This window comes from Arthrobacter sp. WCS2018Hpa-7 (assembly GCF_031843805.1).
Lineage (GTDB): Bacteria > Actinomycetota > Actinomycetes > Actinomycetales > Micrococcaceae > Arthrobacter.
On record NZ_JAVTJB010000005.1, the window covers coordinates 173,015 to 229,995 of the forward strand.

At 63.8% G+C, this 56,981-nt stretch carries 55 protein-coding genes and 1 riboswitch (2 of these 56 running past the window's edge); of the genes, 25 read left to right on the plus strand and 30 right to left on the minus strand.

The window, feature by feature from the left end; translation table 11 throughout:
* Positions 1-1,031, plus strand: the 3' portion of a protein-coding gene (locus RQH14_RS08030; protein WP_311212778.1) for a macrolide 2'-phosphotransferase. 253 nt of this gene lie to the left of the window's left edge; 1,031 of the gene's 1,284 nt are visible here — the last part of the coding sequence; its start codon lies beyond the left edge, outside the window; the stop codon is at positions 1,029-1,031.
* A gap of 29 nt (positions 1,032-1,060) precedes the next feature.
* Here RQH14_RS08030 and RQH14_RS08035 read toward each other — a convergent pair whose 3' ends face one another.
* Genes RQH14_RS08035 through RQH14_RS08045 form a run of 3 tightly spaced genes read right to left on the minus strand, consistent with a single transcriptional unit; the run spans position 1,061 to position 8,351 of the window.
* Positions 1,061-4,594: an ATP-dependent DNA helicase gene (locus tag RQH14_RS08035; RefSeq protein WP_311212779.1), complete on the minus strand. Its 3,534-nt coding sequence runs from the start codon at positions 4,592-4,594 to the stop codon at positions 1,061-1,063.
* Entirely contained in the window at positions 4,591-7,938 is a 3,348-nt protein-coding gene (locus tag RQH14_RS08040) for an ATP-dependent DNA helicase (RefSeq protein ID WP_311212780.1), read from the minus strand. The genes RQH14_RS08035 and RQH14_RS08040 overlap by 4 nt, the downstream gene beginning before the upstream one ends.
* The gene (locus RQH14_RS08045; RefSeq protein WP_311212781.1) at positions 7,935-8,351 is read right to left on the minus strand and encodes an MGMT family protein; all 417 of its coding nucleotides are present in this window, start codon (positions 8,349-8,351) and stop codon (positions 7,935-7,937) included. Before RQH14_RS08045 ends, RQH14_RS08040 begins: the two co-directional genes overlap by 4 nt.
* A 66-nt stretch (positions 8,352-8,417) precedes the next feature.
* Between RQH14_RS08045 and RQH14_RS08050 the strand changes: the two genes are divergently transcribed.
* From RQH14_RS08050 to RQH14_RS08065, 4 genes are all read left to right on the plus strand, one after another.
* The gene (locus RQH14_RS08050; RefSeq protein WP_311212782.1) at positions 8,418-9,128 is read left to right on the plus strand and encodes a 3'-5' exonuclease; all 711 of its coding nucleotides are present in this window, start codon (positions 8,418-8,420) and stop codon (positions 9,126-9,128) included.
* 325 nt (positions 9,129-9,453) lie between these two features.
* Positions 9,454-10,404 (plus strand): ABC transporter substrate-binding protein, encoded by a 951-nt coding sequence (locus RQH14_RS08055; RefSeq protein ID WP_311212783.1) that lies wholly within the window; start codon positions 9,454-9,456, stop codon positions 10,402-10,404.
* Between the two features lie 12 nt (positions 10,405-10,416).
* A complete protein-coding gene (locus RQH14_RS08060; RefSeq protein WP_105690693.1) occupies positions 10,417-11,181 on the plus strand; it encodes an amino acid ABC transporter permease in 765 nt (254 codons plus the stop codon).
* Entirely contained in the window at positions 11,178-11,915 is a 738-nt protein-coding gene (locus tag RQH14_RS08065) for an amino acid ABC transporter ATP-binding protein (RefSeq protein WP_207594071.1), read from the plus strand. The genes RQH14_RS08060 and RQH14_RS08065 overlap by 4 nt, the downstream gene beginning before the upstream one ends.
* A gap of 64 nt (positions 11,916-11,979) precedes the next feature.
* On the opposite strand, the gene RQH14_RS08070 is transcribed toward RQH14_RS08065, so the two are convergent.
* The 10 genes from RQH14_RS08070 to hemE all read right to left on the minus strand — a co-directional run bounded on the left by RQH14_RS08070 (position 11,980) and on the right by hemE (position 23,211).
* Positions 11,980-13,251, minus strand: a complete 1,272-nt coding sequence (locus RQH14_RS08070) for a glycoside hydrolase family 3 N-terminal domain-containing protein (RefSeq protein ID WP_311212784.1) — start codon at positions 13,249-13,251, stop codon at positions 11,980-11,982.
* Between the two features lie 111 nt (positions 13,252-13,362).
* Positions 13,363-14,682 (minus strand): glutamate-1-semialdehyde 2,1-aminomutase, encoded by a 1,320-nt coding sequence (gene hemL / locus RQH14_RS08075; protein WP_311212785.1) that lies wholly within the window; start codon positions 14,680-14,682, stop codon positions 13,363-13,365.
* Between the two features lie 13 nt (positions 14,683-14,695).
* The gene (locus RQH14_RS08080) at positions 14,696-15,790 is read right to left on the minus strand and encodes an LLM class flavin-dependent oxidoreductase (protein WP_311212786.1); all 1,095 of its coding nucleotides are present in this window, start codon (positions 15,788-15,790) and stop codon (positions 14,696-14,698) included.
* Positions 15,790-16,770, minus strand: coding sequence for a porphobilinogen synthase (gene hemB / locus RQH14_RS08085; protein ID WP_311212787.1), 981 nt, complete (start codon positions 16,768-16,770; stop codon positions 15,790-15,792). Before hemB ends, RQH14_RS08080 begins: the two co-directional genes overlap by 1 nt.
* Entirely contained in the window at positions 16,767-17,645 is an 879-nt protein-coding gene (locus RQH14_RS08090) for a uroporphyrinogen-III synthase (RefSeq protein ID WP_311212788.1), read from the minus strand. The genes hemB and RQH14_RS08090 overlap by 4 nt, the downstream gene beginning before the upstream one ends.
* Entirely contained in the window at positions 17,632-18,630 is a 999-nt protein-coding gene (hemC, locus tag RQH14_RS08095; RefSeq protein ID WP_311212789.1) for a hydroxymethylbilane synthase, read from the minus strand. Before hemC ends, RQH14_RS08090 begins: the two co-directional genes overlap by 14 nt.
* Entirely contained in the window at positions 18,627-19,850 is a 1,224-nt protein-coding gene (locus RQH14_RS08100) for a ferrochelatase (protein ID WP_311212790.1), read from the minus strand. The genes hemC and RQH14_RS08100 overlap by 4 nt, the downstream gene beginning before the upstream one ends.
* Positions 19,847-20,548, minus strand: coding sequence for a hydrogen peroxide-dependent heme synthase (hemQ, locus tag RQH14_RS08105; RefSeq protein ID WP_089595661.1), 702 nt, complete (start codon positions 20,546-20,548; stop codon positions 19,847-19,849). Before hemQ ends, RQH14_RS08100 begins: the two co-directional genes overlap by 4 nt.
* Before the next feature lie 72 nt (positions 20,549-20,620).
* Entirely contained in the window at positions 20,621-22,090 is a 1,470-nt protein-coding gene (gene hemG / locus RQH14_RS08110; protein ID WP_311212791.1) for a protoporphyrinogen oxidase, read from the minus strand.
* 5 nt (positions 22,091-22,095) lie between these two features.
* Complete coding sequence (gene hemE, locus RQH14_RS08115; protein ID WP_311212792.1) at positions 22,096-23,211, minus strand: uroporphyrinogen decarboxylase; 1,116 nt, start codon at positions 23,209-23,211, stop codon at positions 22,096-22,098.
* Between the two features lie 158 nt (positions 23,212-23,369).
* Here hemE and RQH14_RS08120 point away from each other — a divergent pair, with 158 nt between their 5' ends.
* Positions 23,370-24,692, plus strand: a complete 1,323-nt coding sequence (locus tag RQH14_RS08120) for a glutamyl-tRNA reductase (protein WP_311212793.1) — start codon at positions 23,370-23,372, stop codon at positions 24,690-24,692.
* 81 nt (positions 24,693-24,773) lie between these two features.
* On the opposite strand, the gene moeB is transcribed toward RQH14_RS08120, so the two are convergent.
* On the minus strand, positions 24,774-25,976 hold the full coding sequence (moeB, locus tag RQH14_RS08125) for a molybdopterin-synthase adenylyltransferase MoeB (protein ID WP_311212794.1): 1,203 nt from the start codon (positions 25,974-25,976) through the stop codon (positions 24,774-24,776).
* A 6-nt stretch (positions 25,977-25,982) separates the two neighbouring features.
* Here moeB and RQH14_RS08130 point away from each other — a divergent pair, with 6 nt between their 5' ends.
* The 3 genes from RQH14_RS08130 to RQH14_RS08140 are packed head-to-tail and all read left to right on the plus strand — an operon-like array spanning position 25,983 to position 27,330.
* Positions 25,983-26,717 (plus strand): TetR/AcrR family transcriptional regulator, encoded by a 735-nt coding sequence (locus RQH14_RS08130; protein ID WP_089595665.1) that lies wholly within the window; start codon positions 25,983-25,985, stop codon positions 26,715-26,717.
* A 50-nt stretch (positions 26,718-26,767) separates the two neighbouring features.
* A complete protein-coding gene (locus RQH14_RS08135; RefSeq protein ID WP_026539987.1) occupies positions 26,768-26,992 on the plus strand; it encodes a DUF3107 domain-containing protein in 225 nt (74 codons plus the stop codon).
* A gap of 35 nt (positions 26,993-27,027) precedes the next feature.
* A complete protein-coding gene (locus RQH14_RS08140) occupies positions 27,028-27,330 on the plus strand; it encodes a hypothetical protein (RefSeq protein WP_311212795.1) in 303 nt (100 codons plus the stop codon).
* Between the two features lie 93 nt (positions 27,331-27,423).
* Here RQH14_RS08140 and RQH14_RS08145 read toward each other — a convergent pair whose 3' ends face one another.
* The 4 genes from RQH14_RS08145 to thiO form a co-directional block, all read right to left on the minus strand.
* Entirely contained in the window at positions 27,424-27,759 is a 336-nt protein-coding gene (locus tag RQH14_RS08145) for a 4a-hydroxytetrahydrobiopterin dehydratase (protein WP_311212796.1), read from the minus strand.
* A 34-nt stretch (positions 27,760-27,793) separates the two neighbouring features.
* Positions 27,794-28,591, minus strand: a complete 798-nt coding sequence (locus RQH14_RS08150; protein WP_311212797.1) for a thiazole synthase — start codon at positions 28,589-28,591, stop codon at positions 27,794-27,796.
* Between the two features lie 4 nt (positions 28,592-28,595).
* Complete coding sequence (gene thiS, locus RQH14_RS08155) at positions 28,596-28,832, minus strand: sulfur carrier protein ThiS (protein ID WP_089595669.1); 237 nt, start codon at positions 28,830-28,832, stop codon at positions 28,596-28,598.
* Positions 28,829-30,094 carry a glycine oxidase ThiO gene (gene thiO, locus RQH14_RS08160; protein ID WP_311212798.1) on the minus strand — a complete coding sequence of 422 codons (1,266 nt, stop codon included), beginning with the start codon at positions 30,092-30,094 and terminating at the stop codon, positions 28,829-28,831. The genes thiS and thiO overlap by 4 nt, the downstream gene beginning before the upstream one ends.
* Positions 30,089-30,207, minus strand: a riboswitch (TPP riboswitch). Its footprint overlaps the gene before it by 6 nt.
* Before the next feature lie 27 nt (positions 30,208-30,234).
* Between thiO and thiE the strand changes: the two genes are divergently transcribed.
* Positions 30,235-30,918 carry a thiamine phosphate synthase gene (gene thiE / locus RQH14_RS08165; protein ID WP_311212799.1) on the plus strand — a complete coding sequence of 228 codons (684 nt, stop codon included), beginning with the start codon at positions 30,235-30,237 and terminating at the stop codon, positions 30,916-30,918.
* Between the two features lie 44 nt (positions 30,919-30,962).
* Here the strand turns inward: thiE and RQH14_RS08170 are convergent, their stop codons facing one another.
* Entirely contained in the window at positions 30,963-31,631 is a 669-nt protein-coding gene (locus RQH14_RS08170; protein ID WP_311212800.1) for a ferritin-like fold-containing protein, read from the minus strand.
* Positions 31,632-31,786: 155 nt separating this feature from the next.
* Between RQH14_RS08170 and RQH14_RS08175 the strand changes: the two genes are divergently transcribed.
* The 4 genes from RQH14_RS08175 (at position 31,787) to RQH14_RS08190 (ending at position 37,207) form a co-directional block, all read left to right on the plus strand.
* On the plus strand, positions 31,787-32,728 hold the full coding sequence (locus tag RQH14_RS08175; protein WP_311212801.1) for a TM2 domain-containing protein: 942 nt from the start codon (positions 31,787-31,789) through the stop codon (positions 32,726-32,728).
* Between the two features lie 111 nt (positions 32,729-32,839).
* Positions 32,840-34,327 carry an RNB domain-containing ribonuclease gene (locus tag RQH14_RS08180; RefSeq protein WP_311212802.1) on the plus strand — a complete coding sequence of 496 codons (1,488 nt, stop codon included), beginning with the start codon at positions 32,840-32,842 and terminating at the stop codon, positions 34,325-34,327.
* 277 nt (positions 34,328-34,604) lie between these two features.
* Entirely contained in the window at positions 34,605-36,320 is a 1,716-nt protein-coding gene (locus tag RQH14_RS08185; RefSeq protein ID WP_311212803.1) for a DEAD/DEAH box helicase, read from the plus strand.
* An 8-nt stretch (positions 36,321-36,328) separates the two neighbouring features.
* On the plus strand, positions 36,329-37,207 hold the full coding sequence (locus RQH14_RS08190) for a DNA methyltransferase (RefSeq protein WP_311212804.1): 879 nt from the start codon (positions 36,329-36,331) through the stop codon (positions 37,205-37,207).
* Between the two features lie 19 nt (positions 37,208-37,226).
* Here RQH14_RS08190 and RQH14_RS08195 read toward each other — a convergent pair whose 3' ends face one another.
* Positions 37,227-37,835, minus strand: coding sequence for a MarC family protein (locus RQH14_RS08195; protein ID WP_311212805.1), 609 nt, complete (start codon positions 37,833-37,835; stop codon positions 37,227-37,229).
* 13 nt (positions 37,836-37,848) lie between these two features.
* Complete coding sequence (locus tag RQH14_RS08200; protein WP_311212806.1) at positions 37,849-38,694, minus strand: PHP domain-containing protein; 846 nt, start codon at positions 38,692-38,694, stop codon at positions 37,849-37,851.
* An 80-nt stretch (positions 38,695-38,774) separates the two neighbouring features.
* On the opposite strand from RQH14_RS08200, the gene RQH14_RS08205 reads away from it, so the two are divergent.
* A complete protein-coding gene (locus RQH14_RS08205; RefSeq protein ID WP_311212807.1) occupies positions 38,775-40,349 on the plus strand; it encodes an aminopeptidase P family protein in 1,575 nt (524 codons plus the stop codon).
* Between the two features lie 95 nt (positions 40,350-40,444).
* On the opposite strand, the gene RQH14_RS08210 is transcribed toward RQH14_RS08205, so the two are convergent.
* Positions 40,445-41,281, minus strand: coding sequence for a general stress protein (locus RQH14_RS08210; protein WP_311212808.1), 837 nt, complete (start codon positions 41,279-41,281; stop codon positions 40,445-40,447).
* Between the two features lie 76 nt (positions 41,282-41,357).
* Here RQH14_RS08210 and RQH14_RS08215 point away from each other — a divergent pair, with 76 nt between their 5' ends.
* The 3 genes from RQH14_RS08215 to RQH14_RS08225 are packed head-to-tail and all read left to right on the plus strand — an operon-like array spanning position 41,358 to position 44,485.
* Positions 41,358-42,641, plus strand: a complete 1,284-nt coding sequence (locus tag RQH14_RS08215; protein ID WP_011775428.1) for a magnesium transporter MgtE N-terminal domain-containing protein — start codon at positions 41,358-41,360, stop codon at positions 42,639-42,641.
* The gene (locus tag RQH14_RS08220; protein WP_311212809.1) at positions 42,622-43,353 is read left to right on the plus strand and encodes a DUF1003 domain-containing protein; all 732 of its coding nucleotides are present in this window, start codon (positions 42,622-42,624) and stop codon (positions 43,351-43,353) included. Before RQH14_RS08215 ends, RQH14_RS08220 begins: the two co-directional genes overlap by 20 nt.
* Positions 43,354-43,357: 4 nt before the next feature.
* Complete coding sequence (locus tag RQH14_RS08225; protein WP_311212810.1) at positions 43,358-44,485, plus strand: P-loop NTPase; 1,128 nt, start codon at positions 43,358-43,360, stop codon at positions 44,483-44,485.
* 36 nt (positions 44,486-44,521) lie between these two features.
* On the opposite strand, the gene RQH14_RS08230 is transcribed toward RQH14_RS08225, so the two are convergent.
* The 3 genes from RQH14_RS08230 to sigE are packed head-to-tail and all read right to left on the minus strand — an operon-like array spanning position 44,522 to position 46,500.
* On the minus strand, positions 44,522-44,923 hold the full coding sequence (locus tag RQH14_RS08230) for a Sec-independent protein translocase TatB (protein WP_311212811.1): 402 nt from the start codon (positions 44,921-44,923) through the stop codon (positions 44,522-44,524).
* A 31-nt stretch (positions 44,924-44,954) separates the two neighbouring features.
* Positions 44,955-45,869 carry a hypothetical protein gene (locus tag RQH14_RS08235; protein WP_311212812.1) on the minus strand — a complete coding sequence of 305 codons (915 nt, stop codon included), beginning with the start codon at positions 45,867-45,869 and terminating at the stop codon, positions 44,955-44,957.
* Positions 45,870-45,876: 7 nt separating this feature from the next.
* Positions 45,877-46,500 (minus strand): RNA polymerase sigma factor SigE, encoded by a 624-nt coding sequence (sigE, locus tag RQH14_RS08240; protein WP_311212813.1) that lies wholly within the window; start codon positions 46,498-46,500, stop codon positions 45,877-45,879.
* Between the two features lie 238 nt (positions 46,501-46,738).
* Here sigE and RQH14_RS08245 point away from each other — a divergent pair, with 238 nt between their 5' ends.
* Positions 46,739-47,371, plus strand: a complete 633-nt coding sequence (locus RQH14_RS08245) for an O-methyltransferase (protein WP_311212814.1) — start codon at positions 46,739-46,741, stop codon at positions 47,369-47,371.
* Between the two features lie 62 nt (positions 47,372-47,433).
* On the opposite strand, the gene RQH14_RS08250 is transcribed toward RQH14_RS08245, so the two are convergent.
* From RQH14_RS08250 to RQH14_RS08265, 4 genes are all read right to left on the minus strand, one after another.
* Positions 47,434-47,601, minus strand: a complete 168-nt coding sequence (locus RQH14_RS08250; RefSeq protein ID WP_089595685.1) for a DUF3117 domain-containing protein — start codon at positions 47,599-47,601, stop codon at positions 47,434-47,436.
* 227 nt (positions 47,602-47,828) lie between these two features.
* Entirely contained in the window at positions 47,829-49,046 is a 1,218-nt protein-coding gene (locus tag RQH14_RS08255; RefSeq protein ID WP_311212873.1) for a hypothetical protein, read from the minus strand.
* A 77-nt stretch (positions 49,047-49,123) separates the two neighbouring features.
* Positions 49,124-49,456, minus strand: a complete 333-nt coding sequence (locus RQH14_RS08260) for a DivIVA domain-containing protein (RefSeq protein ID WP_311212815.1) — start codon at positions 49,454-49,456, stop codon at positions 49,124-49,126.
* Between the two features lie 26 nt (positions 49,457-49,482).
* The gene (locus RQH14_RS08265; RefSeq protein ID WP_311212816.1) at positions 49,483-50,322 is read right to left on the minus strand and encodes a TIGR00730 family Rossman fold protein; all 840 of its coding nucleotides are present in this window, start codon (positions 50,320-50,322) and stop codon (positions 49,483-49,485) included.
* Between the two features lie 163 nt (positions 50,323-50,485).
* Here RQH14_RS08265 and RQH14_RS08270 point away from each other — a divergent pair, with 163 nt between their 5' ends.
* The 4 genes from RQH14_RS08270 (at position 50,486) to RQH14_RS08285 (ending at position 53,826) form a co-directional block, all read left to right on the plus strand.
* A complete protein-coding gene (locus RQH14_RS08270) occupies positions 50,486-51,241 on the plus strand; it encodes an amino acid ABC transporter ATP-binding protein (RefSeq protein WP_062072913.1) in 756 nt (251 codons plus the stop codon).
* A gap of 74 nt (positions 51,242-51,315) precedes the next feature.
* Entirely contained in the window at positions 51,316-52,191 is an 876-nt protein-coding gene (locus RQH14_RS08275) for a glutamate ABC transporter substrate-binding protein (RefSeq protein WP_311212817.1), read from the plus strand.
* Positions 52,192-52,285: 94 nt separating this feature from the next.
* Positions 52,286-52,936, plus strand: a complete 651-nt coding sequence (locus RQH14_RS08280; protein WP_172322943.1) for an amino acid ABC transporter permease — start codon at positions 52,286-52,288, stop codon at positions 52,934-52,936.
* Positions 52,933-53,826, plus strand: a complete 894-nt coding sequence (locus RQH14_RS08285; RefSeq protein WP_311212818.1) for an amino acid ABC transporter permease — start codon at positions 52,933-52,935, stop codon at positions 53,824-53,826. Before RQH14_RS08280 ends, RQH14_RS08285 begins: the two co-directional genes overlap by 4 nt.
* Before the next feature lie 75 nt (positions 53,827-53,901).
* Here the strand turns inward: RQH14_RS08285 and dapE are convergent, their stop codons facing one another.
* Entirely contained in the window at positions 53,902-55,026 is a 1,125-nt protein-coding gene (gene dapE, locus RQH14_RS08290; RefSeq protein ID WP_311212819.1) for a succinyl-diaminopimelate desuccinylase, read from the minus strand.
* Between the two features lie 95 nt (positions 55,027-55,121).
* Here dapE and dapD point away from each other — a divergent pair, with 95 nt between their 5' ends.
* Together dapD and RQH14_RS08300 are read left to right on the plus strand one after the other, a co-directional pair.
* Positions 55,122-56,147 carry a 2,3,4,5-tetrahydropyridine-2,6-dicarboxylate N-succinyltransferase gene (gene dapD, locus RQH14_RS08295; RefSeq protein WP_311212820.1) on the plus strand — a complete coding sequence of 342 codons (1,026 nt, stop codon included), beginning with the start codon at positions 55,122-55,124 and terminating at the stop codon, positions 56,145-56,147.
* A gap of 13 nt (positions 56,148-56,160) precedes the next feature.
* Positions 56,161-56,981: the 5' portion of a hypothetical protein gene (locus RQH14_RS08300; RefSeq protein WP_311212821.1), read on the plus strand. Its footprint extends 22 nt past the window's final position; 821 of the gene's 843 nt are visible here — the first part of the coding sequence; the start codon lies at positions 56,161-56,163; its stop codon lies off the right edge, out of view.

Consider the following 56,981-nt stretch of genomic DNA (forward strand, 5'->3'; position numbering starts at 1 on the left):
CCGTTGCCGGCACTGTGCGCCAAGGCGATCTCACCACTTTTGTCTACACACATCTGCACGGTGGAATGCTCTCCATTGAAGAGCTTTCTGCCGGGAGTCCCGCCCTTGCCAGGGAGATCGGCTCAGCGCTGGCTGCCATTCATGACCTCCCGTTGACTTTGGTGACCAACGCGGACCTGCCCAGCTACTCTGCCAACGAGTTCCGGCAGCGGAAGCTCAATGAACTGGACCAAGCTGCAACCACCGGCAAAATTCCGGCCACCCTGCTCCGGCGCTGGGAGCACGCCCTGGAAGACGTGGCCCTGTGGCGGTTCAATACCTCGGTGGTCCACGGTGACCTCCACGAAGACAACCTCATGGTGCAGGATGACTCCGTGACTGCCCTGACAGGCTGGACCGACCTCCGGATTGGTGATCCGGCCGACGACTTCGCATGGTTGGTGGCATCGAACGAAGCGTCATTCGTTGAGTCCGTCCTGGACCACTACACCCAAGCGCGCCGTGAGACGCCCGACGTTCACCTGCTCCGGCGGGCAGCGCTGTTGGCCGAGTTTGCGCTGGCCCAGTACTTGGTCAAGGCCATGGCGGCCGGGCACCAGACCATGACGGCGGAGGCAGAGTCAATGCTTCAGACACTCTCCGATGACATTGACGAGCAAGCGCGGCGTGATGAAGAAGCCGCACAGGCTGCCGAGGATGAGGCCGCTGAAATCCAGGCTGCCAACGTGCAGGCTGCCGCCACTGCAGCAAGCCAAAATCCTCCCGTGAGTGTCGCGGCTATTCCCGACGCCGGACCGACGGTTACGGTGGCAGCCATACCGGAGACGTCTGCCACGTCCCAGGAGCCGCTTCTGGAGTCAGCGCCAGAGGGGCCCCCGGCCACGGAATCAGCTGCTGACGCAGCTGCACCCGGGAAGGCCGTCCGACCCGAGGGCGGCGACTCCCCCAGCACCAACGATCCAGACGACACGTCCACGGCCGCCATCAGCGTAGTCAAGGTGACGCCGCTCCATACAGCTGATCGGTCCTGACACCACTTGGCCCCCAGTGCAGGTCGGCCCTAGCGCCCCTGGCCGCTGGTCTCCAAAGCCTTGGCAACGATCTGCTCGAGTTCATCGGCTGTTCCCAGATCGTGCGGCTTGACCACTGAGTCATCCGCCACGTAGTAGAACGCCGCGCTGACCTCTTCGAGGGGCACACCCTGGAGCCGGGCCCAGGCCAGCCGGTATACGGCCAACTGCACGGCACGCGTCGCCAACTGTCGGCCCGCGGGTCGTCGGCCGGTTTTCCAGTCGATCAACTGCCAGCGACCGTCCGCGTCGCGGAACACGGCATCGATGCGTCCCCGGACTACGACGTCGCCAATTCGAGTTTCCACGGGCACCTCGACGAAGGCGGGCGCGCGTTGGGCCCACTCGGACTTTTTGAACGCCGCCACCATCTCATCCAAGCCGTAGGCCTCGTCGATGTGGGAATCCGAACCCGGGGCCTCATCGAGGTCAAGCATGCCCGTGGTCCCGAAGTACTCTTCAACCCACGCATGGAATGCCGTGCCTTTACGCGCCGAAATACCGGGTTCGCGCGGCACAGGCCTGCGGAGCTGCGAAAGCACGGCAGCCGGGTCCGCGCCGAGGTCCACGAAGAGAGAGGCAGAGATGTGGCTCGGAAGGTGGACGTCCTGGGTGGTCTTGCGTTGCTGTTGACGGTCGAGGAGCAGGTCTGCCTCCTGGGCCCATTTCGCTGCCCCGCCCGTGAGCTCAGGGACCTGTATCCGTGATGGTGCATCGGCGATGTACGCACGGACGTTGGCCGCGGCCTGGTCCATGGCCAGTCTGCGTCCAGGAGCCAGCCTAAGCCGGAGGCCTGTGCGGGGATCGGACGGACCTTCGAGGGGGTCATAGGGGAACCCGGCAACTTCAAGTGTGGTCGTCAGTGGGCTTTCCCCAGGGAGTGATTCTTCGGCCACGGACTCGGGATGAACTACCGCTGAGCCTGTCCGGCCGGCAGGCGTTCCACTACCTTCGGCTGCAGCATCTCCCTCAACTCCAGCAAGAGGTGCCAGGTCCGAGAGAAAAGCGGACATGCCGGCCATTCCGGAGCGCGAACCGTTCCAGGCAGCACTGGACGCCCACAGGACGAACTTGGCCCTGGTGTAGGCCACATAGGCCAGCCGCCGCTCCTCGGCCTCGCCGTGATGCTGGACCTCGGACTTGAAATCCTTCTCTGCGTCCAGCCATCCCTTTTGGTCTGGCTGGTCCAGGTCCCACTGCGGAAGGTCGGCGCGATCGCCCCGCAACGGCCAAGGCAGCGCCGCAGCGCCACTGCTCCATCGTGAATCCCTGGTGCTGGGGAATGATCCGGCATTGAGGCCGGGGACGAAGACGACGTCCCATTCCAGCCCCTTGGAGGCGTGGACCGTCAGCAACTGCACAGCTTCCCGGTTGGTCTCCACAGGGGCCAGATCCAATCCACCTTCTTCGGAGGCCGCTGCCTCCAACCACGACAAGAAGGCCAGCAGATCAATCCGCTGGGATGTCTGCAGGAATCCGGCCGCAGCATCCTGGAAGGCATCCAGGTTGCGGCGGGCCTGGTGGATGCTGATTCCCGGCTTGGCGGCCACCTCGATATCCAGGAGCATGGCGCGTTCAACCTCGCCAAGGAGCGTGGTGAGGTCATCCCCAATGTAGCTCCGGAGGGAACGAAGCTCCGAGGCAAGGCGGGTCAGTCGTTCCAGGGCAGGGGCGCTCAAGGTGCGACCATGCCCGGACGTCCAGCCGGGCTTGGGCAGGAAGTCAAGGGCCTCCACGAGGCTCGAGGCATCGGTGATGTCGCTTTCAACCACCACTGCGTCCGGTTCCTCATTGTCATCCATGGGTTGGGAAGCGGGGCCCAGGCTTGACCGGCGGCGAGCCAGGAAACGCGACCAGTCATTGAAGGCCATCAGGTCTGCCGGGCCAATACGCCATCGTGCCCCGGCCAGCAGCCTCATCAGGGCATCCGACCGCCCGGGATCCGCCAGGACCCGCAAGGTAGCCACCAGGTCCACGATTTCCGGGGTGTCCAACAGGCCGCCAAGGCCCACGATCTCGTAGGCGATTCCCTGCAGTTCGAATTCCCGGCGAAGGCACTCCATCTGCGCCCGCCTCCGGCACAGGACAGCCATGGTCGGCTTGACGGGCGTCCCGTCCTTCTCTTCCTCGAAGACTGTCCGTTTGTAGCGACGGACATCGCGGACAATGACGGCAGCTTCGTCCTCATCCGTGCTGAAACGGCCAATCACGACGCTTCCATCCACCGCCGCCGGACTAGGCGCCAGCGCCGGGACTGAGACGTTGCCTGCTGTGTCCCTGTCCCCTGCCGGGCCGTCCGTGGCCGCAGCTTTGTTCAAGGGCGCGGCGATGGTGTTGGCTGCCGCAAGGATGTTCCTGCCGTTCCGCCAGGCGGTGGTCAGGTAGGAGGTTGGAGCCACTGAATAGGTCTCTGCGCCGCCTGTGGTGTCCGGGTGCCTGACCGGGAACTCCTGCACAAAGTGGAAGAGCTGCCCGGCAGAGGCACCCCGGAATCCATAAATGGACTGGTTGGGGTCCCCCACCGCTGTCACGGCGTGGCCTTGGCCGAAAAGGCGCGAGAAGAGCACCAGCTGGGCATGGGAGGTGTCCTGGAATTCGTCCAAGAGAACCACCTTGTACCGGGCCCGTTCCGTAGACGCCGCGAGTGGAATGTCGCTGGCGATCCGGGCAGCAAGGGCCACGAGGTCCCCAAAATCGAGGACTCCGCGTTGCCGCTTTGCTTCCTGGTAGCGCACCACCATGTCTGCCACGCTGGCGCGGGTCCGGAGCATGGCGGCCAACGATGCCGCTGCCTGTGTGGGATTTTTGCTGGCACCAGCCACGTAGGGAAGCTGCTCGAAGGTCTCCACGCGCTCCAGCACCCAGTTGCGTACCGAACCGGGATCCTGAAGGTGTTCGGCGCACTCCCCCGCCAGCTGGATAACGGCGTTGACCAAAGTGGACTTGGCCGCCGTGAAATGCTCGTAGTCGCCGTCGTAAGCCTCTACTACTTCGCTGGCCAGCTGCCAGGACTGTGCCCCACCCAGCAGGACGACGTCGCGCTCGATGCCCAGCCGCAGCCCATAATCGGTCACAATGCCGCTTGCGTAGGAGTGGTAGGTGGAGACCTTGGGTTCGAGGTCGTCAGCCCCCAGGAGCCCGTCGGGGAACCCGATGCTGCCATCGTCCTCCGCCGCGATGCGCTGGAGGGTGGCCAGTTTGCTCCGGATACGGCTGGCCAGTTCACCGGCAGCCTTCCGCGTGAACGTCACGCCAAGCACTTCCTCCGGACGGACCCACCCATTGGCAACCAGCCACACCACCCTGTCGGCCATGGTGGCTGTCTTGCCGGAGCCAGCCCCGGCGATCACCAGCCGGGGTGACAAGGAAGAGGCAATGATGTCCGACTGTTCGGCAGTGGGATGGTTCTTCTCGCCAAGGATGTCGGCCAGCTCAGACGGAGAGAAACGGGGTTCGGGAACATGTGTGCCGCCAAGGGTGCCAGGCAGCGCGGCGGCAAATCCGTCCAGGAGCTCTGTTGTCATTCGGTGACCTGCTTTCCTCTGGCGCACAACGGGCAAACATCCGGGAGGCGGCATCCATGGCCGCCATGCCCGCTCTTGCCGGGGTCATGGCGTGCTTCGAACGAGGCCCCTGCCATCAAGGCAGCGGCGTCGTTGACCAGCTCCTCCGCCCAGTTCACGGAAGGATCCAGGGGATCCTGCTGCTGCACTGCGGGCGTCTTTGTCTTGGTTCCCAAGTGGGCCAGCACCGCGCCACCGGGTGCGAAACCAGCAGCGCCGGTGCGGGACCCGGTGTCGGGCGCTTCTTCTCCGGTTCCAGCGTCCTGGAAGGCACCTTTGAGCACCGCTGCCTGATAGGCACCCAATTGCGGGTGCCTGGCAACGTCGGCCTTGCCAGGTTGGCGTTTGCCGGTCTTGAGGTCCACCACCACAAGCCGTCCCTGGGGATCAACCTCAAGGCGGTCCACCTGCCCCCGGAGCACGGCATGCCGGGTGGAAACCGCTTCGGGATCTGCAAGGTTCGCATCGAGACTGACGTCGGGAAGCTCTACTTCGAAGTCGTGCTCTACGGCCAGAAGGCTCCTTCCCTCGCTGCGCATGATGAGGATGTACTGTGCCAATTTGCGCACCATCTGTTCTGCGCGTTGGAAGTCGAGCTTTCCTTCCCAGTTGTCCTTCATGCCCAACGTTGGCCACCGGCGGACGAGTTCAGCCACATATTCCGGTCCCGAGGCCTCGGGCAGTTCCTGGGCGATGCTGTGGACCAACGTGCCGAGGCTTCGCGCGAAATCAGTGGCAGCCTCACCACCAGCGGCCTGGACGAACCAGTCCAGCGGTGACTTATGGACAGCCTCAACCTTGGAAGGCGAGACGGAGACTATACCCCCCTCAGGGACAACAGGCTCCTTGGAACTCAGCGCCGCCAAACCCCACCATGTGTCCGGGTGGGCCCCCGGAACGGGTGGATCCGTGCTGGCAAGCCGGGCCAGTATCCGCGCTGCTTCCTGCCCTGCACCGGTAACGCCTGCGCCGTCGGCAACGGACTCCGCCGACTGTGCGTGCTGCCTCAGCTCCGCGACAAGCGCCCTGAGTGTCATGGGGCGGTCCACGGGCGTGTAGTCGCGTTGAAACTGGCCGGAATCCAACGGTGCGACGTAGTCCAGGAAAGCGGAGGGTTGCTCGTCTTCAGAGGAGACGGCCGTGCAGATCAAGACTTCACGGGCCCGGGAAACCGCCGTTGAGAAACTTCTGAGTTCATCGTAGCGGATATCGCGGAGCTTGCTCAGTGGTCCCCGCTGCACGGCGTAGTCCACTCCATGCTCCACGGCATCGGCGTAGACAGTGCTGCCCAGCAGTTCGCCACGCAGGCGGGTGTTCGGCCAGACTCCTTCCTGGAGACCGGCGACGATCACCACTGGCCATTCCCGTCCCGCTGCGCTGGCCGGTGTCATGATCTCCACGCAGGCCTCAAGCTGGGCCCGTGCCGCAAGAGTGTCCATGGGAAGTTCCTGGTTCAACAGGTAGTCCAGGAACTGCTCAGGACCGGATCCAGGCAACTGGTCCACGAAGCGTTCGGCTGTATGGAACAGGGCCATCATGGCGTCGAGGTCGCGATCCGCACGTGCACCGGCGTTTCCACCCTCCAGCGCCATTTCAGCCCAGCGGGACGACAAACCGGTAGCCTGCCACAAAGCCCACAAAACAGACTCCGCATTGGCACCAGGCTGGGCAGCGGCTGTGGAACCTGCCGCGATCATGCGGGCAAGACGACGGGCCGCGCTGCCTTCAATTCCCAGCGACGCGAGCGCGCCGGGTTCCAGCAGCGCTTCCACCAGCAGTGCATCGCTGGACCTGCCACCTCCACCCAGAAGTTCCTCGCGCCTGAGTGACTGCCTGAGCCTGCGCAATTCGATGGCGGTGGCACCGCCGACGCGCGATGTCAGCAGCGAAACAGCGCTTTCAGGGGTCAACTTGGCCGGGTCCAGGACTATGGCAAAGGCCTCCAGCAGTGGACGCACTGCTACTTCGTCCCGGACGGCCGTGTCTGCCACTGGAACGCGCACTGGTATTCCCTGGCCACTCAGGTAGCGCTGCATCTGTGAGATTTGGCCACCGTTCCGCACGATCACGGCGATGTCACTGAACTCCCGGCGCTCCCTCAGTTGAGCTTCCAGAATCCGCTGGGCAACGTAACGCAGCTCGTGCACCGCCGATGGCAGCACATGCCCCTCCACCCTGCCATCACGGGCAGGCGACTCTCCTGCGGTGTCCGGACGTGGCGGCTGCTCAAGGCGTCGGGCCAATTGACCGCCGGAACGCTGGGAAATACGTGCCGCGACGCGCGTCCAGGCCTCGGCTACCACGGGCATGTGCCGGTGGGTGAACCACAAAGGACGTTCAGTGACCACGCCCTGCATGCCCGCCAACAGGGAAGGCAACTCGGCCACGAGGTCAGGACGGGCACCGCGGAAGCCTTGCACTACGGTATCCGGGGAGTAGGTGACCACAACGTCCTTGCCCTCCGATATATCGGCGAGAAGTTCAAAAATCGCAGGATTGGATTCCTGGGCATCGTCCACCAGGATCAGCTGGAGGCGTTCACGTTCCGCGGCCAGGAATGCCGGCGAATCCTGGAAGATCTGGCGCGCCGTAGTAATGATTCCTGCGGGGTCAAAAGCCTCGGGCATGCGGAGGTCCAGGACGTCCCGGTATTCGCTGTACAGCTCCGCTGCGGCCATCCAATCGGGACGTCCGCACCCGTAGGCGAGCCCCACCAAATCCTCCGCCGTACGGCCGGACTCAATGATGCGGTCGAACAACTGGCGGATTTCGTGGCGGAAGCCCCGGGTGGAGAGGGCCGCGCTGAGATCCTCGGGCCATGGCAGCTGGAAACCCTTCCGCGCATGGCCTTCAAGGAGTTCTTTGATAATGAGGTCCTGCTCTGGACCGGAGAGGAGCTTGGGGGGCCGTGCCAGCGGTATGACGCCCTCGGCTTTCGCCCGCCGGATGACGTCGAAGGCGTATGACGCCCAGGTGCGTGCCGGCGTCGTACTGAGGCTGCGGTCCAGCCGTCCGGTGAAGGTGTCCCGCAAAGCCGCGGCGGCGTGGCGCCCAGGAGCAAGAATGAGGATCTGCTCCGAATTCAGTCCGTCTTCCCGGACGCGGCGCACTGCGGATTCCACGAGCACCGTTGACTTGCCTGTGCCCGGACCTCCGGGCACGAGGACGGGGCCGCTCCCCTGCCGGAGTGAAACGACTGCACGTTGGTCCGGGGATAAAACGGGTGCCGCGTAGAGGGTCTCTCGCGGAGGCATCAGGCGAAGAGCGGCCGGTGCTTGGCGGGTTTTGGCAGGAGTGGCGGTCACACAGTCATTTCATCATCGGGCACCGACAATTTATGGAGTCGACGCTCCAACTGGTCAGAGATCACATCAAGTTGATCGAAGTCGGCGTCCGACGGCGCCCATCGCGCCGCTGTCAGGTCAACCCGCCAACGGCCTTCGCCCGTCCTGAGAAAGGCCTCGTAAGCACCATGCAGCGGAGTGGATTCCTGCAGGTAATGTTTCAAGGCGTCGATCTCGTGACCGGGAGGTGCTTCCCCGCTGGCCCGCAGGACGCGCCACCAGGCCACGGAGCTGCCATAGTGGCTCATCACTGCGCCGACCTGGCGCGGCCCGCCGGCACCCAGGAGCTCTGCCACGTCGCCGTAGGAGACTGCCGAACCCGATGGCACGAGGTCCACCACCGCCAGAACCGCCGTCACATACTCCATCCGCATGTGTTCAGCGTAACGGCAGGAGTGTCGCGCCCAAAGACTGTCGGACCCAGCCGGTAGCTTGAAGATATGACCTCCTGGAACACCCTCTCCCGTGCCGCATTCGACCTCGAGACCACCGGGAAGAACTCGCGGTCAGCGCGGATCGTCACCGCATCCATCACAGTTGTGGATGCCCACGGCGAGCTCATCGCAGAGCACGAGTGGTTGGCAGATCCCGGTGTGGAGATCCCGCTTGAAGCCAGTGAGGTGCACGGCATCTCCACTGAGAAGGCCCGTGCGGAAGGCCGCCCGGCAGCAGAGGTCACAAGGGAGGTCGCCGGGGTGCTCCAAGGACTGTTCGACGACGGCACTCCCGTCATCGCGTTCAACGCCAGTTACGACTTCACGGTACTGGCAGCAGAATCTGCCCGCTACGGCGTTCCTCAACTGAGCCGCTTCCCCGTACTGGACCCCTACGTGATGAACAAGCAAGTGGACCGCTACCGAAAAGGCAAGCGCACGCTCACGGCCCTGTGCGAGGAGTACGGCGTTGACCTGAACAACGCACACACCTCTGCTGCGGATGCCCTCGCCACTCTCCGCGTCCTGGACGCGATGGCCGGCAAGTTCCCCAAGCTGCAGATGCCGGCACCCACACTCCACCAGCTGCAAGTAGACTGGGCGGCGTCGCAAGCCGCCGATTTCCAGCAGTACTTGCGGCGCAGCAAACCCACTGCGGTCATTGAGGGCGAGTGGCCGGTCCTGCCGCCCGAAGACGCCAGCCGGGGCGGTTTCTAAGCCGAGGCGATCCCCGCGAGGGTTACGTTCTGCGACGCATGTCACATGGTTTTCGGGAACCCGCGGTTGGGCCTCAGTCGCGCGCGGATTCCACCAGCCGAGCAAACGTCGGAACAGTCCAACGGTTGATGACCTTGACGCAGGCACTTTATTCGGCGTAATCGAGTGTGAGCCACCGTTTCTTCGATTCACCGCGCCCCGGTGGGCTGGTGACATAATTAAGTTTGGCGGGTTGAAGTCTGCTAGGGCAGCCAACCTCCTCCCGGTTGCCACATTCCCCGCCCACCGTGAAACGTCTCCGTGACCCGATGAAAGTGATTTCTTCATGAAATTCAAAACCCCTAAGTGGCTGTCTGTTGCCCCTGTGGCCGCAGCCCTGGTGATTTCCCTGGCAGCATGTGGCGGTGGAACCTCCGAGCCCAGCGGTTCGCCCACCGATGCACTGGCCGGCAGCGACCAGAAATCGCTCGACACGTTCACCACCGCCGAGGTGACGCCGCTGGACAAGATCGACAAGTCCAAGCTGGGCCTCATCACCGACGGCACCCTGCGCGTGGGCACCCTCTCCGACGCCCCGCCGAACATCTTCATTGACCCTTCGGGCAAGTTCACCGGCTACGACAATGAGCTCTTGCGTGCCATCGGCGACAAGCTGGGCCTCAAGGTCGAGTTCGCGTCCACAGACTTCTCGGCGCTCCTGTCCCAGGTGGGCAACAAGCAGTTCGACGTCGGATCCTCCTCAATCTCCACCACGGACGCCCGCCGCAAGACGGTCGGTTTCACCAACGGCTACGACTTCGGCTACATGGCGATCGTGACCAAGAACGACTCCAAGGTCACCGGCTTCGCCGACGTCAAGGAAGGCCTCCGCATCGGCGTCGTCCAGGGCACCGTCCAGGATGATTACATGACGAACACGCTCAAGATCGAGCCCGTCCGTTTCCCCGACTACAACACGGTCTACGGCAACGTGAAGAACGGCCAGATCGACGCGTGGGTCGCTCCTTCCCAGCAGGCCGAAGGCCAGGTCAAGGAAGGCGACAACACCAAGATCGCCGAGAAGGTCGTCAACACCCAGAACTTCACCGCGTACGCCGTGAACAAGGACAACCAGCCGCTGATCGACGCCCTGAACTCCGGTCTGGATGCTGTCATTGCTGACGGCACCTGGGCCAAGCTCACGTCCGAGTGGTACAAGGACCGTCCGACCGCTGCCGAGCAGACCCCCGAGGGCTGGAAGCCGGGCAGCAAGGCCGTCCAGCTCCCCGCCAAGTAACCAGGGCGTTCCATGGATATCCTCAATCAACTGGCCGAGTCCTTCTTTGACTGGGAGGCAATAGGCGAAGTTCTCCCCAAGATGTTCGCCGTCGGCCTGCCCAATACCATCGTCCTGGCCGTCGTCTCGGGCATCATCGGGACTGCACTTGGAATGCTGCTCGCCCTGATGGGGATTTCCCGGAACGCAGCAGCACGGTGGGTAGCCCGCATTTACACGGACATTCTCCGCGGGCTTCCTCCGGTGCTGACCATCCTGGTGATCGGGTTCGGTTTCGGCCCCATCATTCGTGAGCTGACGGGCTCCACCAGCCCGTATCCCATGGCCATCGCGGCGCTGTCCTTGATGTCCGGTGCGTACATCGGCGAGATCTTCCGTTCCGGCATCCAGAGCGTGGACAAGGGACAACTCGAAGCGACGCGCGCCCTCGGGTTCAGCTACGGCTCGTCCATGCGCCTCGTGGTGGTGCCCCAGGGCATCCGCAGGGTTCTTCCTGCCTTGGTGAACCAGTTCATCGCGTTGATCAAAGAATCCTCGCTGGTGTTCATGCTGGGTCTTCTGGCCACTGAGCGTGAGATTTTCCAGATCGGCAAGGATGCCGCCGCCAACAGCGGCAATCTGTCGCCGTACGTCGCTGCGGCCATCTTCTACCTCGCGCTGACCATCCCGCTCACGCACTTCGTGAACTGGATTGATGCCCGCATGCGCTCCGGCCGGCCGGAGAAGAAGGAACCGGACGAGGCAGCAGCAGTGGTAGGAAAGGGAGCCCAGGCATGAGTGAATTCGCTTCAGGAACATTGACGGCGAAGAACATCCATTTGTCCTTCGGCAGCAACCACGTGTTGCGGGGCATTGACCTGCACGTCGAGAAGGGCACCACGGCCTCCGTGATTGGCCCCTCAGGCTCGGGCAAGTCAACGCTCCTGCGTGTGATGAACCGGCTCATCGAGCCGGACCAGGGCGACATCCTGCTCGATGGACGTTCTGTCCTCAAGGACAACCCGGACGAACTGCGCCGCCGCATTGGCATGGTCTTCCAGCAGTTCAACCTTTTCCCCCACAAGACGGTGGCGGAAAACATTTCGCTGGCCCTGCGCAAGCTCCGTGGCATGTCCAAGGAACAGGCCCGCGATGAAGCCCTGGCCCAGTTGGACTTGGTGGGTTTGAAGCACAAGGCCGACGCACGGCCGGCCAACCTCTCAGGTGGACAACAGCAACGCGTTGCGATTGCCCGCGCGCTGGCCATGAAGCCCGAGGTCATGTTCTTCGATGAAGCGACCTCCGCATTGGACCCGGAGCTCGTCAAGGGCGTCCTTGCCCTCATGACGGACCTGGCCCAAGGCGGCATGACCATGGTGGTGGTGACCCACGAGATGGGCTTCTCCCGCAATGTCTCCGACGTAGTGACCTTTATGGACGCCGGTGTGGTGGTGGAGTCCGGTCCCCCGGAGCAGCTGTTCACCAATCCGCAAACGGAACGCCTGCAGGGCTTCCTGTCGGATGTCCTTTAGCCAGGACAAAAAACAAGCCTTGAGAACCCCGTCTTCCTTGCGAAGGCGGGGTTCTTTGCTGTGATCATTGTCCCGCTTTGACCCGCAGCACTGTGAGGGCGGCGGCATCCACCTTGGCGCGGAAGGAGGCATCAGCTGTGGCTTTCTTCACCACGGCCTGGTACATGGCAGGAATACTCGCAGGATCTGCACACACCAGCATGGTTCCACCGGCACCAAAGAAGTTCAGGGCGCGGTCTGCATCGGACCAGGCTTCCAATTGCGCGGCACTGCAGAGGTCGTCGGAAAGAACAATCCCCTTGAAGCCGGCGTCTGCACGCAACATGGTGTCCATCACCATAGGCGAGAAGGGTGCGATGTTCGCGGGGTCAATCCTGTCGTAGTAGGCATTCGATACCATGACCCACTGCGTACCTGATGTGATGGCGGCCTGGAACGGCTCCAAGGCGGGATCGTTTCGGGTGGTGGAGGTATCCCTGACATCGCTGGTGACATCGGTGTTGGGGACTACCCTGCCCAAGCCGGGGAAATGTTTCACTACAGGCGCCACGCCTGCGTCCTTCATGCCATCGGCAAACGCATTGCCAAGGGTCGACACCGTGGCGGGTGAATAGCCGTACTCGCGTTGGAAGTGGCCGATGGGGGCATTGGACGGAGCAAACTCCGGGCTGGTGACCGTGTCCAGCACGGGAGCGAGATTGACGTTGACGCCGGCGCTCCGCAGCTCTTTGCCCCAGATCGCAGCGTCGGCCCGGAGCTTTGCCTGCCCTGCCCCTGCCTGCACCAGCGCGGTGGGAATCGTTGAGAACCCCGGTCCTGAAAGAACCTGGACATACCCGCCCTCCTGGTCGGTGGCCACGGAGAGAGGCACACCGCCAGTGGTGGCAGCGGAAACAGTTCCCGTCAACGACGACACGACGGCAGCGGTGGCAGCACTGCCTGCTTTGCTGCGCCCGCTCAGGTAGACGTTGCCCGCATGATATTCCTTCAACGCCTGCATGGTTCCAGGCTCGGCGCCGGTGGCCTTGGCCGCCACCATGAACAGTTGGCCTACCCGCTGTTCAAGGCTCAACGCCGCCAACTGTTGCTCTGCGGCCGAAGGGGCACTGGTGGCAGGGGCAGCGGAGGGCGAGGGTGCCGCTTGTGAAGTGCTGGGTGGCGGGGTTACTGCCTGCGGAGTGCCTGACGCCGATGAGGCAGAGGGCGACGCCGTCCCTGCTGTTGGGGATACAGCGGTGCTTCCGCTGCCGCTTGAGCAGCCGGACGCCATGGCGAGCAAAGCTCCAGCCGTCGCGATGCTTACACCGAAGGATGCAATTGTCTGGGTCTTGCGCATGGTAAACCGTTAGTTCGTTGGGGGTGGGTTTCCACCTACGAGCCTACCCCGTGCGGAGACAGCAATGCCCCGGCCAAGTGCTCTCCGCACCTGACCGGGGCATCGACAGGGTCAGGCCTTAGCGCCCGCAGCAGCCTGGGCCGCTGCGGGAAGAGCCTCGAAGATACGGTTCATCGCTGCGTCGTCGTGGGCCGCAGACAGGAACCATGCCTCAAAGACGGAGGGCGGAAGGTAAACGCCCGAGTCCAGCATGGAGTGGAAGAACGGTGCGTAGCGGAAGCTCTCCTGAGCCTGCGCGTCGTCGTAATTGTGCACGCCGCGCGCCGAGGTACCAAAGGCAACCGAGAACAGGTTCCCTGCCCGCTGGATGGAGTGGTCAACGCCTGCAGCATCCAGGGCAGACGAAAGGGCCGCGGAGAGCTCCAGCGACCGGGCATCAACGTAGGCGTAGACCTCCGGTGTTGCATGGGTCAGTGTCGCTACGCCGGCGGCCATGGCCACGGGGTTTCCTGACAGCGTGCCCGCTTGGTAGACCGGGCCAATTGGAGCAAGGTAGTCCATGACGTCGGCACGGCCGCCAAGTGCCGCCGTCGGCATTCCGCCGCCGATGACCTTGCCGAAGGTGAGCAGGTCGGGCGCCCACCCTTCCTGGCGGCCTGTCAGGCCCCAGTAGCCGGAGTAGCCGGTGCGGAACCCGGTCAGGACTTCGTCCACGATCAGGAGGGCCCCGTGCTCCGTGGTGATGCGGGACAGGCCTGCGTTGAAGCCCTCTCCCGGCGTGACAACACCCATGTTGGCGGGAGCTGCTTCAGTGATCACAGCGGCGATGTTCTTACCGTGGGTGGCGAAGGCGGCCTCCACCGCGGCGAGATCGTTGTAGGGCAGAACCAGGGTTTCAGCCGCTGTAGCCTCGGTGACGCCTGCCGAGCCCGGAAGGGCCAAGGTGGCCACGCCTGAACCTGCGGCGGCCAGCAAACCGTCCAGGTGGCCGTGGTAGCAACCGGCGAACTTGATGATCAGGTTGCGGCCGGTGAAGCCACGGGCCAGGCGAACGGCGGTCATGGTCGCCTCGGTGCCAGTGGACACCATGCGCAGGCGCTCGACGGCGGATACGCGGTCCTTGACGATCTCGGCCAGGTTGGCCTCATCCGGGGTGGAAGCCCCGAAGGACAGGCCGCGGTCCACGGCTGCGTGCACGGCATCGAGCACGGCAGGGTGGGCATGGCCCAGCAGCGCGGGCCCCCAGGAGCAGACGAGGTCCACGTACTCCTTGCCGTCGGCGTCCGTAAGGTAGGCGCCCTTGGCCGAAACCATGAACTTCGGGTTGCCGCCTACGGATCCAAAGGCACGGACCGGGGAGTTCACTCCTCCGGGCATGAGGGACCGGGCGCGGTCGAAGAGCTGGTCGGACACAGGGGTGTTGGAAGACATGGTTCCTATTCTTTCAGTGATTCTGGAGCAGCCGGGCAACCCGTGGGGCCACCTCGGTGCCGTAGAGCTCGATGCAGCGCATCATGGATTGGTGGGGCAGGGTCCCGTTGCTGTACTTGAGGTCGAAGCGGTCCACACCCAAGGTGCGTTTGAGCAGGACGATCTTCTGCGCAACAGTTTCCGGCGAGCCCACGTAGAGGGCGCCTTCGGGACCGCACATGGCCTCGAATTCACCTCGGTTTCCCGGACCCCAGCCGCGCTCGGCGCCGATCCTGTTCCGCTGGTCCAGCCAATGCGGGAAGAGCTCCTCCCGGGCGGCCTCGTCCGTATCGGCGATGAAGCCTGGCGAGTGCGTTGCTATCTGGCGCATCGGGTGACCGTACTTCGCCATCGCTTCGCGGTACAGGTTCACCAGCGGGGCAAAGCGGCGGGGTTCTCCCCCGATGATGGCGAAAATGATCGGGTAGCCGTATTCAGCGCAACGCAGCACGGACTCGGGTGTTCCGCCCACGCCGATCCAGGCCGGCAGCAAGTGGTGCTGCAATTTCGGGTACACCTGCAGGCCGTTGACGTTGGGGCGGGTTCGGCCCTCCCAGTGAACCGGCTTCTGGGCACGTACCTTGTCGAAAAGCTCCAGCTTCTCCTCAAAAAGGACTTCGTAGTCAGCCAGGTCAAGGCCGAACAGTGGGAAGGATTCAACGAACGAGCCCCTGCCCAGCATCACTTCAGCCCTGCCGTTGGACAGCGCATCCACGGTGGAGAAACGTTGGAAAACACGAATGGGATCATCCGAACTCAGCACCGTAACGGCCGAGCCCAGGCGAATCCGGGACGTCACTGCGGCCGCGGCCGCAAGGAAGACCTCGGGTGCGGACACGGCGAAGTCCCGGCGATGGTGCTCTCCCACCCCGAAGGCATGGATCCCGACGGCGTCGGCCAGCTTCGCTTCTTCGAGGAGTTCGCGAAGGACGCGGGCGTGCTCCTTGGGGTTCCCGTCGGCGTCGACGCCGGCGTCGCCAAAAGTGTTCAAGCCCAGGAGGATGTGGTTGGCCGCTACCGGCGCGGCCGGGTCCGAGGACGCACCGCGGTCAGAGGGAACGGATGTCATCAGGACTCCTTCAGCCAGCCTGCCAGTTCGGAGGCCCAGTAGGTCAGCACGGTATCGGCTCCGGCACGCTTGATCCCCAGGACGGATTCGGTGATGGCACCGCGCCTGTCGATCCAGCCGTTGGCCGCAGCCGCTTCGATCATGGCGTACTCACCGGAGATTTGGTAGGCCGAGACCGGCACCGGGCTCATCGCTGCGACGTCGGCCAGGATATCCAGATAGCTCATGGCAGGCTTGACCATCACCATGTCGGCGCCTTCTTCGAGGTCCAGTTCCACTTCCAGAATGGCCTCCCGGCGGTTGGCCGCATCCATTTGGTAGGTGCGGCGATCACCCTTGAGCTGGGAGTCGACCGCTTCACGGAACGGACCGTAGAACGCTGAGGCATACTTGGCCGCGTAGGCCAGGACAGCGGTGTTCTTGTGGCCGGATTCCTCCAACGCCTGGCGGATGACGGCGATTTGGCCATCCATCATGCCCGAGGGCCCCAGTACGTGGGCGCCCGCGTCGGCCTGGGCTACAGCCATCTGCCCGTAGATCTCCAGTGTGGCGTCGTTGTCTACATAGCCATCGGCGTCGAGGACCCCGCAGTGGCCGTGATCCGTGAACTCGTCCAGGCAAACGTCGCCCATGATGACCAAGTCGTCGCCCACCTCAGTCTTGACGTCGCGGATGGCCTTGTTCAGGACGCCTTCCGGATCGAGGGAAGCCGTACCCTGTGCATCGCGCACCGCGGGGATACCGAACAGCATGATGCCGCCCACGCCAAGCTCCACAGCCTCGGCAGCAGCACGTTTCAGGGAATCAGTGGTGTGCTGTACCACACCCGGCATCGAGCTGATGGGGCTGGGTTCGGTAAGGCCCTCCCGAATGAACGCCGGGAGGATCAGGTCCGCAGGTGCCAGCCGGTTCTCTGCGGTGAGCCTGCGCATGGCGGGAGTTGTGCGCAGACGGCGGGGACGATGGTTTGGAAAGCTCATTGCGGGTTCCCTTCGTTGGCGAAAACAGATTCCAAGGCGGCCACGATGCCGTCCGGAGTTGGTTCTTTGGCTGTGGCAGCTACGGTGAGGCCAAGGCGCGAGGCTTCCGCCGCCGTCGGACGCCCGATCGCAATCAGCCGGCAGCCGCCCAACGGCAGCAAGGTTTCGGCGATGCGGCGTGCGGCGCTGGGCGAGGCAGCCACCACGGCGTCCACAGTTCCTGCGTCGAGGGCAGCCCGTGCCTCTTCCGGGTTGAGCATTGCCGGCAGGTCGTCCCCGGCAACCTCGACGGCGGTTGGCAGTTCCGCCGTCAGGCGAAGTCCCGCCCCGGCCGGGTAGTCCACGGTGTGGTAGGCAACCACGCAGGTCACCTCAGCACCTTTTGAAGCCAGGCCTTCCCGCAGCCCCGGTGCCGCGATATCGGCTTGGGGAAGGAGCACCCGGGCAGGTGCGGGCTCCCACAGTTCCACCAGGCCGTCGGCAGACTGAAGCTCCGTTGGCGCAAGGTGGACGGAGAGTCCAATGGATTCCAGGACCCTCAACGAGGACGGGCCGACGGTGGCCACGCGGGTACCTGCCGGAACCAAGCCCGCCGGGGTTGTGCCCCGCTCTGCAGCCTTCTCAAGAAGGACACGGGCACTGGTGATGCTGCTGATCACCAACCAATCGAATTCACCGGCGGCCAGGCGGTCCAGGACATCGTCGAGGGGTGCTTGGTCTTTTGCCCGTTCAAAATCGATCAGGGGCAGCACCAAGGGTGCGGCCCCGAGACTGGTCAGCAACGACGCCAGCGGCTTGGCACGGTCGGCGCTCCTGGTGATCAGGATGCGCCGACCGGTCAGCCCTTGTGGATCACGCGGTTCAGGACGCGGCAAGGTCCGCGATCTCCGCGGCACCGGCAGCGAGCAGCAACTCAGCCACCTCGATGCCGAGCAACGTGGCGCCGACTTCCGTGAGCCCATCGGTGGCTTTTTTCTCACGAACGGTCTTGGTGCCATCCACGGCGCAGACCACTGCTTCCAGGTGCAGCATGCTGCCCTTTCGGAAGGCATAGGCACCCACCGGAGCGGCGCAGCCGGCCTCGAGCCTGGCCAACACGGCACGCTCGGCTGTCACGGCCAGCCGGGTGTCGTCGTCGTTCAATGCCGCCAACGCTTGGGCCAGCACGCCGTGTGAACCCGCGGTGGACCCTGACTGGTGCGGAGCGTCCTCAGTCCGGCATTCGATGGCCAACGCACCTTGCCCGGGTGCGGGCAACATGACGTTGGTTTCGAAGAACTCGCTGACAGTATCCAGCCGGTCCATTCGTTCCAATCCAGCGGCGGCCAACACCACGGCGTCGAGATCGCAGGACTTGCCCTGCACAACCTCATCCGTGATGTTGCCCGGCAGGCCGGGAACCCGGCCGAGGCGGGTGTCCACGTTGCCGCGGATGTCCAAAACCTCGATATCCGGCCGGGCTGCCCGGAGCTGGGCAGCGCGGCGTGGTGAACCTGTGCCGACCTTGGCCCCGCCCGGAAGCTCGGAAAGTGTCATACCGTCCCGTGCGCAGAGAACGTCACGGACATCAACCCGCTTGGGCGTTGCGGCGATACTCAGTCCAAGGGCTGCGCCGGTGGGCAGGTCCTTGAGGGAGTGCACGGCGACATCGCAGGTGTCGGCCAGCAACGCATCACGCAAGGCGGCGACGAATACGCCCGTTCCGCCCATCTGGGAAAGGGAGCCGGTTTTGACGTCGCCCTCTGTCTTGATGTGCACCAGCTCTACCGGGAAGCCGCCAACCGCGGACAACTTGTCCGCCGTCTGCCGAGTCTGCGTCAGGGCCAGCTTGCTGGCCCTGGTGCCGATGCGAACGGTCACTTGGCAGCCTCCGCAGCCGGGTAGGCATCGTGGCCGATGCCCACCGTGGTGCCAACTTCTGAAATGACGGGCCTCGCCCCACGGAAGTTCTCGCAGCAGTTGGGGCGGCAGACGTCGTACCAGGGTCCAAGGTCCGTGACATGGGGGCGCTCGGCGATGTTGTTCTCCACCGTGCGTTCGCAGATCAGGTCCACCAGGCCGGACACGAAAGCCGCGTGCGTACCCGGGGTGGGAACACGGGTTGCCGCGATGTCCAGGTTCTTGCAGGTTTCCAGCGCCTCGGTATCGAGGTCCCAGGCAACTTCCATGTGATCGCTGACGAAGCCGAGGGGAACAATGACGACGCCGCGGACGCCTTGGGGGGCGATCTCCTCGAGGTGGTCGTTGATGTCCGGCTCAAGCCACGGGATGTGCGGGGCGCCGGACCGGGACTGGTACACCAAGTCCCAGGCGACGTTGGGCGCCACAACATCCATGATGGCCTTGGCGTTGGCCAAGTGCTGCGCAGCATAAGCCGAGCCTTCCGCGAATTCGCGGGGCTCGTCCTCGGAACGGCCAGCGGCCTCGGCATCCCGCGTCGGGATGGAGTGCGTCGCGAACAGGACGCGGATCTTCGAATCGGGATCAGCCTCGCCGGCAGCGGCGAGCTTGCCACGGATCTCTTCCAAGCCCGCAGACGTACCTTCCAGGAAGGGCTGGACGACGCCGGGGTGGTCGAAGTACTGGCGGATCTTGTCCACCTGGAGCTTGCCGTCCAACCCTGTTTCCGTCAGTGCGACGCCGATGTCCTCGCGGTACTGGCGGCAGCTGGAGTAACAGGAGTAGATGCTGGTGGTGAGCATCAGGAGCCGGCGGTGTCCGGCGTCGTAGGCGTCCTGGAGTACGGGGGCGATGTAGGGATCCCAGTTGCGGTTACCCCAAAGAACCGGCAGTTCGATGCCGCGGCGGGCCAGTTCAGCCTCGATAGCAGCCTTCAGTTCCCGGTTCTGCTGGTTGATGGGGCTGATGCCGCCGAAGGCCCGATAGTGGTGCGAGACCTCTTCGAGACGCTCATCGGGGATGCCGCGGCCACGGGTGACGTTCCGCAAGAACGGAATCACGTCATCCTGGCCTTCGGGACCGCCGAAGGACGCCAGGAGCACGGCGTCGTAACGCGCTGCTTCCTGGCGGCCACGCTCCGTGACGGCGTTCAGTGCAGTGGAGACAGCGGGGCCGGTCATGCGAGAACCTCGGCAATCTCGGCAGCCGTGACACGGCGGCCGGTGTAGAAGGGGATTTCTTCACGAACGTGGTGGCGTGCTTCGGTGGCGCGCAGGTGGCGCATCAGGTCTACCAGGTCCACCAGTTCAGGTGCTTCAAGGCCAAGGATCCATTCCCAGTCACCCAACGCGAAGGAGGAAACGGTGTTGGAGATGACCTGCGGGAATTCGCGTCCCAGCAGGCCGTGGTCGCGGAGCATCTTGCCGCGTTCGTCCGTCGGAAGCAGGTACCACTCGTAGGAGCGGACAAACGGGTAGACGCAGAGCCAGGTGCTCGGCTCGACTCCGCGGGCGTACGCCGGCACGTGGCTCTTGGAGAACTCGGCTTCGCGGTGCACGCCCATGGCGGACCAAACGATGTCGGTGCCGGCGAAAAGCTTGCTGCGACGGATGGAACGGACGGCGGCCTGCAGGTCCTCCGGCTTGGGGCCGTGGAGCCACACCATGATGTCCGCGTCCGAGCGCATCGCCGAGACGTCGTAGCTGCCGCGGAGGATGACGCCACCCTCAGCGAGCTTCTCCGCAAGGGCTTCGAATTCCTGGGCAGCATCGCCGCTGCGCAGGACGTCGGCCGAGCGCTTGAAGACCGTCCACAGCGTGTAGAACTGTTCTTCGGTTTCAGCAGTTTTAGTGACAGATTCGGCAGAAGTGTGGCTCATGGTTCAAGTTTGCCCCGTGCCAGCCGCTAAGTCGAAACGGATCACTTCTACAACACGTAGAAGTGATGCAAATCACAGTTTGGATGGATCCTCGGCAACGGCTGCGGCGAGCTGTGACCGGGTGTCGGCCACCACCGCGGCCAGGCCATTCCCCGCCAGCCAGCCTCCAACAACCGTCAAGCCCGGGGTCGCAGCGCAGGCGGCACGTACCTGCCCGACGCGCTGTTTATGACCGACGGCGGCGAACGGCAAGGCGCCAGCCCACCGCACCACATCCCAATCAACGATGTCCGCCCGTGATACAGGCACCGTCAACAGTGAGGAGGCATCCGCCACGGCAGCGGCCAGGAGCGACTCATCATCGAGGACGATGTCCGCTCCCCCGGCAGCTTCTTCACGACGGCCATAGGACAGGCGCAGGACATGCGTCCCCGGGCCGGCCTCGCCAGCCAACCAGTCCCATTTGGCCGTTGCGTGGGTCAACGCCTTGGCCTTGATTCCAGGAGTTTGTGGCGCCACCAGGATTCCAGTCCCACGGGGCCTGCGGTCGAGTTCGGGCAGGTCCACCACCATGGTCACCAAGCTCACCAGTGGCCCGGGGGCCGGACGCAAGCCGGACAATTCCGGCAAGGACTGCTCAAGAAGCCCGACGGCGGCCGGGCCGTCCAGCGCAACCACCAACCGGCCGGCGTCGTAAATGGAACCGCCGGCGGTGACCCGCCAGCCGTCCGTGGTCTTCGCCACCGCGTCGGCGCGCATTCCGGTCATCAGGTCAACGCCGCGTCCGCGCAGGTCTGCCACAAGGGCCGTCACCAGCGAATTCATGCCGCCTTCCAAGCCCGCGACGGCGGACCCAGCCTTCGCCGGTCCGGAGGCGGAGCCGGTGGCGGCCCTGCGCTGGGCCGCAACAGCGGCAGCCAGTGAACCATGCTGACGGATACCCGCCCGCAGGCCTGGCGCAACCATATCGACATCCAGAAGATCGGGGTCGGCCGAATGGACACCGCCCACCACCGGGGAAACCAGCCGCTCAAGGACCCTCTTGCCCATACGGGTCCGGACCAGCGCGGAAACACTGGTGACAGCCGAAGACGTGCCAAGAGACGCGGGAAGCCATGTGTCCAACGAGGCACGGACGGCTCCAGCGAGTCCCAAAGAACGGCGGACTTCCGGATCCCAAGGATTGGCGGGGATGCCCAGGATTCCCGTTTTGGGTAGTTCCTGCGGTCCGTCGGGCAACTGCACCCAGGCACCTCCGGGGTGCGGGGCAACAATCTTGTCCGCCAGGCCAAGCTCGCGGGCGAGGTCGGCAACAGCCGGCGACCGGGTGGCAAACGATTCCGCTCCACTGTCCAGATGCAGCCCGGCAACAACATGGCTTCCCACGCAGCCGCCCCAGGCGTCGGCCGCTTCCAGGATGGTGACGGCAAAGCCGGCCATGGCAAGTTCACGGGCAGCGATCAGGCCCGAGATGCCACCGCCCACCACAATGGCCGATGGCCCTTCCGCCGGCGTCCTGGGCGTTGCGTGTCCCCCGCGCATCGGCACTACTCCGAGGGAATGGAGTGGATAAGTTCCACGACGCGGGTCAGGACCGTGGGATCCGTTTCCGGAGGCACTCCGTGGCCCAGGTTCAGCACATGTCCCGGCGCATGGGCTCCGGCCGCAATGACGTCGCGGACGTGGGCTTCAAGGACCTCCCACGGAGCAGCGAGAAGGGCGGGATCGATGTTTCCCTGCAGCGGGACGGTGCCGCCCAAGCGGCGGTTGGCCTCATCCAACGGAAGTCGGTAGTCAACCCCCACCACATCCACCCCTACATCGCGCATGGCGACCAAGAGCTCGGACGTACCCGTACCGAAGTGAATCAACGGAGCACCCAGGCCACGGACATGGTCCAGCGCCCGGGCGGATGCCGGCGCTACGTACTTGGTGTAGTCAGCCAGGCCCAGGGAGCCTGCCCAGGAGTCGAAGAGCTGCGCAGCCGAAGCACCCGCTTCGAGCTGGGCTTGGAGGAACATTCCAGAGGTATCGGCCGCCCAAGTGGCCAGTGCCGCCCAGGTTTCAGGATCGGCGTGCATCATGGTCCGGGGTCCAAGGTGGTCCCGGGAAGGCTTGCCTTCAACCATGTAGGCCGCCAAGGTGAACGGTGCACCGGCGAACCCGATGAGCGGGGTTTTCCCGAGTTCGGCAATAGTCAGGCGGACGGCTTCGCGGATGGGTTCCAGCGCCTCCCACGTCAGCGTGGGAAGGGCTGCCACATCAGCGGCCGTGCGGACAGGCTTATCCAAGACGGGTCCAACGCCGGGGACGATGTCCACGCCAACGCCTGCCAGCTTCAGCGGGATGACGATGTCGGAGAAGAAGATGGCCGCATCAACATCATGGCGGCGAACCGGCTGGAGGGTGATTTCCGCCGCAAGTTCCGGACGCAGGCAGGAGTCCAGCATTGCGACACCCTCGCGTACCTTGAGGTACTCGGGCAGGGAACGGCCGGCTTGACGCATGAACCACACGGGCCTGCGGGACGGCGTGCCGCCGCGGTAGGCCGTAATCAACGGCGAATCCGAGGTCCGGCCGTCCTTCAGCGGGTGGTTGGCGTCGAGGGTTCCCGCCGGGGCGTTGGAGGCCGTACTCTTGGATGCTGCCGAGCTAGAAGTCATGCCTTCGATTGTGCCGAAAATCCGGGGCAAAAGATAACGACAAGCTGTCACGTTGAGCGCTTCCCGGGCCTTTGTGGCGGCGATCACTCCACTGCGTGTGGATCGCCACGGTGCCATATTGTTCTACCGGGCTACGAAAAAGCTATGATTGGGGTGCTGTGGTTCTTTTCTCATTGGTGGCTACACACGCCGACATCGACCTCGAAACTGTCGCTCAGTTGAGCAACGGTTCCTCTGGGCTTGCCTCGACAACCCTGACGGATTCCCCCGTGGTGTCCGGCGCCGTGGTCCTGGCAACCTGCAACCGCTACGAGGTTTACGGCGAAACGGCCCCTGGCGCAGACCTCGAGGCGGCACGATCCGCCCTGGTGTCCCAGATCAGCGAACTGAGCGGACTCAACGAACACCTGGTTTCCCGTTCCTTCGCCACGCACACCGGTCCGGAGGTCACCCGGCACCTCTTTGCCGTGAGCGCCGGACTGGACTCCGCCGTGGTGGGTGAGCGCGAGATCGCCGGCCAGGTCCGCCGGGCACTGATCACCGCCCAGCAGGAAGGCACAGCGAGCTCCGGGCTGGTCCGCTTGTTCCAGGCAGCTTCCAAGACCGCCAAGGACGTAGGCGCACAAACCGCCCTCGGCTCGCGCGGGCTCTCCATCGTTTCCGTCGCCCTGGACCTCGCAACAGACCTCGCCGAGAATGACGACTGGTCCACCAAGAAAGTTGTGGTGTTCGGCACCGGCGCCTACGCTGGCGCCACCATGTCATTGCTTCGTGAACGGGGCTGCACCGAGGTTTCGGTCTACTCCTCGTCCGGCCGCGCCGAAGGTTTCGTCGCCACCCGCGGCGGAACAGCGCTCGACGCCGACACCCTCCCCGCCGCTGTTGCCGCAGCTGACGTCATGATCGGCTGCAGCGGATCTGACAACCGTGTCGAGGCCGCGGACCTCGCCCGTGTCCGGGCGCAATCGGGCAAGCCATTGATCGCCATCGACCTCGCCCTCACCCATGATTTCGACCCCGCGGTGGGCGAACTCGACGGCGTTGAGCTCTTGACGCTTGAGTCCGTCCGGCTCGCTGCACCCCAGGAACAAGCAGAGTCGCTGTCCCAGGCAAGTGCAATCGTCACCGGCGCGGCCGCGTCCTTCGAATCCGAGCGCGAAGCACGCTCCGTGGACACGGCCATCGTGGCGCTTCGCCGCCACACCATGAACGTCCTGGACGCCGAAATGGAAAAGGTCCGCGCCCGTCACGGTTGCACGGCTGCCGCCGAGGAGGTGGAGTTCGCACTGCGCCGCATGGTCAAGCAGCTCCTCCACATCCCCACAGTCCGTGCACGCGAACTTGCCGCCAACGGTCAGCAGGATGACTACGTCGCAGCCCTTGAGGCACTCTACGGAATCCAGGTGGAACAGCCCCAGGCTGCAGCCCCGGCCGCTGAATGCCCCGTGGACCACCAGCAGCTCCGCTCAGAGAGCGCCTGAGCAGACGGGGCCACGCCTTCCCCCCGCCCCAGGCATCCGCTCATGGCGGGCTTGCCAGCACGGAGGGCGGCGGGAATCGTCCTAGTAAACGGGTTTCGCCGGCTCGACGTCGCGCACCCAGGCGAGGATACCGCCGTCGAGATGGCTGACCCGTGTATAACCCGCTTTCCGCGCAGCCTCCAATACAGCAGCCGAGCGCGTGCCGGCCTTGCAGTGGAAAACGATGTCCTTGTCCTGGGGCAACTCCACCCACGCTTCGCCGGAGAGAATACGGCCCTGCGGAATGAGGACTGAACCGTCAATACTGACGATGCTGTGCTCCCCCGATTCCCGGACATCAACCAAGTCGAAATCCCGCTCCCCCGACTCACGCTCTGCGAGCATCGCAGCAAGGTCCGTGGCGGACACAGTGTGCTCCTGGTCGGTTGCTGCCGTTGGCGTCACACCGCAGAAAGCTTCGTAGTCCGTCAGTTCAGTGATGGGTTCGGCTTCCGGGTCCTTGGATACTTTGATCTCCCGCCAACTGCCGCCCAGCGCGTCAAAGAGCGCTACCCGGCCCAGCAACGAACGCCCGACGCCGGTGATCAGCTTCACGGCTTCGGTCACCATGAGCGAACCAACCGCTGCGCACAACATGCCGAAGACTCCGCCCTCGCCGCAGGAAGGCACCGAACCGGCAGGAGGGGCTTCAGGATAGAGGTCCCGGTACGTGGGGCCGTGCTCGGCCCAAAACACGCTCACCTGGCCGTCAAACCGGAAGATGGAACCCCACACGTAGGGCTTGCCGAGGATCGCTGCGGCATCGTTGACCAGGTAACGCGTGGCGAAGTTGTCCGCGCCATCGAGGATGAGGTCGTACTGCGCAAACACGTCCAGGGCGTTGGATGAGTCCAGCCGGATGTCATGCAGGACAACGTTCACCAGCGGGTTGAGTTCGTTGATGGCGTTGCGGGCAGACTCGATCTTGGGGATGCCCACGTCCTTCACGCCGTGGATGACCTGGCGCTGCAGGTTGCTCAGGTCCACCACGTCATCGTCCACGATTCCGAGTGTGCCAACGCCGGCCGCCGCCAAGTACAAGAGGGCTGGAGAACCAAGTCCACCGGCGCCTATGACGAGCACTTTGGCATTCTTAAGCCTGCGTTGGCCCAGAGCACCGATTTCGGGAATGATGAGATGCCGGGAGTATCGCTCCACCTCGGCCGGCGTGAGTTCGGCGGCCGGTTCAACAAGGGGCGGCAGGACAGCGGGCGCAGCGGGGCGGGCAGCAACAATTGAGGCCATACCCCAATGTATGCCTGCCGATGCCGCCCGGTCATATTACCCACCGGTAGAGTGGTCATAACTGCAAAGGAAAGGCGGCAGACTGTGGCTGACGGCACAAGGGCACACGATGGGGCACCGGCCAAGCAGGAACGGGCTGTTTCAACGCGTTCACCAAGGTTGCCGCGCGACGAGCGCCGGGCGCAGTTGCTGAATGCGGCGTTGGAAGTCTTTGTCTCCAACGGTTTCCACGGCGCGGCCATGGACGAAATCGCCGAGGCCGCCCACGTCAGCAAACCGGTGCTGTACCAGCACTTTCCGTCCAAGCGCGAGCTCTATATGGCCCTTTTGGACAGCCACCTTGCCACGCTGACTGAGCTGATGCTCAGCGCCCTGAACTCCACCTCGGACAACAAGGAACGCGTGAAGGCCGTCATGCGGGCCTACTACCGGTTCATCGCTGATGACGACCAAGCCCACCGACTCGTCTTCGAATCGGACCTCATCAACGATCCCGATGTCAGTTCCCGTTTGGAGACCTTCAACAAAACGTTCGCTGATGCGGTGGCCCATGTCATTGCCGAGGACACCAAGCTGCCTCCCCTGGAGGCGCAGCTCCTGGGCCGGGGCCTGGCCGGAATGGCGCAGGTCAGCGCACGCTACTGGCTTGAAACGGACGGAAACCTTGACCTCGATGTGGCCAGTGATCTGATCTATCGTTTAGCTTGGCGCGGAATCAGTCGATTCCCCAAAGAGTCCTAGGCTACAAATAGAGGACTGACTTAATACTTGATTGGCTTGGAGGCCTTGCTGTGGAAGTAAAGATCGGCATTCAGAACGTTGGCCGTGAAATCGTGCTCGAATCCGCTTTGGATGCAGACGCGGTGGCCAAGATCGTGGCAGAGGCCGTGTCCAAGGGCTCGGAATTGCGCCTGACCGACGAGAAGGGCCGCCAGATCATTGTTCCCGGCAGTGTCCTGGGCTACGTGGAGATCGGTGCAGAGGAAGTCCGCCGCGTCGGTTTCGGTGCCCTCTAGGCCCTCCCCTTAACGCAGTCCGCAAAGGAGTCTTCATGCTTTCACTCGTCGTGGTGGTTCTGGCCACCGTAGCCACTGGTTTCATCGTGTGGGCCAACGACAAGAGGCACGGCAAGTACGGCATCGCTTTGCCGGCCGGCGTTTCGGTGGCTGTGGGCACCCTGAGCTGGATTGCGTTCATCAGTGCCGGTCTGGGCTACCAGCCCGGGGCAACCTGGATTCCGTGGGTCTTGCCCATTGTTGTGGGAACTGCCGCCGCCGCAGCGGTGGTGGTGTTCCTGGGCCGGACCCGCACCCGGCACGATACTGCGGCGCTCACCAAGGCACTGAGGCTCTAACAGCAACAAGGACAAAACGACAGTGACCGTCGCCCTCGGGCGACGGTCACTGTCGTTTAACTCCTTGCCACCATGGTCCGGGGTCAGATGCGTTCAAGCTTCCGGATACCGCTCCGGCTGGGCGGATGCACCCAGCCCGGCCGCGGCCTCACTCACGGAGGACGCAGCGGCGATGTCGCGCTGGGTGACTTTCCCGCCTGCGTCATGGGACACGTACCGGAGGTGGACCCTGTTGTAGCGCCATTCCAGATCGGGATGGTGGTTTTGCTGTTCGGCAATCTGTCCGATCGCTGCAATAAGCGCCAGAGCTTCGGCCGCCGTCGGGGTTTTATAGACGGTAACCAGGCCGTCCTGGTCCTTCCAGTCGGGAAGTTCCCGGAGGGCAGCTTCGACATCCGCCCGGGTCAGGTGGTCTTGGTTCCCCGCCACTGCTGCTCCTTCTCCCGAAGACACTGCCGGACGCCTAGAGGAACTCTGCCCGGCCTTCCATGGCCGACGACGCCAAAGCGTGCTCACGCCGCGGAATCCGTCCTGCCTGCTTGGCCAGCCTACCGGCGATCACGGCGTGTTTGAAGGCCTCACCCATCTGCACCGGGTTCTGCGCGCGGGTTACGGCGGTGGCCAGAAGCACGGCGTCGCAGCCCAATTCCATGGCGAGGGCGGCATCGGAGGCGGTCCCTATTCCTGCGTCGAGCACCACGGGGACTGAGGCACGGGACACGATGAGTTCAATGTTGTGCGGGTTCAGGATGCCCAGGCCGGTTCCGATCGGCGAGCCGAGGGGCATCACAGCGGTGGCACCCAGGTTTTCGAGGCGCAAAGCCAGGACGGGATCATCATTGGTGTAGGCAAAGACCTTGAATCCACGGTTCACCAGCTGTTCCGTTGCTTCGACGAGTTCCACAGCGTCTGGAAGGAGGGTGTGTTCGTCGGCGATGACTTCCAACTTCACCCAGTCCGTTTCCAGTGCCTCGCGTGCCAGTTCTGCGGTCATCACGGCATCCTTGGCGGTGAAGCAACCGGCGGTGTTGGGCAACACGCGGATGCCGTGGTCCACCAGGAGCTGGAAGAGTGATCCTGTTTCAGCGGGTGAGTAGCGCCGCATGGCTACTGTGGTGAGCTCAGTTCCGGATGCCAGGAGCGCTGCGCCCAGGCCGTCCAGGCTCGGCGCACCTCCCGTCCCCATGATCAAGCGGGAGCCGAAGTGGACGCCGTCGATCTCCAGTGCGTCAGTATGGACCTCTGTGTTTGCTGTCGTCATGATGTCAGCCTCCTTGGACTGCGGTAACAAGTTCGAGTTCGTCTCCGTCGGCGAGCGCCGTTGCGGACCATTGGCTGCGCGGCACCACTTCGGAATTACGGGCGACGGCGACACCAAGCTTGCCGCCGTCGGCTGCCTGTCCGCGGTGGTCCAGGACGCGGCCGGTGACGGCTGTGACCAAGGTGCTGACTGAAGCGTCCTCCGGCACTGCGTGATCGGATCCGTTGAGTTTGATGTTCATGCTGTTTCCTTGCTGGGAGCGTGTGCCGGCGTGAGCGCCCGCGCTGTCGATGGAGTGGCCGTGAAGCGGTCCGGGCGGAATGGGGCCCACCGGGGGTCTGACGAGCCGTTGATCAGCCCGCCCACGATCCGCGCGGCCGCGGGCGTCAGGAGGACGCCATGCCGGAAGAATCCTGTGGCGATCACCAGGCCATCAACATCCCCGCTGGAACCGGCGACCCGTCCAAGCAGCGGGGCGTTGTCCGGGGTGCCGGGGCGGGCCCGGGCCGTCGCTTCGAGCAGTTCAAGTTCCGCCACCGCGGGGACTAATGCTTGGGCGTCCCGCAGCAACTGGTAGACGCCCCCGGCTGAGACCGCGTTGTGGGATGAGGACAGTCCGTCCTCGCGTTGGGTGGCCCCGATGACTACCGTGCCGTCGTCCCTGGGTACGATGTAGACGGGCACTCCGCGGACCATCCCTCGGACGGTGGAAGTGAGCAGGGGCCGGAGGTGTTCAGGCACCCGAAGCCTGAGGATGTCGCCATACACGGGCCGCACGGGAAGGCTGAGCCCGTCCGGCAGCCCCTCAAGGCCTGCCGCCCCCAGTCCGTTGGCGACCACCGTTTCTGTGGAGTGGACAGCGGCACCGGACGTGAGTTCCACGCCGGAGACCCGCCCTCGGTCCCACAGCAAGCGGAGCGCCGTCGAGGCCACGGCAAACCCGTCCCCAGCCCCCGAAACCCAGCTGGAGTCGCTGGCCGTGTGGCGTGCCAATCCTGACAGCAGGCATGCCGCGAGCTTCCGGGGATCAACCTGGTGATCGGCGGGAATATCGAAGGCACTGGAAATTTGTGGGCTGAGGAGGGGTTCGCGGTCCCGGGCGTCGCGCAACGACAGCGGCTCAACCCCGAGGCCTGACGCGAGCTGCACCGCACGGAGGTCTGCCAGCGCCCTGCGGTCCGCGGCGTCGGCACCCACGGCGATTGTCGGCGTCGTGCGGTATCCGGTGTCTTCTCCTCCGCGGGTCAGGCTTGCGGCGAAGGACGGCCAAAGCCGTGACGATTCCAGCATCAGCTCAAGGAGGTCTTCCTCCTGGTAATGCAATTCACTCACGGGGGCGAGCATTCCGGCGGCAGCGAATGTGGCTCCGGCAGCCGGTGCGGGATCGATCACCACCACTGAGCGGCCAAGTCGGCGTGCTTCGCTGGCGATGCCCAGACCGATGATGCCGCCACCAATGACAGCCACATCGGCATGCATGGAGGTTTGGCGGGGATCTGCCATTCCGGTTTCCTTCCCTACGCCGGTACTAGCCGGATCAGGTCAAGCGGTCGGCGCTGAAGCCCTCTCAGCCGGACAGTCATATAGCGAACGTCGCGGCTCCCGCAGTACGTGCCCAGTTTAGAGGAACTACTCTGGTTTCCATGACCCCGACTGATGCCCTCGCCACCGCCCGCCTGTATCTGTGCACTGATGCCCGGAAACGGCAGGGCGATTTTGAAGACTTTGTGGACGCTGCCTTTGAGGGCGGGGTGGACATCATCCAGCTGCGCGACAAGACCCTGGAAGCAGCCGAGGAATTGGAGCTGTTGGCGGTCCTGCAAGGAGTTGCGCAACGTCATGGACGGCTCTGGGCTGTCAACGATCGCGCCGATGTTGCCAGCGTTTCCGGGGCTCCGGTGTTTCACATCGGGCAAAAGGACCTGCCGTTGACGGTGGCTCGGACGTTGCTTCCGGAGCCCGTAACGATCGGCCTCTCCACCCACTCCCCCGAGCAGGTAAATGCCGCCATCGCAGCATCACCAGGACAGGGAGGCCTGGACTATTTCTGTGTAGGGCCCGTCTGGGCAACACCCACCAAACCCGGCCGGGAAGCCGTGGGCCTGGACCTGGTCACATATGCCGCAGAAGCGAGCAAGCGTGCAGATGAGACCACCGGCGGTGCCGTAAACCTGCCCTGGTTCGCCATTGGCGGGATCGATCTCAGCAATGTGGAGCAGGTACTGGCTGCCGGAGCCAGCCGGATTGTGGTGGTCCGCGCCATCACTGAAGCTGTGGATCCGACGACGGCGGCCAAGTCGCTGCTGAAAGCGCTGGACACCGTCTGAGCCTGGCCGCTTAAAGCCTTTCGGACATAAGCCCGGCCAAGCCGCTATGCAGTCAGGCCCAGGGCCGTCATCCGGCGTGAGTGCCGCTCGGCGAGCTCGCCCGTCAGTCTCTTGACTGCGGCGCGGGCATCTCCACCGCTTTTCAGTGTTGGCCCCAACTGTGGATGCTCCATGCCCACCCTCTGCGCCTGCGTCAGCGCTTCCCCCACCAGCCGGCGGCCCCACAACGCCAGTCGCGAGGCGAGTCGAGGGTCATCGGCCAAGGCCCGCCGCAGCAGGACTCGAAGTACCTCGGTTGCTTGGTCGGGAGAGGCAACCCGGTCCACGAACTGCTGTGTTGTTGGATCCAGGAAGGCAGCGACAGCCCGGTAGAAGTCCGAGGAGACGGTGTCGATGACGTATGCCTTCATCACGGATTCGAACCAGTCCCCGGGCTTGGTGCGTTCATGGAAGTGATCGAAGGAACGCTGGAACGGCAGCATGGCTTCCTCGGGATCGAGGCCCATTTCCGCTAGCCGATCGCTGAGCAGCGCGAAGTTTCCGTACGCGCCGACGGCAATTTTTGCCAGCACCGACCGGTCATGGAGCGTGGGGGCGTATCGGGAATCGAACGAAAGCCGGCCGAAAGCCGACAACTCGCCGTAGGCCATGGCACCCAGCAGTTCCGCGGCGAGTTGTCCGGCAGAAGGTGCCACGTCCCGGGAAGTGCCCATGATCCAAGACTATCCCCGGCTTTCCACATCCCGCCCGCGGAGATTTGCTGTTTGCCGCGCTGGTCCTACTAGGCTGATTGGAAGTGAGTTGACCGCCAGGCCTGCCGCAGGCCGCGTGTCCTCCTCCTCGCACCCACTCCCCTGAAGGATGTTCCATGAGTAACCCGAGCTACCCGCCCGCGCCCCACAACGGGAACGGCGCTCCACCAGTACCCCCTGCACCCGGTGCTTTCGGCAACCAGTACCAAGGCGGGCAGCAGACCTACCAGCCGGGCCCGGGTTCCAGCCCTTATGGCGCTCCCGGAATGGGCACTCCGGCCAAGTCCTTCATGGTCACCTGGATCCTGTCATTGCTTCTGGGTGGCCTCGGTGTCGACCGTTTTTACCTGGGAAAGATCGGCACCGGCATTGCCAAGCTGCTCACTGCGGGCGGACTCGGCATCTGGTCCATCGTGGACCTCATCATCACGCTGACCGGCAACGCGCGGGATAAGGAAGGCCGCCCGCTGCTGGGTTATCCCGAAAACAAGAAGAAGGCCTGGATCATCACGATCGTCGTATGGTTCGCCGGCCTGGTGGTTGGAATCGTGTCCACGGTGCTGTCCCTGACGCTGGTGGCTGCTGCGGTCCAAGGACAGGCCACCCCCGTCCCCGCCGTCCCGTCGGCCTCACAAGAGGCCCCCGCCCCTTCCCAGGGCCCTGCCGCCAACGGCAATTCCTTCGAGGTCACGGTGTCGGAGGGCAACACTGCCAAAGTCACCGTCCTTGACTCCGGATACACCACCGAAATCCCGGAAATGGCCTACATGAAGCCGCTCAATGGTGGTTTCCTCCTGCTGGAGGTTTCCTGGGAGACCACGGCCGGATCCAGCTTTGCCGCGCCCAGCAACTTCGACGCCTTTGATGCTGATGGCAAAGAGGGCGACCGGATCTTCCTTGACAGCGGCCTGGGCGCTCTGAGCTCCGGCGATGTCGCCGTCGGTGACGTACAGCAGGGCGTCATTGCCTTCGACATCAAGAACGGTCCCACCACAGTGGTCATCAACAATGACTTCGGGGACAAGGCAGCCACCTTCACTTTGACCCCGGCCAACTGACCGCCGATTTGGCCAGACCAGCTGTACCGAAAGCCCGTTGCCCGTTGTGGCAACGGGCTTTTGCGTGCGGCAGCCAAGACTATCCGCAGGTTTCGGGCTACGCTGATTTTCGTGTCACATCATCGGATAGCGCCCAACGTCGACGATTCGTCGGACCAGCTCGCTGCAGCCCTTGCGGCCTTGAGGTCGGAGTTGGAACTCCCCACTGCGTACCCGGCCGAGGCAGTCCAAGAGGCACAGCGGGCCGTGGAAAACCTCAAGCTTCCGGACCAGGACTTGCGGGAGATCCCCTTTGTGACCATCGACCCCGCTACGTCCACTGACCTGGACCAGGCGCTGTTCATTGATCGTGCCGGGGACGGCTACAAAGTCCTCTACGCCATCGCTGATGTTCCGTCCTTCGTGGCTCCCGGAGGGGCCTTGGATGCGGAGACCCGGCTGCGCGGACAAACGTTCTACGCCCCTGACGGGCGTATCCCCCTGCATCCGGAGGTCATCAGCGAAAACGCCGGCAGCCTGCTGGCGGAGCAGGACTGCAGCGCCTTTGTGTGGGACTTCGACCTCGACGCCAAGGCAGAAGTCCTGACCGTGGCCGTCGCCCGGGCCACTGTCCGCAGCCGGGCCAAGCTGAGCTACAAAGGCGCCCAACAACAGATCGATGACGGAACGGCCCCGCCCGTGCTGCAACTCCTGAAGGAAGTCGGGCTGAAGCGGGTAGAACTGGAAAGGCTGCGTGGGGGCGCCAGCCTGAATATGCCGGAACAGGAAATCGTCCAGGCGACCGACGGCGGCGGGTACAGGATCGCTGCGGCCCCGTCTTTGCCGGTGGAAGACTGGAACGCACAGATCTCGCTGATGACCGGAATGGCGGCCGCACAGCTGATGCTGGAAGGGAAAGTGGGCATCCTCCGCACCATGCCCGCCCCGGATGAACGTTCACTGCAACATTTCAAGCGGCAGACCACTGCGTTGGGCAAGCCGTGGGACGGCCAGGTCAGCTACGGCGAGTACTTGCGGACTTTGGATGCGTCAGACCCCAAACAACTGGCCATCCTGCACTCGGCCGGGACACTGTTCAGGGGCGCCGGGTACACGCCCTTCGACGGCGAAGTACCTGACACTGTGATCCAAGCGGCCATCGGGGCTCCCTACGCCCACACGACAGCACCGTTGCGACGCCTCATTGACAGATTTGTCCTGGTGATTTGCGAGGCCCTCAGCAACAACAAGGAAATCCCGCCTTGGGCCCGTGACGCCCTGCCCTCGTTGCCGGAGATCATGGCAGCCTCGGACCAAGTGGCTGGACGGCTTGAGCGGGCGGCACTGGACACCGTTGAAGCGGCACTGGTGGCCAACCACGTTGGCCAGGAGTTCGACGCCGTGGTGATTTCAGGGTCCAAGCCGTCCAATGGAAACAGCAACGGCAACGGCAACAGAACCAACGGCAACGGGAGCGGTCCGTACGGCGTCGTCCAGATCGCAGAACCGGCAGTCACCGCGCGCTGCGACGGCGAACTGGAGTCGGGGACCAAGGTCCGCGTACGCCTTGTCAAGGCGGATATCGCCAGCAGGGAGATCAGGTTCGAGCTGCAGCGCTGACGCCGTTGAACCCCTGATCCGGGCTTTATGGCTCCCAGAGGATAGACTGGGCCTGTAGTAATGGATGCCCGGTCGTTGATTCAGTTAATTTTTGAACTCAACAAGCCCGCCCCTACGCGATCTTGAGATGTACCAACTGGTCCCCAGTGCCAGTACTTAGATAGCCCGCGATCGGCTTCCACTGGATTTGCTTGCGCGCCCGTTCGTGCTCCGGTACGGCTCCGCCGCCGCCGTTGAGCACGCAGCGCCAATGCCTAAATGAATAAGGAAACTCCCTGTGAGTGAATTGCACACCCATGAAGTCCTGACCGACCCCACCGGAACCGAAATTCTCGAACCCGAGGAAACGATCGTCTCGGATGAAAAGCCCCACGAGATCGAAGAAAAGTCGTTCGCAGACTACAACGTCCGCGCTGACATTGTTGAGTCCTTGGCTGACGCCGGGATCACGCACCCCTTCCCCATCCAGGCGATGACCCTGCCGGTGGCCCTGAGCGGCCACGACATCATCGGCCAGGCCAAGACAGGCACCGGTAAAACGTTGGGCTTCGGCATCCCCGCGCTCCAGCGCGTGGCCGGCCGCGACGACGCCGGCTACGAAAAGCTTGCCGTCCCGGGTGCTCCCCAGGCCTTGGTGATTGTTCCCACGCGCGAACTCGCGGTGCAGGTAGCCAACGACCTCCAGACCGCCTCACGCAAGCGCAACGCCCGCATCGCCACCATCTATGGTGGCCGCGCCTACGAGCCGCAGGTCGATGCCCTGCAGAAGGGCGTCGAAATTGTTGTCGGCACCCCCGGGCGGCTGATCGACCTGTACAAGCAGAAGCATTTGAGCCTGAAGAACGTCAAGATGGTAATTCTTGACGAGGCTGACGAAATGCTGGACCTCGGCTTCCTTCCGGACGTTGAGACCCTGATCGCCGGCACCCCCGCCGTTCGGCAGACGTTGCTCTTCTCAGCGACGATGCCCGGCCCCGTGATCGCGATGGCTCGCCGGTACATGACGCAGCCCACCCACATCCGCGCTGCAGATCCGGACGACGAAGGCCTGACCAAGCGCGACATCCGTCAGCTGATCTACCGTGCGCACAGCATGGACAAGTCTGAAGTAGTGGCCCGCATCCTCCAGGCACGCGGCCGCGGACGGACCATCATCTTCACCAAGACCAAGCGCACTGCTGCCAAGGTTGCCGAGGAACTGGTTGACCGCGGATTTGCCGCTGCCGCCATCCACGGCGACCTCGGCCAGGGTGCCCGCGAGCAGGCCCTCCGGGCGTTCCGGAACAACAAGGTTGATGTCCTGGTGGCCACCGACGTCGCGGCCCGTGGCATCGACGTGGACGATGTCACGCATGTCATCAACTACCAGTGCGTGGAAGACGAAAAGATCTATCTGCACCGTGTCGGGCGTACCGGCCGCGCAGGCAACAAGGGCACAGCTGTCACTTTCGTCGACTGGGACGACATGCCGCGCTGGGGCCTGATCAACAAGGCACTCGGACTGAGCGTTCCGGAGCCGGTGGAGACGTACTCCTCCTCGCCGCACCTGTACGCAGACCTCGACATCCCCGAGGGCACCAAGGGCAGGTTGCCCCGCAACAAGCGTGTCCTGGCCGGCGTCGACGCGGAGGTCCTTGAGGACCTCGGCGAGACCGGCAAGAAGAACGCGCGCTCGGGCTCAAGCCGCGACGGCGGTCGCGAGGGCGGCCGTGGGCGTGACAACGGCCGTGACGGCGGACGCGGACGTCAAGCCAAGTCCGGCGACTCGGACTCCAGCGAATCCAAGGGCGAGGGCGGCCGCAACCGTACGCGCCGCCGTCGTACTTCCGATGCCGAAGCAGCCCCCGCTGCCGGTGCGTCGGAAACCCGCACGGCCACGGCGGACAACGCAGAAAAGCCTGCAAGGACGCGTCGTACCCGCACGCGCCGCCGCAACGGCGAAGTGGTTTCCGGGGAAACCACAGCTGCCCAGTCCGGCAGCGCCGAGGCCTAAAACTCTCAATGACTGAAAATGTTTGGGCGCCGGACGGCGGCAATTTGGTGGTGCACGCGGACAACGCGGAGTTCCTCCCTACGCTGCCGGACGGCGCCTTCACACTCATTTACGTCGACCCGCCCTTCAACACAGGCCGGGTACAGCGCCGCCAGGAAACCCGCATGGTCCGCAACGCGGACGGCGACGGCGACCGCGTCGGTTTCAAGGGCCGTTCCTACGACACCATCAAGGGTGCCCTTCACAGTTACGACGACGCCTTCAGCGATTACTGGTCCTTCCTGGAACCCAAACTCGTCGAGGCCTGGCGGCTCTTGTCAGACGACGGCACCCTGTACCTGCACCTCGATTACCGGGAGGTGCACTATGCCAAGGTGATGCTCGACGCCATCTTCGGCAGGGAGTGCTTCCTCAACGAGATCATCTGGGCCTACGACTACGGCGCACGCGCCAAGAACCGCTGGCCCACCAAGCACGACAACATTTTGGTGTACGTGAAGAACCCCACCAAGTACCACTTCGACAACGCAGAAGTGGACCGGGAACCGTACATGGCCCCCGGCCTGGTGACCCCTGCCAAACGCGAGCTCGGCAAGCTGCCCACTGATGTTTGGTGGCACACCATCGTTTCCCCTACAGGCCGTGAGAAGACCGGCTACCCTACGCAAAAACCCGAAGGCCTGGTCCGGAGGATCGTTGCCGCATCCAGCCGCGAAGGTGACTGGTGCCTCGATTTCTTCGCGGGATCAGGGACCCTCGGAGCCGTTGCAGCGAAGCTCGGCCGCAACTTTGTGTGTGTCGACCAGAACGAACAGGCCATCGAGGTCATGCGGAAACGGCTGGGCAGCAAGGCCATCTTCCACGAAATCCAGCCAACCAGCCTCTAGCCCGCATTGCCGGACCCGCTCAGGCGGCACCCTTGACGAAGGCCGTCACGGAGTCCGCAATCATCTGCACGGCAATGGCCGACAGAAGCAGGCCGGCAATCCGGGTGACAAGCTCCACGCCGTTTTCGCCCAGCACGCGCTGAACCACACCCGCGAAGCGCATCGCCAGGTACAACGAGCCGAGCACCACGGCAATCCCCAGCCCCACGGCCAGGTACTCGGACAGCTGGCTGGACTGCTGAACGAAGACCATCACGGCAACGATCGCACCAGGTCCTGCCATGAGTGGCGTCCCCAACGGAACGAACGCCACATTCTTGTACTTGCCCGCATTTTCCTCGCCGCTGGTGGAACCGGTCAGTAACTGCAGGGCAATGAGGACCAGCAGCAGCCCACCCGCGCCCTGCAAGGCCGCCAGCGAGATATGCATGTAATTGAGAATCGACTGGCCGAAGATCGCGAACACCACGATGACGCCGGTGGCCACCAGCAGTGCTTGGAAAGCGGAGCGGTTCCGGTCCTTGGCCGCCATCTGGGCCGTCAAGGACATGAAAATCGGGACGGTACCCGGTGGGTCCATGATCACGAACAGGGTGACGATCACCGAGGCGAGCAGCTGCAAATCCACTGAAGGACCCCTCTCAACGAACCACCGTGCTGCCTGTTGCCATCTCCTCAATCCGGGCCAACACCGCGGGCGAGGTGGTGTTCTCACCCAGCAGGTTCGGTTTCCCCGCTCCGTGATAGTCGGAGGATCCGGTGATGAGCAGTCCGTGCTCTGCAGCCAACGTGCGCAGGAAGTCGCGTCCATCCTCGGGGTTGTCACGATGTTCAACCTCAAGGCCCATGAGGCCGGCATCAATCATCTCCCGGTAGGTCCTCTCCCCTACGATGCGTCCCCTCGACGACGCCACGGGATGGGCGAAGACGGGAACGCCGCCTGCGGCACGGACAAGCTCGACGGCGACCGCCGGGTTGGGTGCGTAGTGCTGCACGAAGTATCGCGAGTGTGAGGTGAGGATGGAGGTGAATGCCTCCGAGCGGTCGGAGACGACGCCGGCAGCGACCAACGCATCCGCGATGTGGGGACGCCCCACGGTGGCACCTGGAGCTACGTGATGGATGACGTCGTCCCAGGTCAAGGGATAGTCCTCGGACAACAAGGTGACCATGTGCTCGGCACGGGTGAGCCGGGCATCCTTGGACTTGGTGATTTCCTCCAGCAGACCCGCATGGGCGGGGTCGTGCAGATAGCTCAGCAAGTGGACGCTGATGCCCTGTTCCGTCCGGCAGGAGATCTCCATTCCCGGAACAAAGGCGATGCCGTGTTCGCGGGCGGCTGCAGCGGCCGGATCCCAGCCATCCGTGGAGTCATGGTCGGTCAGCGCCACCGCGTCCAAGCCTGCTGTAACAGCAGAAATGATCACTCCGGCGGGTGTCTCGGTTCCGTCGGAAACGTTGGAGTGCGCATGCAGGTCTATCCTCACTTTCCCAGCCTAGGGGATGCGGGCGCGCTTGGCGGGTTGCGCCGTTGGCCTCCTCAACGAACTGGTGGGACGATGTAACGGTGAACGATGCCGAAAACACCCAAAACTCGTCCTCCCAGCCTCTGCAGGAGCGTGTCAACAACCGCTCGCAAAGGCCCACATCAGATGCCTTCAAAGCATTCATGGCCAGTAATTGGGCGCCGGCCCCGCAGGTGACCCCTGCGCGTGACGCCGTTGCCGACCATGCCGCCCGCCGCCGTCGTACCATCTCCGAACTGTTCAAGGGCGAACGGCTTGTTATCCCCGCAGGACCGCTGAAGGTCCGCTCCAACGACTGCGACTACCGCTTCCGCCCGCACTCCGGATTCGCCCACCTCACAGGTTTGGGTTTGGACCACGAGCCCGACGCCGTCCTCATCCTGGAGCCGGTTGCGGAAGGAAAGGGCGACGACGGCGGTCACCACACCGCGACGCTCTACTTCCGCCCGTTGGCCGGACGCGATACCGAACAGTTCTACGCGGACTCCCGCGCCGGCGAGTTCTGGATCGGCGCCCGTCCCACCCTGGCCGAATTCGAAGCCCGGCTGGGCCTGCCCACCGCGCACATCGCCGAACTGGAGATGGCCATCACCAAGAACGTGGGAGCACCCGAAATCGGTGGCATTTCCATTCGTTTGGTCCGCAAGGTGGACGAGAACATCGATGCCCTGGTGGACACCGCCCGGTACAACACTGCCAAGGATCCCGAAACACTGGACCTCGGTGAACTGGATGCCTTGGACGAAAAGCTCAGCGAAGCACTCTCCGAACTGCGCCTGATCAAGGACGAGTGGGAAATCGAGCAGATGAAGATCGCCGTGGCGGCAACCGTGGAGGGCTTCGCCGACGTCGTCCGCGCCCTTCCCCGCGCACTGACCCACAACCGCGGCGAGCGTGTTGTTGAAGGTGCCTTCTTTGCCCGCGCCCGTGAGGAAGGCAACGAGCTCGGCTACGACACCATTGCAGCGTCCGGCAACAACGCCACGGTCCTCCACTGGAACCGCAACTCGGGTACCGTCAACGCCGGCGAACTCCTGCTCCTGGATGCCGGAGTGGAAGCCGATTCCCTGTACACCGCGGATGTCACCCGCACCCTGCCTGCCACCGGCACGTTCACCGATATCCAGCGCAAAATCTACGAAGCCGTGCTGGACGCCGCCGACGCCGGATTCGCAGCTGCCCGGCCGGGCGTGAAGTTCCGCGACATCCACACCGCAGCCACCACGGTCCTGGCCGAACGCCTCGCCGAGTGGGGCCTGCTGCCCGTTTCCGTGGAAGAAGCCATCAGCCCCGAAGGCCAGCAGCACCGCCGTTGGATGCCGCACGGTACCAGCCACCACCTTGGCCTTGACGTCCACGACTGCGCCCAGGCCAAGCGCGAACTCTACCTCGAAGGAATCCTCACCGAGGGCATGGTATTCACCATCGAACCAGGCCTCTACTTCAAGAACGAGGACCTTGCCATTCCTGAGGAATACCGGGGAATCGGCGTCAGGATCGAAGACGACATCCTCATGACCGCAGACGGCCCGGTAAACCTCAGCGCCGCATTGCCGCGCAAGGCCGACGACGTCGAGTCATGGATGGCCGGCATCTACCAGGACGCGCAGGGCTAATCCCCCGCTTTCAACGACCACAGCACAAAGGGAAGGCCACCGGAGATCCGGTGGCCTTCCCTTTGTGCTGGCCACTGAAAACAGTGGCAGCGGCTCTACTGCTTGGACGAACCCTCGGAGCTGGACTGTTGTCCGTCTTCCTGCGGCGCGTTCTGCGGAGCGTTCTGGCCATCGGTGACGCGGACGCCGTACTGAGGACGACCGTCAGGGAGGTCCGGGTAGCGGACGGCTGCCGGTGCCGGGTTCGGTGTCGGCTGGGCAGCGGGCGCCGGGTTCCCGGCAGGAACGTTCTGTCCCTCCGGATTGCCCGCGGTGGATTCGGGGCCGCGCTGGCCATAGGGGTCGTTCCACGTGGAGGGCCGCTCGGGGGCTTGGCCGGGCTGCTGAAGCGGGGTGTTCTGGGGGTTGTAACTGGCGGGCTGCGCCGTAGCCGCCTGCGACGGGTTCATGGGCAGTTGCTGGAGCAACCGGCGGGCTTCGTGGGCTGCTTCCGCTGCAACGATGACATCATAATTGGTGGCCACTACCTGGCTGGTGGAGGTGAAGTCACGCTTTCCGCGCTGGGTGGCGTACGTGACGATCCCGAACAGCATGAAGAACGCGGCACCCATCAATACTGAGGTGATGATGGAGAACGGCCCACCTGCCGGGGTGAAGAAGGAGAGCATCACGCCAACGAAGAGGCCAAACCACATGCCGCTCAAGGCACCGGACAATGCCACCCGCGGATAGCTCAGGCGGCCGGTTACCCGTTCCACCATTTTGAGGTCGTTGCCCACGATCGACACCAGCTGCACAGGGAACTGCTGGTCCGCGAGGTAGTCCACCGCCTTTTGGGCATCCAAATACGAGGTGTACGAGCCCACCGTGTCACCTTGCGGGACGCTGCGGGATTCCTCAACGGCTTTGGGGGCACCAAAAATGTTAGACATAGCCCCATTGTGTCTCATGGACATGTGAACAGGCTGGAATTCAGCTAAAAGAGAGCAGACTCGGTAGCCTGTAAACATGAGCACACATCCTTCACGCGTCTTTGTCGCGCGCCTGCTCGGCTTGGACGTCTTCGACCCCCTGGGCGATCGTCTGGGCCGGTTGCGCGACGTCGTGGTGCTCTCCCGCGGGACCCGTGGGGCTCCGCACGTGGTGGGCATAGTGGTAGAAGTGCCAGGCAAAAAGCGTGTCTTTGTCCCCATGACACGCATTACCTCCATTGACCAGACACAGATCATTTGCACTGGCCTGGTCAATTTGCGCCGCTTCGAGCAGCGTGGCGCGGAAACACTGGTGGTTGCCGAGATGTTCGACCGCCGCGTGACTCTTGCCGACGGCAGCGGAGACGCCACCATTGAGGACATCGCAATGGACCAGCACCGGTCCAAGGACTGGTTCGTCAGCAAGCTGTTCGTCCGCCGCGGACACTCACTGTCACCGTTTGGCCGACTCCGCCGCAACGAGACGCTGATCATCGATTGGGCCGACGCCCAGACCGGCGCCCACAACGAGCCGCAGGCTGCCACGCAATTCGTTGCCACGCACGAAGACCTTAAACCCGCCGACTTTGCCGAAGCCCTTCAGGAAATGAGCGATAAGCGGCGTTTTGAAGTAGCCAGCGAGCTTCAGGATGAGCGTTTGGCGGACGTGCTCCAGGAACTCCCGGAGGACGACCAAGTGGAGATCCTCTCCGCCCTTGACGTGGAGAGGGCCGCGGACGTCCTCGAAGAGATGGACCCTGACGACGCCGCCGACCTCCTGGCCGAACTTCCCTCTGCCCAGGCCGAAGAGCTGCTGCAACTCATGGAACCCCAGGAAGCCGAAGACGTCCGCCGCCTCCTGGAGTACGACGAAGACACCGCCGGTGGCCTGATGACTCCAGTTCCGGTCATTTTGCCGCCGGAAGCAACCGTGGCCGAAGCGTTGGCCCATGTCCGCCGCGAGGAGCTCTCCCCCGCGCTGGCATCGTCAATCTTCATCGCGCGGCCTCCCTTGGAGACACCCACAGGGCGATTCCTGGGCGTGGTGCATATCCAGCAGCTCCTGCGATTCCCGCCGCCCGAACCGCTGGGCAACCTCGTTGACAAGAATCTGGAACCGCTCTCGGACCAGGCCCACATCAGCGAAGTCGCCCGCACCTTGGCCACGTACAACCTGAATTCCCTTCCAGTCGTTGACGACGACGGCCGCCTCGTGGGGGCGGTGACTGTTGATGACGTGCTGGATCACCTGTTGCCGGATGACTGGCGCGCCCACGAGGACGACGCCCCTATAAGGAAACTTGGAGGCCGCATTGGCTGATAACAACGCCACCCGATCCCCCAAGTCGGCAGGACGCTCAAGCAGCAGCCTCGACACCCCCCTGAGCGGCCGCCAGCGGATCCTGCCGAAGTTCTCTCCCAACCCGGACGCGTTCGGAAACGCAACTGAGGGCTTCGCGCGGTTCATGGGCACGCCAACGTTCCTCGTCTACATGACGGTGTTCTGTGTGTTCTGGCTTGCGTGGAACTCTTTCGCGCCCACTGACTGGCAGTTCGACCGCATGGAGCTGGGATTCACCCTGCTGACGCTGATGTTGTCCCTGCAGGCCTCCTATGCGGCACCGCTCCTGCTGTTGGCCCAAAACCGGCAGGATGACCGGGACCGTGTCTCTCTCCAGCAGGACCGCCAGCGCGCCGAACGAAACCTCTCCGACACCGAGTACCTGACACGGGAGCTGGCCTCCCTCCGCATCGCCCTGCGTGAAGTAGCCACCCGTGACTATGTCCGGACCGAACTCCGAAGCCTCCTCGAGGACATCATCGATGCCCAGGAAGAACTCCGCGAGAGTGAATCCGCCGCCGACGGCACGGAGTCTCCAGGCGAGAAGGTCAAGGAGAAACTGAAAGAGAAGCGCGACAAATCCCGTGGCCCCCGCACCCAGCAGATCCCCAAGGTCCGCCAGCCGCGAGCCACAGGACCACAGCACTCCACAGCAAAACCGTCGCCTGAAACTCCTGAAAGCCGAGCCTGACCGTATGAGCACCGCATCTGCCGAGGCGCTGCATGCTGCCTTGGCTACCGTCATCGATCCCGAACTCCGCCGCCCCATCACGGAGCTCGGAATGGTGGAATCGGTCTCCTCCGACGACACCGGCACAGTCCATGTCGCCGTCCTGTTGACCATTTCGGGCTGCCCGCTTCGGGAGACCATCACGCAGGACGCCACTGCGGCTTTGTCGCAGGTGGAGGGCGTCAAAGCCGTGGACGTGGAGCTGAAAGTCATGTCCCCTACACAGCGTGAAGCGCTCAAGGAACAGCTCCGCGGTCCAGGCGGCCAGCGCGGCATACCCTTCACCAAGCCGGGCTCCCTTACCAAGGTGTACGCCGTAGCCAGCGGAAAAGGCGGCGTGGGGAAGTCCTCGGTCACCGTCAACTTGGCGTGCGCACTGGCTGCCCAAGGTCTTCGGGTGGGCATCGTGGACGCTGACGTCCACGGTTTCTCGGTGCCTGCCTTGATGGGCATCACCCAAAAGCCCACCCAGGTGGATGACATGATCCTGCCGCCGGTGGCCTACGGCGTGAAGGTCATCTCCATTGGCATGTTCGTAGCAGGCAACCAGCCGGTGGCCTGGCGCGGCCCCATGCTGCACAGGGCCTTGGAACAATTCCTCACGGACGTCTATTTCGGCGACCTCGACGCCCTCTTCCTCGACCTGCCTCCCGGCACGGGCGACATCGCCATTTCCGTGGCCCAATTGTTGCCCAACGCCGAGATCCTTGTGGTGACCACGCCGCAGGCCGCTGCCGCCGACGTCGCTGAACGCGCTGGAACCATCGCCACGCAGACGGGCCAGAAAGTTGCCGGCGTCATCGAGAACATGTCTTTCCTGGAAATGCCCGACGGCAGCAGGATGGAGTTGTTCGGAAGCGGCGGAGGCGCCATCCTGGCCGAGCGGCTGAGTGCTGCCGTGGGCAGCGAGGTTCCTTTGTTGGGCCAGATCCCCTTGGATATCCGGCTGCGGGAAGGCGGTGACGCTGGGAAACCCGTGGTCCTGGCAGCACCCGAAACCGCCGCCGCGAAGGCTATGCAGGACGTGGCCTCAGCCTTGGCCTCACGGCCCCGCGGGTTGTCGGGACTATCCCTGGGGATCGAACCCCGCTGACACTTACCGCCCGCGAGGGCGGCACTATCAATAGGGTCAGGTTGCTTCGGTATCGAAGGGGGCAGCTTCGCCCTCAGCCAGCCGCTCGATGACCCGGGTGGGGGCCTTTGGCTTGGTCTCCGACACAGCCGCTGCAGCAGCCGTTGCGGCAACGGCAGGCGCTCCGGCACTCACCGGCTTGGTGTCGTCATCCAGCAGTGCATCCTTGATGATGCGCCGGGGATCGTATTGGCGGGGATCGTATTTCTTCCAGTCGACTTCATCGATATCGATGCCGACTTCTTCCTTGATCTGCTCACGGGCACCCGAAGCCATCCGACGGACTTCCTTGACCAGATTGGCAAGCTTTTGAGTGTATTCGGGCAAACGGCTGGGACCGATGACGAGTACGCCGATAATCAGAAGGAGTATGAACTCCGGGCCGTTGATTCCAAGCACGCTACGAAGATTACCTTGTCTGTGGTGTCGCTCATAAACCGGCGGGACGGAGAAGGGTCTGGAGCCCGCGAAGCAGCCTCGCATGCCAGGCTTCGGACAGCTCCTTGGGCTGGTCAGGCGCCATGGATTCGCCTGCCCGGACGATTTCCGGGACCGCGTCATCCGCCGTGTCGGCAGGGAGGTCCGAGGCATAGCTGATCACTGCAGCGGGCATGGTGTAGACGGCCCTCCACGGGCTCCCCTGCGAGACAGAAAGCCGCGCCGACGTCGTTGGTCCCTGAACGGACTGATCGGCCGCCAGATGCTCCTCCAGAATGGTGGCGTAGTGGCCGTTGCTTTCCAGCCTCATCTCCACCGCCGGGTGCCCGTTGTACATCATGCCGTGGGCGTAGACCACCGTGAAGCCCATTCCGGCCAGTTCAGGGCACGCCCACCCTTCTTCCCGCAGAGCGTCCAGCTGGGCAGCGCTCAGGCTGACGGTGCTGCCGGCCCGGAATGCCGGTACCGCCATGCTTTCCACAGGGTTTCCTGTCCACGCTCCGGCTAGTGCACCCACGTCGCTGGTTTCGGCACGGACCTGCTGGACGTCGTCACCGGCCACCACGTACGCGGACACGCCCAAGGCACCGGCACTGACAGCCAAGGTTCCGGCTGCGACGCCCGCAAGGCGAAGCCCCCGGCGGATGCCGCTGGACGAAGGCTTGGGAGCAAAGTCCTGGCCAGGCTCGTTGGCAAGACGCTCAGTATGCTGGATCAGTCGCGCGGCAAGGTCCTGGCTGGCTTCGGGCACCGAAGAACCCCGAAGTCGTTCAAGGTACTGCCGTTCCCGGCGAAGGGCGCTGCTGCAATCGGTGCATTCCTGAACATGGTCCGGGTTGCGGGTATGGCGCAGGGCAGCCAGTTTGCGCCGGGACAACAATCCCGGACGACGAGGATGTCGAGGCATCGACGTCCTAAAGGATGCTTGCGATGCGCGGCATCTTCAGGCGCGGCTTGCGGGCCTCTGCCGGACGGGGATCGCGGTGGGCGAGTTTTTCGCGCAGCATGGTCCTGCCACGGTGGATGCGGGACCTGACGGTTCCCAGCTTGACGCCGAGCGCCTCTGCAACCTCGTCGTAGGAGAGGCCTTCGAGGTCGCACAGCACGACGGCGGCGCGGAAATCAGGCGGCAGTTCTTCCAAGGCGCGCTGGACGTCCAGATCAAGGTTGTTGTGTTCGAAGCTCTGCTCCGGACCGGGTTCACGGCCGGGCAGGCGGGACTCTGCGTCCTCAGCGAGGGCATCGAAACGGATCCTGCTCTTGCGCCGGGCCTGGTCCAGGAACAGGTTGGTGGTGATGCGGTGCAACCAGCCGTCCAATGTTCCCGGTTTGAAGTTCTCCAGCGAACGGAACACCCGGACAAAGACCTCCTGGGTGAGGTCCTCGGCGTCGAACTTGTTGCCCGTCAAGCGATAGGCGAGGCGGTATACCTTGGCGGAGTGGTTGGAAACCACTTCCTCCCAGCTGGGCATGACCCAGTCGGCAACGCCGTCAATGCTTTCCGATGTCTGGACTGGCGCAGCATGCAATGCCGGCATCGTCCACTCCCCTCAAACTGTGGTTCACCGAGTCCCTCGGCGCCGGCCACCTCATGGATGATCGGACCATTATCATCCCAAGGTTGTCTGGGAATTTCCTGACTGGCGCGGGTTTTTCCCGCAGGGCTGAACACACCGCTGGACACAGCCGCGGGACGGCTGCCCAACAGCGGGTTTCCGTGTGCTTACACAGTAGTCTTGGTACAAACACCCCTACCCGCGGAAAGCGAAACCCTTCATGAGTGCCGACAAGTCAAGCAGCTGGTCCTATGCAGAAGATCTGCCTGCTGAGGATGACGTCTTGTTGCGCGCCAGGGAGCGGTCTTTCGAGCTGGGAGTCACCCCCATCAGCCCCGGTGTGGGCGCGGTGCTCACGGTTCTTGCTGCCGCATCGAAGGCACAGACAGTGGTTGAAGTCGGTTCGGGAGCCGGAGTGTCCGGGGTTTGCCTGCTCCGCGGTTTGAGCCCCCATGCCGTCCTGACCACCATCGACGTTGACGTCGAGCACCTCAAGGCGGCCAGGGAAGCATTTCTGGAATCCGGCAGCCCGGCCAACCGGACCCGCACCATTTCAGGCCGCGCGGCCGACGTCTTGCCGCGCTTGACGGATTCGGCCTATGACCTGGTCTTCATCGACGCCGACAAGCCCAACTTCCCCAAGTACGTGGAACAGGCCATCCGCCTGCTCAAGTCCGGCGGCACGCTGGTGATCAACGATGCCCTGGACAAAGACCGGGTAGCCAACCCGGCAGCACGCGACTCCACCACCGTGGTGCTGCGCCAGATCGGCAAGGCAATCCGCGACGACGATCGGCTCGCTTCGGCGATGCTGCCCACCGGCGATGGACTGCTGGTGGCCGTCAAGAGGTAGGGCGCCGGCCTTCTTAAACCAAAAAGCAGGGCCCCGGCTCAGCCGGGCCCTGCTTGGTAGATCTATCCGGTCACGCCTACGAGGCATTCCTTGAGGTTCTCCGCCTCAGCGGCGTTGAGCTCGACCACAAGCCGTCCCCCGCCTTCGAGCGGCACACGCATGATCAGGCTGCGTCCCTCTTTGGTAACTTCCATCGGGCCGTCGCCAGTACGTGGTTTCATCGCCGCCATTAGGAAAATCCCCTCCATTTGTCCCAAGTCACGCCCAACCCGGCCGGGCTGGATCCGCATCGCAATTGCGGCCGGCGGCAACGCTTGGGAGGCCGCCTTGGCCGGGCACTTTTAGGTGCTTTGTCCTTGCTCTTAGACCATTATCCCGTACTTAACCGTCCGTAGCGAATCAGCGCGCCATTTGTCCGGTCTTTGTACATATTGCTGTTCACCGGCAAAGCTGCACGTCAGGGCGGATAGTCGCCTCCCCCGGGCAGTTGGGCCCATGCCCACAGCCATACCACCCAGACAATCTGGAGCAGGATGAACATGGCCACCACGGTTCCCCGGTAGGCCTTGGATTTGGACAGCAGGGCCGCCCCGAGCGCCAGCGGGAACAGCGGGAGGAGCATACGGAAGGTGCTGGTTTGCGGGTGCAGGAAAACCAACAGATAACCCATGTAGCAGGCACACCACAGCCGCAGCTCAGTTCCGATGGCCCGTACCGGCCTGGACACCATCACCAGCACAAAGAGTCCGGCGAAGACGAACGGAGCCAGTACTCCCAGCACCGGCCCGAACAACATCCTGCCGGTATCAAACCAAGGTTTGAAGGGCACAAGGTCATGGCCACGCCACGCCGTTTCAGTGCGGGTGTAGGCCGCCGGATCACCTGTGACGGCCCATGCGATGGTGGGCCATGCCAGAGCCGCAAGACCCGTGGCGAACACGAGGACGGCCAGGGACACCAGGCTGCGCGTCGACGTCGGGTCTGTCGCTTTGCCGGCATTTCCTGCAGTGCCATCCGCCGGCAGCGCCGTTGGTGACTGCCGGAAGCGTTGCCACAACCGCCCCAGGAAAAGCAGCCCCAGCATGGCGGCAAAAGGCACCCCGGTGGGCCTGGACAGGCACATCAGGAGCACCACGGGAATGGCCGCAAAGTAGCGGCGCCTGACCACGAGCAACAGTGACGACGCCAGGAGCAGCAGGTTCAGCGACTCGGCATACGGGACCTGCAGGATGGCAGACACCGGAAATGTGGAAACGAAAATGACGCCCCACATGGCGGTACGACGGCCGGCGAACTCCCGGAAGAGCAAGTAAATGACCAAGGCTGCGCCGAGGCCCGCCAGCATCGCGATGGCCGTCAGCGCGGGCAAAGTCCCCATCCCGGTGATGGCGGACAAGCCCCGGCCCAGGAAGGGAAACAGTGCGTAGAACGCCCAGGCGTTTTCCTTGACTACGCCGTTGGCATCCACTGGAAGATCTGCTGGATAGCCTTTGTCTGCCGCCTCCTGGTACCAGCGCCCGTCCCAGATGGTGATGAAGTTCCAATAGTCCGGTGCCGGCGGAAACCACGGGCTGGTCCCCTGGTGAAGGGCTGCGGCCATGAAAATACACGCGCTGACAAGCCTGGCCCCCACGAAGACCAAGGAAACCTGGAGCCACCATGGCCACGCCGACATCCGTGCGGCCACAGCTGCGGCAGAGCGCGAAATCCGTTCCGTGGGCCCCTGCCCGGCCTTGCTCCGGGTCTCTGGGCTCACGGCTTGATCCGGCCGGGTTCGCCGTCCTCAAGCCGCGGCTGCGCCTGTGCGCTGAGTCGTTCGATCTCGTGGTCTTTGGCCTGCAACTGGTCCCGCAGGTCATCGAGGACCTGGTCAACCTGGTCCATGCGGTATCCCCTCAGCCCCAGGGCGAAACGCAGGGAATCGACGTCGGACGGCTTGGCCTTGGACGGCAGCACCACCGGAGGCAGGTTCGGTACGGGGTCGTCAAGGCCAGCACCCATCGAGCGTCCCCGGACAATCCCGGCTCCGAGGTACAGCACAGCGCCAATGAGGACAATCGCGAGGAACACCAGGAAAAAGCTCACAGGACCATCGTGCCAGAAACGGCCGGCTATTCCGGGCGCTGGTTTCCGTTGGGAGTAGGAGGCAGCGGCGCCCCGTGCAAAACGCGGTGCACGGCGTCCGCCGGGTCATCCACCAGTTGGATCAGGTCAAGGTCCTTTTCAGAGACCATGCCCTCCGCCACCAGGGTCTCCCGGATCCACTCGATCATGGGTCCCCAGAACCTGACCCCCAGGAGCACGATGGGGAACGAGGTCACCTTGCGGGTCTGCACCAGCACCATGGCTTCGAAAAGTTCATCCAGGGTGCCGAGGCCGCCAGGCAGGACCACGAAGCCCTGCGCGTACTTGACGAACATGGTTTTACGGGCGAAGAAATACCGGAAGTTGATGCCCAGGTCCACCCACTGGTTGAGTCCTTGCTCGAACGGCAGTTCGATGCCAAGGCCTACGGAGACTCCGTTGCCTTCCACGGCACCCTTGTTGGCCGCTTCCATGGAGCCCGGACCTCCACCGGTGATTACGGCGACGCCGGCTTCGGCGAGCTTTCGTCCGACGTCCACGGCCATGTCGTAGTACTCGGTTCCTGGCTTGGTCCGTGCGGAACCGAACACGCTGACAGCCGGGCCGAGGTCAGCAAGCGCTCCGAAGCCCTCCACGAACTCGCTCTGAATCCTCAGGACACGCCAGGGATCGGTGTGGATGAACTGCCCAGCGCCACTTGTATCCAGCAAATGTTGGTCTGACATCCCCGTATCCGCTTGTTTGCGGCGAAGCTCCAAGGAGCCCTTGTGCTTGGCCGGTGCGATGTCCGAGGGCAGGGGCACTTGGCTGGCCCTGACCTGGCCGTTGGCATCCGGGTGGGGAACTGGGTGCTGGCTGATGCTCATTGCCCAAGGCTAGCGCTTACAGCTGCCTGCTCCGTTGCTGCGACCCGGTTCTTGCATTGCAGTCTGGTATATCGCTGTGGGGCAGGTTTCTGTTCAGTCACGATCTTGAGGAAGTTGCCGTGACCGTGGTCATATTTGCTTCTTTGTTCGCTAGATTCGTCGTATGACTACTCAAGCGTCCGGCGATGCCCTCGTCTCCCTGAATGGCGTCAACAAGCATTACGGTCAACTGCACGTCCTCAAGGACATCAACCTTCAGGTCAAGAAGGGTGAAGTGGTAGTGGTAATCGGACCCTCCGGATCCGGTAAGTCCACACTGTGCCGTGCCATCAACCGTTTGGAAACCATCGACGACGGTGACATCGCCATCGACGGGAAGAAGCTTCCCGAAGAAGGCAAGGACCTCGCGCACCTGCGTGCCGACGTCGGCATGGTTTTTCAGTCGTTCAACCTGTTCGCCCACAAGACGATTCTTGAGAACGTCACGCTGGGCCCGATCAAGGTTAAGAAGGTGGCCAAGGGCACGGCTGATAAGGAGGCCATGGCCCTCCTTGAGCGCGTTGGCGTCGGGCACCAGGCCCCGAAGCTTCCCGCCCAGCTTTCCGGCGGCCAGCAGCAGCGTGTGGCAATTGCCCGTGCTCTTGCCATGAAGCCGAAGGTCATGTTGTTCGATGAGCCAACGTCCGCGTTGGACCCCGAAATGATCAACGAAGTCCTCGACGTCATGATCCAGTTGGCCAAAGAAGGCATGACCATGATCGTGGTCACCCACGAGATGGGCTTTGCCCGCAAGGCTGCAGATCGTGTGGTGTTCATGGCTGACGGCCAGATTGTGGAAGACGCAACCCCCGAGGAATTCTTCACCAACCCGAAGAGCACCCGCGCCAAGGACTTCCTGTCCAAGCTTTTGACCCACTAGCTCTTTACCGCCCGCACCCAGGCCGCAAAGACCGCACCCAGGCCGTACGACGGCCAATCTATGAAAGGAATGTCATGAAGGCTTTCATTACCCGGAGGAAATCACTCCTGGTGGCCGCTTCCGCAGCCCTCGCCCTGTCGCTGAGCGCATGTGGCGGCGGCACCACCACCACTCCCCCGGTTGCTTCGGCGAGCTTCGAGGCCGGCACCACGATGGAGAAGCTGAACAAGGCCCAGAAGATCACCATCGGCACCAAGTTTGACCAGCCGCTGTTCGGTCAGAAGGGCCTGGACGGCAAGCCTGTCGGTTTCGACGTCGAAATGGGCAAGGCAATTGCTGCCAAGCTGGGCATTCCCGCTGACAAGATCGAATGGGTAGAGACTGTCTCCCAGAACCGCGAATCGTTCATCGAGCAGGGCCGCGTTGACTTGGTCATCGCCACCTACACCATCAACGATGCCCGTAAGGAAAAGGTTGCCTTCGCCGGCCCGTACTACGAAGCCGGCCAGGCACTCCTGGTGAACAAGGACGACACCTCCATCACCAAGCCTGAGGATGTCAGCGGTAAGAAGGTCTGCTCCGTGACGGGTTCCACCCCGGCCAAGACCATCGCCGAGAAGTACGGCGCAGAGGTTGTCCCGGCTGCCACCTACACCGCTTGCCTGGAGCCGCTTCGCAACAAGCAGGTAGTTGCAGTGACCACGGACAACGTGATCCTCGCCGGCTACGTGGACAAGGAACCGGACGCTTTCAAGCTCGCTTCGGATGAAACCTTCACCAAGGAGCCCTACGGCATCGGCCTGAAGAAGGACGACACCGTCTTCCGCAACTGGATCAACGACCAGCTCGAGGCATTCCAGAAGGACGGCGACTACAAGAAGGCTTGGGAAGCCACTGCAGGCAAGGTCATCAAGACCACTCCTGAACTTCCGGCGATCAACCGCTACTAGTCGGGATCCGTTGGCTGCCGCCGTCCAAACCGGGCGGCGGCAGTTGACCGACTCCAGGACCCTGTTCCCTGATTAGCTGCAGCCAAAGGAAGCCATGGACGCCGTCATAGCAAGCCTCCCCGAATATTGGGACGGATTTCTCCGAACCCTTTATCTCTCCGTAATTTCAGGAATCATTGCCCTCATTGTCGGCACACTCCTGGCGGCCATGAGGGTTTCCCCCGTGGCTGCACTCCGCGGTTTCAGCATGTTCTATGTTGAGGTCGCACGTAACACCCCGTTGACCATCATTTTCTTCTTCGCAGCCATCGTTCTCCCCCGGCTGGGCGTCAAGTTCGAGCAATTCGAGGTTGCCGCCATCATCGCGCTGAGCAGTTACACGGCCGCCTTCATCGCCGAAGCCGTCCGTTCCGGTGTCAACAGCGTGCCGGTGGGCCAAGCAGAAGCTGCCCGCAGTATCGGCATGACCTTTACCCAGGTCCTGGGCTTCATTGTCCTCCCCCAGGCCGTCCGTACGGTCATACCCCCGTTGATCAACATCCTGATCGCCTTGGTCAAGAACTCTTCGGTGGCCGGTGCGTTCTTCGTCCTCGAGCTTTTCGGCTACGGCCGCCAGCTCTCCAACGACTACGGTGACCAAGTCCTCTGGATCCTGCTCGGGGTGGCCTTCTTCTACCTCCTGATCACGGTGCCCCTTGGCCTTCTGGCGCACTTTGTCGAACGAAAGGTGGCGATTGCCCGATGACCTCGGTCCTGTACGACGTCCCCGGGCCCAAAGCCCGCCTTTACTCGCTCCTGGGATCCGCAGCCGGAATCCTGATCATCCTCGGTGTCCTGGCCATTGCAGTCACCACGCTGGCCCAGCAAGGCATTTTCGACGCCGACCGTTGGGTGATCTTCTATGGCCCCTTGGCTCCGGATGTCTGGAGCCTGATCGGCCAAGGCATCCTCTCCACGCTGGCCGCAGCTGCAGTCGCTGCAGTTATTGCCTTCCCCTTGGGCATTGCGCTCTGCCTGTTGAGGATCTCCCTGATCGCCTGGATCCGCATACCCACCCAGGTGGTTCTCGAGTTCCTCCGCGGCATGCCCGTGGTCCTCATGATGTTGTTCGTCCTGCTGGTCTTCGCAACCGGTCAGTTCCAGGCAGTGGTGGTGGGCTTGACGCTCTACAACGCCGCCATCTTTGCCGAAATCCTCCGTGCAGGCATCCAGTCGCTGCCCAAGGGTCAACGCGAAGCCGGACTGGCCATTGGCTTGCGAAGCTTCCAGTCGCGGATGTCCATCGAGTTCCCGCAGGCTGTCCGCCGGATGCTGCCCTCGCTGGTCGCCCAGCTGGTGGTCCTGCTCAAGGACACGTCGCTTGGCTACATCGTGGGCTATGAGGAACTCCTGCGGAAGATCCAGATCATGGCCGACTTCCTGGGTCCGGACTTCCTGTTCCCGGCTTTCTTCGTCGGTGCCGCGATCTATATCCTGATCAACCTGACCGTGTCACGGATTGCGATCATGATTGAGCGCCGCGGTTCCAAGAAGGCCGCCGGTGGCGTGGCTCCGCCCAGTCTCCGGACCGGGCTCGTGGTGGGCGGTAACGATCCCATCGCCAAGGACTCCATCGAAGGCCCCAACAAGGCTTAGTCCCGCATCAACATAAAGAAGGTCCGCAGCCATCAGGTTGCGGACCTTCTTTTATGCTGCGGGGAAGCTCCCGGACTACGGCGTCAGCCACGTCCTCAGTGCCCGCAGGCACTCACGGATGGCATCGGCGTCGACGTGTTCGTTGTCCTTGTGCGCCAGCAAGGGGTCGCCGGGTCCAAAGTTCACCGCCGGAATTCCCAGCTCGCTGAAACGCGCGACGTCGGTCCAGCCGTATTTGGGCTTGGGCTCGGCACCGACTGCGGCAACGAAGGACGCGGCAGCGGGGTGGTTCAGTCCGGGTCGCGCGCCGGCAGCGGCGTCGGTGCGGACGACGTCGAATCCTTCCAGCAGGTCCCGGACATGGGCCTCGGCCTGGTCCGGTGTTTTGTCCGGAGCGAAGCGGTAGTTGATCTCCACCACGCAGCGGTCCGGGATGACGTTGCCCGCAGTTCCACCGTTGATCTTTACTGCGTTCAGGCTCTCGCGGTAGTCGAGGCCGTCCACGTTGATGGTCTGCGGTTCATAGGCTGCGAGCCTCGCCAGGATGGGGGCAGCGGCATGGATCGCATTGATGCCCATCCAGGCGCGGGCTGAGTGTGCCGTTTCGCCGATGGTGGTGGCCTCAAAACGGCTTGTCCCGTTGCAGCCGCCCTCCACTGTGCCGTGGGTGGGCTCAAGCAGGATGGCGAAATCGCCTGTCAGCAAGTCGCCGTGGTTCCGGACCAACCTGCCGAGGCCGCTCTTGACCGCTTCCACTTCCTCATGGTCGTAGAAGACGAAGGTGACGTCCTTGTCCGGCTGCCGACCGTCGTCGAACAGTGTTGCCGCAAGCGCCAGCTGCACGGCGACGCCGCCCTTCATGTCCGTGGTTCCACGCCCGTACAGCACGCCTTCGCCCGGAACTCCCGATTCCCACGTGGCTGGAACGGTGCCCAGCGAACCCTCCACGGTGGGCAGGGGCACGGTGTCCAGGTGTCCGGCCAGGATGACCCGCTCGGGACGTCCAAGCTCGGTCCGGGCAATAATGGCATCGCCGTCGCGGACCACCGTGTAGGCGGGTATGGCCCGCAGGGCGGACTCGACGGCGTCGGCGAGCTCGGTCTCATTGCCGGAGACGCTGTTGAAGTCGATAATCGCGGCGGTCAGCAGGGCAACGTCCTGGCGCAGGTCAAGAAGGGCGGGGGCTGGATTCAGGGTCACACGTCCAGCTTAATCCCCAGCTACCACCCTCAATGCGACCTCCATGGCATGAGACGGGTTTTAGCCGACCTCCGGGTGCTGGATACACTTGCCCCATGACTGAAACTGCTTCCTCTGCTGTGCCCACAGACGCGCCCGCCAACCTCCGATCAGCCTACGGATTCGGCCTCGCCACTATTGCTACCTCGGCCTCCGGGGAAGCAACCGTGCTGGATGTCTGGTACCCGGCTCCCGCCTTGGGCGTTGCGGCCGAGACCCTGCGCGACGTTGAGAACGCCGATCCCGCGCTCACTGCACTGGCCAACGACGGCAAGGACGCCGACCGCGGTACGGAACAAAAAGTGGTTTTCGCCCAGATCGACCTCGACGCCGCCCCGGCAGACACCGCCGACGCATACCTGCGCCTGCACCTCCTCTCGCACCGCCTGGTCAAGCCGAACAGCATCAACCTGGACGGAGTCTTTGGCAAGCTTCCCAACGTGGTGTGGACCAACTTCGGTCCGGCAGCCGTGGACGGCTTCGAACTGACCCGCGCCCGCCTCCGCAAGCGCGGCAACGTCGTGGTTTACGGCGTGGACAAGTTCCCGCGGATGGTTGACTACGTTGTTCCCGCCGGCGTGCGCATTGCCGACGCCGACCGCGTCCGCTTGGGTGCCCACCTGGCCGAAGGCACCACCGTGATGCACGAAGGCTTCGTGAACTTCAACGCCGGCACCCTGGGCACTTCCATGGTGGAAGGCCGCATCTCTGCCGGCGTCGTGGCCGGCGACGGCACTGACGTGGGCGGCGGAGCGTCCATCATGGGAACGCTCTCCGGTGGCGGCAAGGAAAAGATCGCCCTGGGCGAGCGTGTCCTGCTCGGCGCCAACTCCGGTGTGGGCATCAGCATCGGTGATGACTCCGTAGTGGAGGCCGGCCTGTACGTCACCGCCGGTACCCGCGTCCGCGTTCCCGGCCCCAAGGACGAGAACGGCGAGGACACCAGCAAGATCATCAAGGCCGTGGAGCTCTCCGGAGTCCCCAATCTGCTGTTCCGCCGCAACTCCACCACCGGCGGCGTGGAAGTCCTTCCGCGCAAGGGACAGACGGTAGAGCTCAACGAGGCCCTTCACGCCAACTAGCAGGAGGACATCCGTGCGCCGGTTCCGCCGCGCCATCGTTGCGGTGCTGGCTTTGGCCCTCGTAGCAGGTGCCATCTACGCGATCGTTGCGGTGCTGCAGCGCTCCGAGACCCTGGTCACGGAGCGCTGCGTCGCCGTCGTCGGCTCTGAAAGCCACGAGCTCGCCACGGACCAAGCAGCGAACGCTTCCCTCATCACCGCCATTTCCGTCCAGCGCGGACTGCCTCCCCGGGCCGCGAGCATTGCCCTTGCCACCGCCATGCAGGAATCCCGGATGCGGAACATCAACTACGGTGACGACGCCGGTCCCGATTCCCGCGGGCTTTTCCAACAGCGGCCGTCGCAAGGCTGGGGCACCGAGGCCCAGGTCATGGACCCCGTCTACGCCGCCAATGCGTTCTTTGACGGCTTGGTCAAAGTCCCCGGTTACGAGTCCATGGAGATCACCCAGGCCGCCCAAGCGGTCCAAAGATCAGCTTTCCCCCGCGCCTACGCCCAGCACGAAGGCATGGGCAGGGCCTTCGCTTCTGCTCTCACAGGACACTCCGAGGCGGCGCTGGACTGCGAACTGCGCATGCCCGAAGCGGCGGGCGACCCTGCCGCCGTCGTCGATGAACTCACGACGGTGTTCGGCACCCAGGCGGCCACCGTCCAGGGCCGCTCGGTGCAGCTGGACATCACGGGCACGCAGGCATGGGCCGTTGCCCACTGGGCCGTGGCGAACGCCAAGACGCTGTCCATCACCCAGGTTGATGTTGGCGGCCGCGCCTGGAACCGGGAGAAACGTGACGGATGGCAATCGTCGACGGCACCTGCAGAGACCGTCACCATCAC

Bases quoted from the DNA above. Each gene is read 5' to 3' on its own strand.
- RQH14_RS08235 (WP_311212812.1), bottom strand. From the start codon at position 45,869: ATGCCTCGACATCCTCGTCGTCCGGGATTGTTGTCCCGGCGCAAACTG.
- RQH14_RS08045 (WP_311212781.1), bottom strand. From the start codon at position 8,351: ATGCGGATGGAGTATGTGACGGCGGTTCTGGCGGTGGTGGACCTCGTG.
- RQH14_RS08215 (WP_011775428.1), top strand. From the start codon at position 41,358: ATGAGCACACATCCTTCACGCGTCTTTGTCGCGCGCCTGCTCGGCTTG.
- RQH14_RS08270 (WP_062072913.1), top strand. From the start codon at position 50,486: ATGACTACTCAAGCGTCCGGCGATGCCCTCGTCTCCCTGAATGGCGTC.
- RQH14_RS08080 (WP_311212786.1), bottom strand. From the start codon at position 15,790: ATGACATCCGTTCCCTCTGACCGCGGTGCGTCCTCGGACCCGGCCGCG.
- RQH14_RS08285 (WP_311212818.1), top strand. From the start codon at position 52,933: ATGACCTCGGTCCTGTACGACGTCCCCGGGCCCAAAGCCCGCCTTTAC.
- thiO (WP_311212798.1), bottom strand. From the start codon at position 30,094: ATGGCAGATCCCCGCCAAACCTCCATGCATGCCGATGTGGCTGTCATT.
- RQH14_RS08250 (WP_089595685.1), bottom strand. From the start codon at position 47,601: ATGGCGGCGATGAAACCACGTACTGGCGACGGCCCGATGGAAGTTACC.
- dapD (WP_311212820.1), top strand. From the start codon at position 55,122: ATGACTGAAACTGCTTCCTCTGCTGTGCCCACAGACGCGCCCGCCAAC.
- RQH14_RS08225 (WP_311212810.1), top strand. From the start codon at position 43,358: ATGAGCACCGCATCTGCCGAGGCGCTGCATGCTGCCTTGGCTACCGTC.
- RQH14_RS08190 (WP_311212804.1), top strand. From the start codon at position 36,329: ATGACTGAAAATGTTTGGGCGCCGGACGGCGGCAATTTGGTGGTGCAC.
- hemB (WP_311212787.1), bottom strand. From the start codon at position 16,770: ATGAGCTTTCCAAACCATCGTCCCCGCCGTCTGCGCACAACTCCCGCC.
- thiS (WP_089595669.1), bottom strand. From the start codon at position 28,832: ATGAACATCAAACTCAACGGATCCGATCACGCAGTGCCGGAGGACGCT.
- hemG (WP_311212791.1), bottom strand. From the start codon at position 22,090: ATGCGCGGGGGACACGCAACGCCCAGGACGCCGGCGGAAGGGCCATCG.
- RQH14_RS08055 (WP_311212783.1), top strand. From the start codon at position 9,454: ATGAAATTCAAAACCCCTAAGTGGCTGTCTGTTGCCCCTGTGGCCGCA.
- RQH14_RS08275 (WP_311212817.1), top strand. From the start codon at position 51,316: ATGAAGGCTTTCATTACCCGGAGGAAATCACTCCTGGTGGCCGCTTCC.
- RQH14_RS08245 (WP_311212814.1), top strand. From the start codon at position 46,739: ATGAGTGCCGACAAGTCAAGCAGCTGGTCCTATGCAGAAGATCTGCCT.
- hemL (WP_311212785.1), bottom strand. From the start codon at position 14,682: ATGTCTTCCAACACCCCTGTGTCCGACCAGCTCTTCGACCGCGCCCGG.
- RQH14_RS08065 (WP_207594071.1), top strand. From the start codon at position 11,178: ATGAGTGAATTCGCTTCAGGAACATTGACGGCGAAGAACATCCATTTG.
- RQH14_RS08265 (WP_311212816.1), bottom strand. From the start codon at position 50,322: ATGAGCATCAGCCAGCACCCAGTTCCCCACCCGGATGCCAACGGCCAG.
- RQH14_RS08060 (WP_105690693.1), top strand. From the start codon at position 10,417: ATGGATATCCTCAATCAACTGGCCGAGTCCTTCTTTGACTGGGAGGCA.
- RQH14_RS08035 (WP_311212779.1), bottom strand. From the start codon at position 4,594: ATGACAACAGAGCTCCTGGACGGATTTGCCGCCGCGCTGCCTGGCACC.
- RQH14_RS08130 (WP_089595665.1), top strand. From the start codon at position 25,983: ATGTATGCCTGCCGATGCCGCCCGGTCATATTACCCACCGGTAGAGTG.
- hemQ (WP_089595661.1), bottom strand. From the start codon at position 20,548: ATGAGCCACACTTCTGCCGAATCTGTCACTAAAACTGCTGAAACCGAA.
- thiE (WP_311212799.1), top strand. From the start codon at position 30,235: ATGACCCCGACTGATGCCCTCGCCACCGCCCGCCTGTATCTGTGCACT.
- RQH14_RS08050 (WP_311212782.1), top strand. From the start codon at position 8,418: ATGACCTCCTGGAACACCCTCTCCCGTGCCGCATTCGACCTCGAGACC.
- RQH14_RS08100 (WP_311212790.1), bottom strand. From the start codon at position 19,850: ATGACCGGCCCCGCTGTCTCCACTGCACTGAACGCCGTCACGGAGCGT.
- moeB (WP_311212794.1), bottom strand. From the start codon at position 25,976: ATGGCCTCAATTGTTGCTGCCCGCCCCGCTGCGCCCGCTGTCCTGCCG.
- RQH14_RS08175 (WP_311212801.1), top strand. From the start codon at position 31,787: ATGAGTAACCCGAGCTACCCGCCCGCGCCCCACAACGGGAACGGCGCT.
- RQH14_RS08255 (WP_311212873.1), bottom strand. From the start codon at position 49,046: ATGTCGGCGTGGCCATGGTGGCTCCAGGTTTCCTTGGTCTTCGTGGGG.
- RQH14_RS08070 (WP_311212784.1), bottom strand. From the start codon at position 13,251: ATGCGCAAGACCCAGACAATTGCATCCTTCGGTGTAAGCATCGCGACG.
- sigE (WP_311212813.1), bottom strand. From the start codon at position 46,500: ATGCCGGCATTGCATGCTGCGCCAGTCCAGACATCGGAAAGCATTGAC.
- hemE (WP_311212792.1), bottom strand. From the start codon at position 23,211: ATGACTTCTAGCTCGGCAGCATCCAAGAGTACGGCCTCCAACGCCCCG.
- RQH14_RS08150 (WP_311212797.1), bottom strand. From the start codon at position 28,591: ATGACGACAGCAAACACAGAGGTCCATACTGACGCACTGGAGATCGAC.
- RQH14_RS08140 (WP_311212795.1), top strand. From the start codon at position 27,028: ATGCTTTCACTCGTCGTGGTGGTTCTGGCCACCGTAGCCACTGGTTTC.
- RQH14_RS08170 (WP_311212800.1), bottom strand. From the start codon at position 31,631: ATGGGCACTTCCCGGGACGTGGCACCTTCTGCCGGACAACTCGCCGCG.
- RQH14_RS08280 (WP_172322943.1), top strand. From the start codon at position 52,286: ATGGACGCCGTCATAGCAAGCCTCCCCGAATATTGGGACGGATTTCTC.
- RQH14_RS08210 (WP_311212808.1), bottom strand. From the start codon at position 41,281: ATGTCTAACATTTTTGGTGCCCCCAAAGCCGTTGAGGAATCCCGCAGC.